The sequence below is a fragment of the Stenotrophomonas sp. ZAC14A_NAIMI4_1 genome (assembly GCF_003086915.1).
Lineage (GTDB): Bacteria > Pseudomonadota > Gammaproteobacteria > Xanthomonadales > Xanthomonadaceae > Stenotrophomonas.
In genome coordinates this window covers 1,662,486-1,719,308 of sequence record NZ_CP026002.1, presented here as the reverse complement: position 1 = coordinate 1,719,308, position 56,823 = coordinate 1,662,486, and the positions used below count along the sequence as shown (strand labels likewise).

Genomic DNA, 56,823 nt, shown 5'->3' with positions numbered 1-56,823 from the left:
GATCTTCGCGGTGACCAGCTGCGGGAACGAGCGGATGTAGGTGTTGTAGTCCTGCACCTGCTGGATGTAACGACCGCGGGCCACGGTGATGCGGTTCTCGGTGCCTTCCAGCTGCGCCTGCAGGTCGCGGAAGTTCGCGTCGGACTTCAGCACCGGGTAATTCTCGGTGACCACCAGCAGGCGCGACAGCGCGCTGCCCAGTTCGCCCTGCGCCTGCTGGAACTGCTTGAGCGAGGCTTCGTCATCGGCGTTGACGTTGATCTGGCCGACGCGCGAGCGGGCGTTGGTGACTTCGGTCAGCACGCGCTCTTCCTGGCTGGCGAAACCTTTGACGGTCTGCACCAGGTTGGGCACCAGGTCGGCGCGGCGCTTGTACTGGTTGAGCACTTCGGACCAGCTGGCCTTGACCGCTTCATCCTTCTGCTGGATGGCGTTGTAGCCGCAGCCGGAGAGCAGGGATGCTAGCAGCAACAGGGGCAGGACGCGTGTGAACAGGCGCATGGCGGGAGTTCCGGGTGGACTGGCTGCCGAGCATGCCATGGTTCGCGTTAACGCCAGCGTGGAGGTCGGGGGTGTCGGCCAACGGGCTGGGCCCCCTCCGCGGTGGGTGTGGGTGTGCTGGATCTCGGGTTTGGTCGGGAGGGTGGGTTGGCTGGGGGACGCCGTGAATCCGTCCATGGAGGCTCGTGAGCGCCATCCATGGCGCTCGCGCCCCCAGCCAACCCACCCTCCCGACCATGGACAGTTTCCTGGCACCGCGGGAAAGATCAAAAAGAGCAAAAATCAAAAGCCCATGCTCCAGGCATTCGTGCCGACCAACGGTCGGCACCCACCAACAGCCGAGTGGACCTGTCGGGGGTGGGGCGGTGTGGGCTTGCAGGACCGCAGGCGCCATGGATGGCGCCTACGAGCCCCCATGGACGGGTTTACGGCGTGTCCTGCAAGCCCACACCGCCCCGCCCAACCAGCAGAAAACCAGCACCGCTTTTGACGTTGACGTTGATTCTGCGGGTGCAGGGCTGCAAGCCCTGCCGGAACCCCACACCCCTCAACAGGCCTCAGCCACCGGCGCGCGCGTCCGCCCCAGCCACGCCAGCAGCAACCCCGCCGCCGCCAGCAGACCACCGGCCACCGGAATCGCCGCATAGCCCAGCCCCGCGCTGATCACCGCGCCACCCAGCGCCGCACCCACCGCATTGCCCAGGTTGAACGCACCGACATTGATCGACGACGCCAGCCCCGGCGCATCGGTCGCGGCCTGCATCACCCGGATCTGCAGCGGCGGCACGATCGCGAACGTCGCTGCGCCGAACAGCAGCATGCCAATGGCTGCGGTCACGTGGTTCAGCAGCGCCAGCGGCAGCACGAGCATCAGCACGGCCAGCGCCGCCAGCAGGATGCGCGTGGCACCGTCCAGCGACCAGTCGGCCATGCGCCCGCCAATGCCATTGCCGAAGGTGAAGCCGATGCCGATCAGCGCCAGCGACATCGCAATGAAGGCATTCGATGCGCCGGTCAGCTCGGTCAGCACCGGCGCCACGTAGGTGTAGAGGGTGAACATGGCACCGGCGCCCAGCACCGTGGTCGCCATCGCCAGCAGCACCTGCGGCTGCAGGATCGCCTTCAGCTCGCGGCGCACGTCCGGCCGCGCGCCCGGCGCCGAGGCCGGCAGGGCCAGCGCAAGCGCGGTGATCGCCACTAAGCCCAGCACCGCGGTGCCGGCAAACGCCAGGCGCCAGCCCAGCTGCTGGCCGACCCAGGTGGCCAGCGGCACGCCGCCGATGTTGGCGATGGTCAGGCCCATGAACATGGTCGCCACCGCAGCCGCCTGCTTTTCCTTCGGCACCAGGCTGGCCGCCACCACCGCACCGATGCCGAAGAAGGCACCGTGGTTGAGGCTGGTGACCAGGCGCGACAGCAACAGCAGGCCATAGTTGGGCGCCAGCGCGGACAGCAGGTTGCCGACGATGAAGATCGACATCAGCAGCATCAGCGCGGTACGCCGCGAGAAGCGGCCCATCAGCAGGGTCATGATCGGCGCGCCGACCATCACGCCCACGGCATAGGCGGTGATCAGCATGCCGGCGGTGGGGATGCTGACACCCACGCCACTGGCGATGACGGGCAGCAGGCCCATCGGGGTGAACTCGGTGGTGCCGATGCCGAAGGCACCGACGGCCAGCGCAAGCAGGGCGGCTCTGGAATTCATGGGGGCTCCTGTGGGGAGGAAACGGGAAGCTGCGTAGCCTGCGCGCTTTGCCGCCGCCGATTAAGCCTCGCCGCGGGAAAACAGTGTTGACCCCGGTTCACAGGTGGTGGCCGCATTCCGCCGGGCATGGCCCGGCGCTACCAGACCCCACCACGAACGGTAGCGCCGGGCCATGCCCGGCGAGCGCAGCGGCCCCACAACGCAGAACCCCCGGCAGTGCCGGGGGTCCTGGGTGGATCGCTTACCAGTTGCCGGCGCCCGGCACGTGGTGGTCGCGTGCGCGGCGGCGCATCAGCAGGTTCAGCCACTCCACCAGCACCGAGAAGCCCATCGCGGCGTAGATGTAGGGCTTGGGCACGTGCACGTCCAGGCCGTCCAGGATCAGCACCGCGCCGATCAGCAGGATGAAGGCCAGGGCCAGCATCTTCACCGTCGGGTTGGCATCGATGAAGCGGCCCAGCGGGTTGGCGGCCAGCAGCATCACCAGCACCGACAGCAGGATGGCGGCGACCATCACCGGGATGTGGTCGGCGATGCCGACGGCGGTGATCACCGAATCCAGCGAGAACACGATGTCGATGACCGCGATCTGCGCGATGACGTAGCCGAACACGGCCGAGGCCTTGGTGGTGGTGGGGTCTTCATCCTCGCCACCGGTGATCAGCTCCTTGATCTCCATGTAGCCCTTGATGATCAGGAACAGGCCACCGACGATCAGCACCAGGTCGCGGATGGAGATGCCCATGCCGGCCACGGTGAACAGGTTGGCGGCCATGTGCGCCAGGTAGGCCAGCGATACCAGCAGGCCGATGCGGGTGATGCAGGCCACGGCGATGCCGAGCTTGCGGGCGAACGGGCGACGCTCTTCCGGCAGCTTGCTGACGGCGATGGAGATGAACACCAGGTTGTCGATGCCGAGCACGATTTCCAGGGCGCTGAGGGTAAACAGGGTTACCCAGGCATTGGGGTCGGCGAGGAACTCAAAGGACATGGAAACTCTTCAGGACAGTGGGGAATGGGGGTTCAGGCGTAAGCGCCGGCCAGCAGGTGGGGCACCACGACCAGCGCCCAGCACAGCAGCACGTTCATCATCAGCACGAAGACGGCCGCCGAGCCCATGTCCTTGGCGCGGCCGGCCAGCTCGTGGATCTCGGCGCCGTAGCGCTCGATGACCGCTTCGATGGCCGAATTGGCCAGTTCCATCGCCAGCACCAGCAGCATCGAGCCGATCATCAGCGCGCGCTCGACCGGGGTCTGGCCCAGCCACAGCGCCAGCGGGGTCAGCAGCACCAGCAGGTAGACCTCCAGCCGGAACGAGGACTCGTGCAGCCAGGCAGCACGAAGGCCCTGCCAGGACCAGCGGGCGGCCTGGAAGATGCGGCGCGGGCCGCGGGGCATGTGGCCGAACTGATCAGCCACGGGTGGAACATCCAGCAACAGGGGCGCGGCGCAGCGACCGCTCAGACGCACGGCAGGCAATCATGGGTGCACAGGAATGGGCAGACAGCCACCATTTTGCCACAAGGGCGGCGGCGGCACCCCGCGCGGGCCGGCCAACGACCCGCCATCGGCAAGCGCAGCACCGCGGCGAACTCCTATGATGGGTGTCCCCTGCCCTTGCTGGAGCCCCTGATGTCCGTCGCCCGTACCTGCCTGCTGTCGCTTGGATTGCTGGCCCTGGCCCCGCTGGCCCAGGCGTTGAGCCCGCCGGCCCCGCCGCGCGTACCCGAACAGGTGTCCAACGTGGCCTGGGAAGGCGACATGGCCAGCTTCCTCAAGGCCGACCAGAGCAACCCGCCGCCGCGCGGTGGCATCGAGTTCATCGGCAGTTCCTCGATCCGCTTCTGGGAGAGCCTGGCCCAGGACTTCCCCGGCCAGCCGGTGTTCAACCGTGGCTTCGGCGGGTCGGAAGTGCGCGACAGCACCTGGTATGCCGGCCAGGTCGTGGTGCCGTATGCGCCGTGCAAGGTGTTCTTCTATGCCGGCGACAACGACCTCAACAGCGGCCGCAGCGCGACCCAGGTCCGCGATGACGTGGTGGCCTTCGTGCAGCGCGTGCATCGCGACCTGCCGAAGACCAAGGTGGAATACCTGTCGATCAAGCCCAGCCCGTCGCGCGCGCACCTGCTGCCGGCGATCAACCAGGCCAACGCGATGATCAGGACCGCCCTGGCCAAGCTGCCCAACACCGGCTACACCGACATCTACACCCCGATGCTGGGTGCCGATGGCCAGCCGGATGCGAAGCTGTTCCGCGAGGACATGCTGCACATGACCCCGGCCGGCTACGCGATCTGGACCAAGGCGGTGGCGCCGAAGGTGAAGTGCGATTGAGCAGGGCGTGACATGGGATTCATCCACGCATGGCGTGGATCTACTGGTAGCGCCGGGCCATGCCCGGCGGCGCAGGGTTTCCGCGCCGAACCGGCATGGGGTCAGAGCCCGTTGCGTGGCAACGGGATCCGACCCCGGTAGCGCCGGGCCTTGCCCGGCGTCCTGGGTCAGCGGAAGATGACCGTCGCTTCGGTGCCCTTGCCCGGCTCGCTGGCCAGGGCGACCTTCCAGCCGAAGCGGTCGCACAGCCGGCGCACGATCGACAGGCCCAGGCCGGTGCCCTGCGGGCGGTCCGGCTCGGCGCGGTAGAACGGCTCGAACGCGCGGGCCAGCGCTTCGGCCGACATGCCGATGCCGGTATCCCGCACCACCACCCGGTCAGGCTCGACCTGCACGTCGATGCGGCCTTCGTCGGTGTAGTTGCAGGCGTTGCGCACCAGGTTGCTGACCACCACCTGCAGCACGCGCGGCGGGGCATGCAGCTGCACCGGGCCGGCACTGTGCAGGTGCACCGCCACCGGGCGGTTGCCCAGCAGTTCGTTGGCGTTGTCCACCTCGTAGCGGACGATGTCGTTGACATCGAACAGCTCGATCTGCGGTTCGATGTCGGCCTCGCGGGCCAGGATCAGGAACGCATCGATCACCGCTTCCATGTCCCGCCCGGCGCGCTGGATGCGCTGCAGGCTGCGGCGCAGGCGCGGTTCCAGGCTGTCATCGCCCAGCGCCATGTCGCTGGCCACGCGGATCACGGTGAGCGGCGTGCGCAGCTCGTGGCTGGCATCGCGGGTGAAGTTGCGTTCGCGGGCCACGTGGTCGGTAACCCGGTTGGCCAGTGAATGCAGCGCGGCCGCCAGCTGGCGGGTCTCGCCCTGCATGTCGGCGGGCAGCTTGTCCGGCTCCAGGTCGGCTGCTTCGGGGTGGCCGGGGTCCCAACGCGACACCCGGCGCGCCAGCCAGTTCACCGGCGACACCAGCCGCTTGGACGCACGGTAGGTCACCCAACTGGCGCCATACACCGCCAGCAGGGTCAGCAGCACCGGTACGATGCCGAACCAGAAGGCCAGCATTTCCGCGCGCGAGCGCAGGAACACCAGGTACAGGCGGCCTTCGGCCCGGGCATCGACCAGCACCAGCTGGTCATCGTCGGGCAGTTCGTGGAAACCGGGTTCAAGCGTGCGCAGGTTGGCCGGCAGCGACAGGCTGGAGCGCCCGCGCTCGAGCAGGTAGCCACGGATGTTCTGGGTGTTGGGCGGCGGCTGCGCGGGCGAGGCCTCGTGCAGCGTCCAGTAGTAGGCCGCCTCTTCGCGCAGGGCGGCGCCCACCAGGCTGTGCTTGATCACCAGCGAGACCAGCCAGGCACCGAGCAGGATGCCCACGCTGGCCAGCACTGCCTGCAGGATGAAAGCGATACGGATCTTGCGCGGCAGGCCGTGCGGCATTGCGGGGTCCCGGTTGAAGCGCTGCGATTATAGGCAGCGCGACGTGCCGGCGACGTGCACGGGGGATGACCCCGCGTGCGGCCGACGGCCCGTTCCCTGCCCCGCGACCCGGCCGAAGCCGGGGCGGGCCTGTTCCTGCGCCGGCACTGCTCAGGCCATGGGCTGGGCGATGTCGGCGATGCGGTAACCGGCACTCTGCACGGTGTGCAGCAGCGGACGGTCGAACGGCTTGTCGATGATCTTGCGCAGGTTGTACAGGTGGCTGCGCAGGGTGTCCGAATCCGGCAGCCCATTGCCCCAGATCTCGCGCTCGATTTCCTGGCGGGTGACCACGCGGGGCGATTCCCGCATCAGGATGGTCAGCAGGCGCAGGCCGATGGGCGAGAGCTGCAGTTCGGTACCGGCGCGGGTGGCCCGCATGCTGACCGGATCGAGCACCAGGTCGGCGACCTTGAGCACTTCCGAACCCACCTGGCGACGTTCGCGGCGGATCAGGGCGCGCAGGCGGGCTTCCAGTTCCTGGATGGCGAACGGCTTGGTCAGATAGTCATCGGCACCAAAACCCAGGCCGGTGAGCTTGTCGTCCAGCGTATCGCGCGCGGTCAGCATCAGCACCGGGGTCGACTTGCGTGCATCGTTGCGCAGGCGGCGGCACACTTCGATGCCATCCAGGCGCGGCAGCATCAGGTCCAGCACGACCACGTCGTAGCTGTTTTCAGCCGCCAGACGGTAGCCGTCCAGGCCATCCTGCGCATAGTCCACCTCGAAGCCACGGCCTTCCAGGTATTCGCCGATCATCTCGGAGATGTTGCGGTTGTCCTCGACCACCAGCACCAAGCCGGAAGTCTCCTTCGTCTGACGCATGTGAGTCCCTCTTTCTTCAGCTTTGTGAAACATGCCCGATCGACGGTGGACGCGATGTGAAGTTCCGTCAAGACGCTGAAAAAAGATTCACAGCAGCGGCTTGAGCAGCGGCCAGACGTTGTCCAGCACCTTCGGCTGGGCCTGCGCGGTGGGGTGCAGGCCGTCGGCCTGCATCAGCCCCGGCTGCAGGGCCACGCCTTCCAGCAGGAACGGCAGCAGCGGCACCTGGTACTTGTCGGCCAGGACGCGGTAGGCGGCGGCCAGGCGCTGGCGGTAGGCCGGGCCGTAGTTGGGCGGCACGTCGATGCCCAGCAGCAGCACCTTGGCCCCGGCGGCGCGGCTGGCCAGCAGCATCTTTTCCAGGTTGCCCTGCACCTGCGCCGGGGTCAGCCCACGCAGCGCGTCGTTGCCGCCCAGGGCAATGACCACCACGCTCGGCTTCTCCTTGGCCAGCAGGCCCGGCAGGCGGGTCAGCGCGCCAGCGGTGGTTTCCCCGCTCATGCTGGCATTGACGATGCGCGGCGGGGTTTTCGACTGCTGCCTGACCCGCTTGTCCAGCAGGCTGACCCAGCCTGCGTCGGCCGGGATATTGTGGGCAGCACTGAGGCTGTCGCCGAGCACCAGCACCGTGCCGGCCGGACCTTTGGCACACGCCAGCCCGGACCACAGCAGCAACCCTAGCAGCAGCACCATCATCGTGCCGGCTTGCCGGCTCCACCCTGTAATGCGCATTGGAGTCTCCTCATCGACAGCCTGTCCCCCCGCAGCGCGTCCGTCGCCATCGCCGTCGACCAGGTCGGCAAATCCGTGCATGGCCCGGAGGGTGAAGTCCACATACTGGACAACATCACCCTCACGGTACATGAAGGCACCAGCGTGGCGATTGTCGGGGCCTCCGGTTCCGGCAAGACCACCCTGCTCGGCCTGCTGGCCGGGCTGGACCTGCCCAGCCGCGGCGGCATCACCCTGGCCGGGCAATCGCTGGGCGCGCTGGACGAGGAAGCCCGGGCGCAGCTGCGTGCGCGCGAAGTGGGCTTCGTGTTCCAGAGCTTCCACCTGCTGCCGGCGCTGACGGCGGCCGAAAACGTCGCACTGCCGCTGGAACTGGCCGGCCGCGAGGACCGCGCGCGGGTCGATGAAGTGCTGGCCCAGGTCGGCCTGTCGCACCGCGCCCGCCATTACCCACGGCAGCTGTCCGGTGGCGAACAGCAGCGCGTCGCCCTGGCCCGCGCCTTCGTCACCCGCCCGCGCATCCTGTTCGCCGATGAACCCACCGGTTCGCTGGACCAGGCCACCGGCCAGCACATCAGCGACCTGCTGTTCGAACTCAATGCCGGCAGCGGCACCACCCTGGTGCTGGTCACCCACGACCTGCGCCTGGCGCAGCGCTGCCAGTACATCCATCGCATCGACAATGGCCGCCTGCAGGCGGTCGAGTACGGGGCACAGGCATGAACCTGCTGCGGCACGCCTGGCGCGCGCTGCGCCGCGAAGCCCTGGCCGGTGACCTGCTGACGGTGTTCGCCGCACTGGTGCTGGGCGTGGCGGTGATGACCGCCGTGGGCACCCTGGTCAACCGGGTCAACCTGGCCCTGACCGGCAGCGCGGCCGAGATGCTGGGCGGCGACCTCGGCGTGGCCGGGCGCAGCGATCCGCCGGCGGTCTTCGCCGAGGAAGCGCAGCGGCGCGGGCTGGCACATACGCGCATCGCCGGCTTCGGCAGCGTGCTGTTCAACGGCGATGCCAGCCAGATGGCCAGCATCAAGGCGGTGCAGGCCGGCTACCCACTGCGCGGCACGCTGCGGGTGCGGGCCACGCCGGGCGGCGCGCTGATCGCCGATGCCGGCATGCCGCCGCAGGGCCAGACCTATGCCGACCCGCGCCTGCTGCAGGCGCTGGGGCTGAAGGTCGGTGATGCACTGGAATTCGGTGCGGGCACGCTGCGCGTGGCCGGCATCATCGAGGCCGAGCCGGACACCGGCGGCGACCTGCTGACCCTGTCCCCCACCCTGCTGGTGAACCGCGCCGACGTGGACGGCACCGGCCTGCTTGGGCCCGGCAGCCGCATCAACTACCGGTTGATGGTGGCCGGTGCGCCCGCCCAGGTGGCCGCGTACCGGCAGTGGCTGCTGCCGCAGGTGAAGGGCATGCGCCTGCTGAGCGTGGACGACACCCAGCGTGGCGTGCGCCAGGCGTTTGATCTGGCCGGCCGCTTCCTCGGCCTCAGCGCGCTGCTGGCGGTGCTGCTGGCCGGCGTGGCTACGGCGCTGGCGGCCAACCGCTTCGCCCTGCGCCGCATCGACCAGGTGGCGATCCTGCGCTGCCTGGGTGCGCGCCAGCGCGACATCCTGGCCGGCCTGGCGCTGCAGCTGCTGATGCTGGCGGTGCCGGCCTGCGTGCTCGGCATCGGCCTGGGCATGGCCGCGCAGGAAGGCCTGGTGCAGGTGCTGGGCAGCCTGGTGCCGCAGCGCCTGCCGCTGCCCGAGGCCACCCCTGCGCTGACCGGCGCGGGCATCGGCCTGCTGCTGTTGTTCGGCTTCGGCCTGCCGCCACTGCTGCGCCTGCGCGGGGTGCCGCCGATGCGCGTGCTCAACCGCTCCTTCGCCGCCCTGCCGCCAGCTTCGCTGCTGGCCTACGTGGCCGCGCTGGGGGCCAGCCTGCTGCTGGCGGTGCAGGTCACCGGCGATCTGAAGCTGGCCCTGTGGGTGCTGGGCGGCCTGGCGGCGCTGGCGCTGGCCGCCGGCGTGGTCGGCTTCCTGCTGCTGCAGCTGCTGCGCGGCCTGCAGCACCGCCTGCATGGCAACTGGCGGCTGGGCCTGGCCGCGCTGACCCGGCGCCGGATGCTGGCGGTGATGCAGCTGGTGGGGCTGTCGCTGTCGCTGTGCGCGCTGCTGCTGCTGGCCGTGACCGGCCCCGGCCTGCTGCAGCAATGGCGCGAGCGCCTGCCGGAGAACACGCCCAACTACTTCCTGATCAACATCCAGCCCGAACAGCGCGACGGCGTGCTGGCCGCGCTGCAGGGGCTGGGCGCGGCCGATGCCAGCGTTGAGCCCATGGCCACCGGCCGCCTGATCGCGATCAACGGCAAGCCGCCGCTGCGCGTGGACCGCACCCCGGAACAGAACGGCACGCCGGCACAGGGCGAGGCCCAGCGCGACGATGATGACGAGAACCGGCCGTTGAACTTCAGCTGGCGCAGCACCTTCCCGCCGGCCAACACGCTGGTCAACGGCACGTTCTGGAAGGCCGACAGCACCGCGCCGGAAGCCTCGGTGGAGATCGGCTGGGCCAAGCGCTACGGCGTGTATCCCGGCGACCGCATCACCATTGCCGTGGGCGAGCAGGAACGCGAGTTCACCGTGACCAGCGTGCGCAAGGCGGACTGGAACACCTTCCGCCCGAACTTCTTCGTGCTGCTCAACCCCAACGCGGTGGGCGATACGCCGCACAACCTGCTGTCGGCGTTCCATCTGCCGGCCGGCAAGGCGGCGGGCCTGGGTGCGCTGGTGCGCGAGCAACCCAACCTGTCGCTGCTGGATGTGGACGCGGTGATCTCGCAGGTGCGCGAGGTGATGAACCGCGTCGCGCAGGCGGTGCAGCTGGTGATGGTGTTCAGCCTGCTGGCCGGCGTGCTGGTGCTGCTGGCCGCGCTGCAGGCCACGGCCGGCGAGCGCCGCTACGACAGCGCGGTGCTGCGCACGCTGGGGGCCACGCGGCGGCAGCTGCGCGGTGCGGTGCTGGTGGAGTTCGGCGCGCTGGGTGCGCTGGCCGCGCTGCTGGCCGTGGGTGCGGCCGCCGGCATCGGCGTGGCGGTGTCGCAGAAGGTGTTCGAACTGCCGCTGCTGCCGCCCTGGCCTGGGCTGCTGCTGGGTGGGCTGGTCGGCATCGGCCTGAGCCTGCTGGCCGGCTGGTGGGGCACGCGGGCGATCCTGCACACCCCGCCGGCACTGGCCCTGCGCGAGGCCTGACGCCGCCGTGACACGCTGCGGGTGGGGCCGGCTGTATGCTGCGCGCCCCACCTGATGAGATCGCCCGGATGCCCGGCACGTCGTTCGCCGCTTACCTGTACCCGGTGTTGCTGCTGCTCGGCAGCAACATCTTCATGACCTTCGCCTGGTACGGCCACCTGAAGTACAAGAGCGCGCCGCTGATGATGGTCATCATGGTCAGCTGGGGCATCGCCTTCTTCGAGTACTGCATGCAGGTGCCGGGCAACCGGCTGGGCAGCGCGGTGTATTCGGCGCCGCAGCTGAAAGGCATGCAGGAAGTGATCACCCTGGTGGTGTTTGCGGTGTTCTCCGCGTTCTACCTGGGCCAGCCGCTGAAGTGGAACCACTACGCCGCGTTCGGGCTGATCGTGCTGGCGGCGTTTCTGATGTTCAAGGAATAAGCGCATCCACGCGTGGCGTGGATCTACTGACGATCCGCCGGTAGATACACGCCGTGCATGGATGCGGTTGCGGCCCGACGTTACTGGGCCTTTTCCACGTACTTGGCGAACACTTCGTCGATCTGCTTGTCCTTCACCTTCTTGCCCGACTGGATGTCGTCGGCCTGGGTGAACAGCGGGATGATCATCGCCATGCCATCCAGCTTGGTCTTCAGGTGCACGCCCGGGGCCTGGGTCAGGAAGCCGTCCCAGCGCTGGCGCACCTTGGCCCAGTAGCCGGCAGTCGCCTTCCAGTAGTCGCGCGCCGGGGTGAAGTCGACCTCGGTGGTCTTGATGTAGTCGTTGAAGCCGAACTCGCGGGCGATCTCCACCTGGCTGCCGTCGGCGTTGCGCTGCACCTTGGTGTTGAACTGTTCGTGGGTCCAGCCGTTCGGCGTGAGCGTGTGGCGGTTGACCACGGCCAGCGCGTTGTAGTCGCTGCGCTTGGTGTATTCGCGGCGCGGCAGGGGGCGCCAGCTGATGTCGCTGGTCCAGGTCGGCACGTTGTTGTCGTAGGTCCAGGTGCCGGTGCCGCAGTAGCGCGGGGCGTCGCTCACTTCGTAGACGCACTGGGTCCAGGCGCCCGTGTTGGTGGCCGCTGCGATCGTGCGTACCTGCCAGGTCTGGTCGGCGCTGAACTCGAACCGGTTGGGGGCTTCATACACCCAGTCCTGGCGCCAGTGCTTGGTCACGTGGCCACTCTTGGCGTCCACCAGCAGGTGCTGCAGGACAACGCGGCGCGGGCTGTCTTCAACCACGATCACCACTTCGTTGCCGGCACTGCGCATGGCCGGCGCACGCTCGTAGCCCGGCTTCAGCAGCACGGTTTCGTCGAAGGCGAAATCCACGGTGTACTCGCCCTGCATGGCCAGGATGCTGGCGTGGTCACGGGCGATATCGGAGGGCTGCGCGCTGGCTGCACCGCTTGCGGCGATCAGCACCATCACGCTGGCTGTCTGCAACTTCATCTGGAATTCCTTCGGGGTGTCACGTTCGAGGGGTGGCCATCCATGGCCGCATTCGATCCTTCAGGTTCGGGTTACAGGCGCACCAGCGGCAGCTCGCCCGGAATGCGGGGTGCGGGCCTGCGCGCGGCATCGGCGCAGCAGCAGTCATCGATGGACAGCTCGCCCTCGGCACCCTCGAGCCGCGCGATGCGGCGTGCCGTCGTGGCGCCCAGCGAGGACAGCGTGGACAGGCTGGCGGCCAGGGTGCGGCCTTCATCGGCGGCATGCAGGCGCAGCGCGCACAGGCGCCAACGCTGGCCCCCGAGGTGGCCGGCCAGGCGCCGCCACAGGCGCTCGCCGACACTGCCTTCGGCATCATGTTCCGGGCCCGGCGGCAACGACGCCACCAGCCGGTCCCACGCCAGGAAATCGCTGTCCGGCAGCAGGTACAGGCGCCACACGCAGCGACCACGGCCGTCGAGGAAACACAGGCTTTCGCGCACCCCTTCACTGTCCACGCCCTGGCAGGCGTGCACCGAAACGGCCTGGCGCCAACCGCCCAGTTCGCTGCTGTCAGCGTGGTACAGGCACAGCACGGTGCCCAGCGCGGCCAGCTGCGCCGGCGTGGGCCAGGCCTGCAGCGCGTGGTGCGGCAGGAAGGACGACAGGCGACGTGCAGACAGGGCTCGGCTCATGGGATTCACCAGGAAACGGCAAGGCTGGCCGACAGGGTGCGGCCGGGGCTGGTATAGCGGTCCAGGACGGTGCTGCTGGCCGACAGGGTCGAGCCCACGTTGGACCAGTCGATGTAGCGTTTGTCACCCAGGTTGAACACACCGACGTTGACGGTGGCACCCGGCGCGAAGTTCCAGTGCGCCATCAGGTCAGCCACGCCATAGCCGGCCGGGCGGTAGGCGGTCGCGGTTGCAACGCGGTCCTTGCGCTTGACGAAGGTGCCGGCCAGTTCGACGCCCCAGGTGTCGGTGTCATACATCAGGCCGACGGTGCCGCGCAGCGGGTCGATGGAATCCAGCGGCGTGTCTTCGGTCTTGTTGTCACCGCGCGACCAGGCCACTGCACTGCGCAGTGCCCAGCCCTGCAGCGCCGGGCTGACCTGGCCGAAATCCACGCCGGCCTTCAGTTCGGCACCGTAGATGCGCGCGTCGGCGATGTTGCGCGACTGGAACACCATCAGGCCCTGGTCGTTGGTGCCGACCAGCGACTGCGACTCGATGAAATCCTTGTAGTCGTTGTAGTAGCCGCTGAGGCTGACATACGCCACCGGCGCGACGAACCGCAGGCCCAGCTCCACGCCATCACTGGTTTCCGGCTTGAGGTCCGGGTTGGGAATGGCGGTGTAGCCGAAGGCGAAGTTGGTGAAGCCGAGATTGACGTCGTTGTACGGCGGCGAGCGGAAGCCGCGCGAATAGCCGGCAAACAGCGACCACGCATCGGTGAAGCGGTAGACCAGGCCGAACTTCGGCGACACGCTGGTCTTGCTCAGCTTGGACACGGGCACGCCGGGATTGTCTTCGGCGAAGATGCTGTCCACTTGCGGCTTCAGTTCGTAGCGGTCCACGCGCACGCCGGGCACCAGCGAGAGCCTGCCGTCGGCCAGGCGCATTTCATCCTGCGCGTACAGGCCCAGCTCGGTGGTCTTGCTGATCGGGAAATCGCGTACCGGGAATACATCCGGCAGCAGCGTGCTGGTGACCTGGCCGTTGGCCAGCATCTGGTAGCCGTCGCGCTTCTGGCGGATGTCGGTGCGCGCGCCGTCGAAGCCGTAGGTCAGCGCATGTTCGACGCTGCCGGTGCTGAACGCCTTGTTGAACTGCGCCTGCAGACCCCACGCACGCTGGTCGAAGTTGAATTCGCGATGGCGGCGGCTGCGGTTGGCGCGGCCTTCATCGGTGATCTGGGTGGTTTCGCTGTGCTGGGTGTACAGCTGCCAATGCAGGCTGTCGGCGAAGCCCTTGTCCAGCGCATCCATTTCATGGGCGAAGGACACCCGCGTGCGGTTCTGCGTGTCGCGCGCCTTCATGCTGGTCGTGGTGGTGTGGTCGATGGAAGAAAACACGTTGGTATCGGTGTTGTCTTCGTTGCCTTCCACGGTCAGCCGGAAACGCTGATCTTCGCTGGGCGCGTACACCAGCTTGGCCAGGCCGCTGCGACCGTCGCGATCCTGCGGGTTGGCGGCGGTGCGGGTGTTGTCGAGGCTGCGGATGTCGCCCTGGTTGCCGGTTTCCTGGCCCTGGCGATGGTTGATGTTGACCATGCCGCTCCAGTGTTCGCCGCCCCAGGCGCCGGTGACGCCGCCCAGCAGGCCCTTCCACTCGCCGTCATAGCCGAACTTCAGGCCGGCGTAGCTGTCCTTGCCGTCCTTCAGGTAGTCGGCCGGGTCCTTGGTGACGAAGGCCACCACGCCGCCGAGGGCGTCCGAGCCGTACAGGGAACTGGCCGGGCCGCGCATGATCTCCACACGCTTGAGCGTGTCCAGGTCGGTGAAGTTGCGGTTGGCATTGGAGAACGAGCCGATGTTGAAGCTGGTCGGCATGGCGATGCCATCGGTCTGGATGCGCACGCGGTTGCCATCCAGGCCGCGGATGCGGATGCTGCCCAGGCCGAAGCGGGTGGCGCTGCGGCCGGCCGACAGGCCGGGTTCGTAGCGGATCAGGTCCTTGATGTCGTGCGCCAGCTGCCGGTCCATCTGCTCGCGGTCGATCACATCGACGGTGGCGGCCACGTCGCTGACCGCACGTTCGGTGCGGGTGGCGGTGACCTGCACCCGATCAAATTCGCGCGCTTCGGGCGCGGCATCGGCAGCAGCATGGGCGGACAGCGGCAAGGCCATCCACAGGGCAACGGACAGGGCAGTCGGGCGGGTCATCGGCGGTAATCGATCAGGCAGGGGGAGCCCCCGGCCACCGGCACGCCAGGCGTGCACGGACAGCCGAGGGGGAGAGAGCGGGAGCGGACGGGTCGCCCACCCTGCCGGCGCTGCCGACACGAGGGAGGGAGGCGGGCGACCAGGCCGCGTTACTTGGTCAGGATCAGCTTGTCGTTGCTGGTGTGGCGCAGCCGGTAGAAACGGTCGCCGTGCTGGATCAGGATTTCGCGGCGGCCCTTCAGCAGGGCTTCGCTGTCGATCACTTCTTCCGGCGGAACGACGCGCACCGGGCGGTCGCGCAGGGTCAGCGTTTCGGGGCGCAGCAGTACAGGTTGAGCATTCATGAGCATCTGGACTCGTGCGAGGGACGCGTTAGATGATAATGATTCTCAGTTGACAATCAACAACCATTCTCACTTCCATTAATGGGATTTATGATCGAATTCACGATTTCGATAGATCTCATCAATGGAAAGCGCGGATCGACGGACCGATCCGCGCGTCGTGGCGGTCAGGCGAAGACCGCTTCCACCCGCGCCCAGCCGGCATCGTCCACCTGCTGCAGCACATCCAGCGCCTGCAGGTTCTGCAGCAGCTGGCTGACCCGGCTGGCGCCAAGGATCACGCTGGAGACGTTGGGATTGCGCAGGCACCAGGCGATGGCGAGGCTGGCCGGGGCATGGCCCAGCTCGGCGGCGACCTCGCTGAAGCGGCGCACCTGGGCCAGGCGCACGGCCGCGTTCTGGCCCAGCACCAGATCCTGCAGCCAGCCCATGCCCTCGCGGCCAAGCCGTGCGTCGGCCGGAATGCCCTGGTCATACTTGCCGCTGAGCAGGCCCGAGGCCAGCGGCGAGAAGATGGTGGTGCCCAGCCCGGCGCTGGCGTACAGCGGGGCGTATTCCACTTCCACCCGCTCGCGGTGCAGCAGGTTGTACTGCGGCTGTTCCATCGACGGTGCCTGCCAGTTGTGGCGGGCGGCGATGTCCACCGCTTCCTCGATCTGCGTGGCCGACCACTCGGAGGTGCCCCAGTACAGCACCTTGCCCTGCCGGACCAGGGTGTCCATGGCATGCACGGTCTCGGCGATCGGCGCGTCCGGATCCGGGCGGTGGCAGTAATAAAGGTCCAGGTAGTCCACGCGCAGGCGCTTGAGCGCGGCATGGCAGGCGTCGGTCACATGCTTGCGCGACAGGCCGCGCTGGGTCGGGCGCGGATCCTGGGCGCTGCCGAAGAACACCTTGCTGGACACGCAGTAGCCGTCGCGCGGCAGGCGCAGGTCGGCGATCACATCGCCCATCACCTGCTCGGCGCGGCCGTTGGCATAGCCCTCGGCGTTGTCGAAGAAGTTGATGCCGTGATCCCAGGCGGCAGCGATCAGGTTGCGGGCCTCGTCACGCGGCACCTGGTCGCCGAAGGTCACCCAGGCGCCGAAGGACAGGGCGGACACCGGCAGGCCGGTGGAGCCGAGGCGACGATAGAGCATGCGATTCTCCTGTTGCAGGCCCGCATACGGGCCGGGATCGAACCCCATTCTACCCGGCCCCGGCGGCGGCAACCCCTTGCCGTTGCTGGCTTGTTCGCTGCCGATGGGCTCGCGCACGCTGCTTTTCCTTGCCCCAGCCCCGGCCCTGCACTAGGCTTCCCGTTTTTCGCGCGCCCCCGGGGGGAGCTCTCATGGTCGAAGGTTTGGGCAGGATCGGCTTCGGCCTTTTCGGGTTGGCGGTGCTGATCGGCATCACCTGGCTGTTTTCCAATAACAAGCGCGCGGTGGACTGGAAGCTGGTCATCACCGGCATCACCCTGCAGATCGCCTTCGCGGCGCTGGTGATCCTGGTGCCCGGCGGGCGCGACGTGTTCGATGCCCTGGGCAAGGGCTTCGTCAAGATCCTCAGCTTCGTCAACGAGGGCTCGGGCTTCATCTTCGGCTCGTTGATGGACACCAAGAACTACGGCTTCATCTTCGCCTTCCAGGTGCTGCCGACCATCATCTTCTTCTCGGCGCTGATGGGCGTGATGTACCACCTGAACGTCATGCAGGGCATCGTCCGCGTGATGGCGTGGTCGATCACCAAGGTGATGCGCGTGTCGGGTGCGGAAACCACCAGCGTCTGCGCCAGCGTCTTCATCGGCCAGACCGAGGCGCCGCTGACCGTGCGCCCGTACATCGCCAAGATGACCCAGTCCGAGCTGCTGACCATGATGATCGGCGGCATGGCCCACATCGCCGGCGGCGTGCTGGCGGCCTACGTGGGCATGCTGGGCGGCGGTGATCCGGTGCAGCAGGCCTTCTATGCCAAGCACCTGCTGGCCGCCAGCATCATGGCGGCCCCGGCCACCCTGGTCGTGGCCAAGCTGCTGATTCCGGAAACCGGCACCCCGCTGACCCGCGGCACCGTGAAGATGGAAGTGGAGAAGACCTCCAGCAACATCATCGACGCGGCTGCGGCCGGCGCCGGTGACGGCCTGAAGCTGGCGCTGAACATCGGTGCGATGCTGCTGGCCTTCATCGCCCTGATCGCCCTGCTGAACGCCCCGCTGACCTGGATCGGTGATGTCACCGGCCTGGCCGCCGCCATCGGCAAGCCGACCAACCTGTCGACCATCTTCGGCTACGTGCTGGCCCCGATCGCCTGGGTCATCGGCACCCCGTGGGCCGATGCCACCACTGTCGGTTCGCTGATCGGCCAGAAGGTCGTCATCAACGAATTCGTGGCCTACACCGAGCTGTCGCAGATCGTGAACGGCCAGGTCGCCGGCGTGTCGCTGTCCGACGAAGGCCGCCTGATCGCGACCTACGCCCTGTGCGGCTTCGCCAACTTCAGCTCGATCGCCATCCAGATCGGCGGCATCGGTGGCCTGGCCCCGGAACGTCGCCACGACCTGGCCAAGTTCGGCCTGCGCGCCGTGCTGGGCGGTACCATTGCCACCTTCATGACGGCCACCATCGCCGGCGTGCTGACGCACTTCAGTTGAACCCTTGTTTGAGAAGACATCCCCTATGAGCAGCAGTGTCGTTGTCGTCGGTTCCTTCAATGTCGATCACGTGTGGCGGTGCGAAGCGCTGCCGGCGCCGGGCGCGACCATTGCCGGCCGCTACAGCACCGGCCCGGGTGGCAAGGGCTTCAACCAGGCCGTGGCCGCCTGCCGTGCCGGCGCCGAGACGACGTTCGTGTGCGCGCTGGGCGATGACGCCGGTGGTGCGACGGCACGTGACCTGGCCGCGCAGGACGGCTTCGCGCTGATCGCCGAGGCCAGCAGCGAGCCGACCGGCACCGCCGGCATCTACGTCGATGCCCGTGGCCGCAACACCATCGTCATCGGCCCGGGCGCCAACGCCGCGCTGAGCACCGGGTTCCTGGAGCAGCAGCAGGCCCTGCTGGCCGGTGCCAAGGTGGTACTGGTGCAGCTGGAATCGCCGGTGCAGACGATTGAAGCGGCCCTGGCAGCAGCGCGCGAAGCCGGTGTCACCACCGTGCTGAACGCCGCCCCGGCCGACGCGCCGTCCAGCATCGGCCTGCTGAAGCTGGCCGATGTGCTGACCCCGAACGAGACCGAGTTCGCGTCCCTGCTCGGCCGCCATGTCGGTGAGCGCGTGGATGCCGACGACGTGGCCGCACTGGACGGCGCCAGCCTGCACGCGCTGTGCCGCAAGCTGGTCGGCAACGGCACCGTGGTGGTCACCCTGGGTGCGGTGGGCGTGTTCGTTTCGCACGCCGAAGAGAACCTGCGTGGCGACACCCAGCCGTACTACCGCGTGGGTGCCGAACAGGTACAGGCGATCGACACCACCGGTGCCGGTGATGCCTTCAACGGCGCCCTGGCGGCCTCGATCGCCCAGGTGCCGGACGCGCCGTTCGCCCGCCACGTGCGTTTCGCCAACCAGTTCGCCGGCCGTTCCACCGAGAAGGAAGGCGCCGCTGCGGCGATGCCGCGCTTCACCCCGGCCGACGCTGAAGCCAAGTAGATCCACGCCATGCGTGGATGAGAAGCCCGGGTGTGCAGACACCCGGGCTTTTTTGTGTCCGGCGACACGGCCCCATGACCCAGCCGCCCACCATGACCCGGCCGTGGGGGCGGCGGAACCGACCATCAAGCATCTGCTGATGCCGGTGCGGCATGACGAGGGTCCGGATTGGCCTGAACAGGGCCCCTGCCGGCACCTTCGCGCCGCGCCCGGCGGCCTACAATGGGCGCATGCAGATCGGCCCGTACACCATTGCCCCCAACGTCGTGCTGGCGCCCATGGCCGGCGTCACCGACAAGCCCTTCCGCCTGCTGTGCAAACGGCTGGGTGCGGGTCTGGCCGCCTCGGAAATGACCATCAGCGACCCGCGCTTCTGGAACACGCGCAAGTCGATCCACCGCATGGACCACGAGGGCGAGCCGGCGCCGATCAGCGTGCAGATCGCCGGTACCGAGCCGCAGCAGCTGGCCGAGGCCGCGCGCTACAACGTCGACCATGGCGCGCAGATCATCGACATCAACATGGGCTGCCCGGCCAAGAAGGTGTGCAACGCCTGGGCCGGTTCGGCGCTGATGCGCGACGAGCAGCTGGTGGCGCGCATCCTTGAAGCCGTGGTCAACGCGGTCGACGTACCGGTCACGCTGAAGATCCGCACCGGCTGGGACTGCGACCACCGCAACGGGCCGGTGATCGCGCGCATCGCCGAGGACAGCGGCATCGCCGCGCTGGCCGTGCATGGCCGGACCCGCGACCAGCATTACACCGGCCAGGCCGAGTACGCCACGATCGGCGAGATCAAGGCCGCGCTGCGCATCCCGGTCATCGCCAACGGCGATATCGATTCGCCGCAGAAGGCTGCCCACGTGCTGCAGCAGACCGGCGTGGACGCGGTGATGATCGGCCGTTCCGCGCAGGGCCGGCCGTGGATCTTCCGCGAGGTGGCGCACTACCTGGCCACCGGCCAGGAACTGCCGCCGCCGTCGCTGCAGGAAGTGCGCGACATCCTGCTGGGCCACCTGCACGCGCTGCATGCCTTCTATGGTGAACCGCAGGGCGTGCGCATCGCCCGCAAGCACCTGGGCTGGTACGCCAAGGACCGCCCGGAAAACGCTGCCTTCCGCGCGGTGGTCAACCGCGCCGAGGACCCGGCCAGCCAGATCGCGCTGACCAGCGAGTACTTCAACCGCCTGATCGCCGGGGAACCGGCGATGCCTTCGGCCGCCTGACCGACCGGCCACCTCGTAACCTGCCCGACTGCCTTGATCCGTAGAGTCGAGCTTGCTCGACTGCTTCACACCGTAGAGTCGAGCTTGCTCGACTGGCCTCCCCGAGCAGTCGAGCAAGCTCGACTCTACGCACCCTTCCCATCGATCCTGCTCGACGCCCCAAGAGTCCGCCACCATGACGCCGCCGATCTCTTCCCCGACCTACCTGCACGGCTTTTCCGGTACCGAACAGCAGCGCTTGATGACCCAAGCACGCCTGCTGGAATCGAGCATCTTCAGCCAGATCGACTACACCGGTGCACGCCACCTGCTGGAAGTCGGCAGCGGCGTCGGCGCGCAGACCGAGATCCTGCTGCGCCGCTTCCCCGAGCTGCACGTGACCGGCGTGGACCTGAGCGAGGCGCAGTTGGCCACGGCGCGCGAGAACCTGGCGCGCACCCCATGGTGCAGCGACCGCTACACCCTGCAGCAGGCCGATGCCGGCGAGCTGCCGTTCGAGGCCCGCAGCTTCGATTCGGCGTTCCTGTGCTGGGTGCTGGAACACGTGCCCTCCCCCGCCCGCGTGCTGAGCGAAGTGCGCCGCGTGCTGGCCCCGGGTTCGCCGGTCTACATCACCGAGGTGATGAACGCCTCGTTCCTGCTGGACCCGTACTCGCCGCACATCTGGCGCTACTGGATGGCCTTCAATGATTTCCAGCACGACCACGGTGGCGACCCGTTCGTCGGCGCCAAGCTGGGCAACCTGCTGTTGGCCGGCGGCTTCCGCGACGTGCATACCGAAATCAAGACCATCCACCTGGACAACCGCGAACCCGCACGCCGCAAGACCATGATCGCGTTCTGGGAGCAGCTGCTGCTGTCGGCCGCCGACCAGCTGCTGCAGGCCGGCGCCGTGGACGAGGAAACGGTGGACGGCATGCGCCGCGAGTTCCGCCTGGTGCAGAACGATCCGAACGCGGTGTTCTTCTATTCGTTCGTGCAGGGCCGCGCGACGGTGTATTGAGGCGCGGCCCGCGCGCGGCGCGGGTTCACGGATCGATGTGCAGGGTCGCCGTCGGCGGCGCCTGCCAGATCCGCTGCCACATCGCGGCCAACCGCTGCCCGGCGTCGGCGCGTGCGGCGGGGCTGCTGTAGTCCATGCGCTGCTGCTGCGGCACGATCGCCCGCCACTGCCCGTCCACCTGCTCGGCCACCGCGAAATTGAAGGTGTAGTCCGGTTCCAGGCCCATGCGCAGGTCGCTCAGCACCAGCTGGCCATCCACCACCTGCGCACGCATGAAGCCGCGGTTGAACCACTGCAGCCGCTGCACCGCCGGGATCGCGGAGGCTTCGCGCAGCGCCTGCACGTTGGACGGGTAGCCTTCAAACCGCATCGGCCCCTGGTCGGCCACCAGCGAACGGTCACCCACCACGTAACCACTGGGGGTCATCGCCACCACCCGCCACAGCAGCGTGTTGAACGGCATCGGCACCGAGAAGCGCGGTGCATCGCCCAGGCCCATGGCGGCCAGGCTCTGCTGCGCGGCGCGGTCGACCTGTGCCTTGGCCACCAGGCCCCAGCCCAGGTAGGCGGTGCTGACCAGCAGCGATACCCCGAGCACCTTGCCCGCCCACGGCCGCGCACGCGCGAACCAGGCCACCACGCAGCCCAGCAGCAGCCACACGGTGTAGGCCGGGTCGATGATGAAGACGCTGGAGCCCATCGTCGGATGCGGCCGCAGCGGCCACCACAGCTGGGTGCCGTAGACGGTGAACGCGTCCAGCAGCGGATGGGTGACCAGCGCCAGCTGGATGGCCCAGAACCAGCGGACCGGCGCCTGCGCCACGCGGCCGTTGCCGAAGCGCTTGAAGAGCCACCAGATCAGTGCCGCCACCCACGGCAGCACCAGCAGCGAATGGCTGAAGCTGCGGTGGTCGACCATGTTGGCCACCGGATCGGCCGCGGCGAAGCCCAGCCACAGGGCATCGAGGTCGGGCAGCGTGCCGAGCGCGGCACCGGCCAGCAGGGCCGCGCGGCGGTGGCCGGGCGGAGCGATGGCGGCAGCGACGGCACCACCGAGAACGATCTGGGTCAACGAGTCCATGGGCCGATGCTAGCCGCTTGCGCGTCCTGTATGTAGAGCCGAGCCGATGCTCGGCTGCGCTTCGTCTGGCGCCACGACAGCCGAGCATGGGCTCGGCTCTACAGAAAACGGTCGCGCTGCGCACGACAGCCGGGCATGGGCCCGGCTCTACAGAAAGCAGGCGCTACGCCGCCTGCGCCATGCGCGCGCCGGGCAGTTCCACCAGGGTCTGGCCGTGGTGGTCCAGCAGCCGCAGCGCGCCGTCGTGGTCTTCGGCCAGGGCGGTCAGGCTTTCCACCCAGTCGCCATCGTTGGCATAGACCAGGCCATCGCGCTCGACCAGCGCCGCGCGGTGGATGTGGCCGCAGATGATGCCGTCCAGCCCACGCCGGCGCACGTCCTCCAGGCCGGCCTGGACGAAGCGTTCGATGTAGCGCTCGGCGGCGCCGCTGCGCTTCTTCAGGAACTCGGACAGCGACCAGTAGCGCATGCCCAGCCGGCGCCGCACGGCGTTCAACGCCTGGTTTCCGGTGAGGATGCGGTAGTACAGCCAGTCGCCGAAGCGTTCCTGCAGGCCACCGAAGTGGGTCACGCCATCGTAGTCGTCGCCGTGCGCCACCAGCAGCCGGCGCCCGTCCGCCGTCACGTGGATGGCACGGCGGCGCACCTGCATCGCCGGCAGCATCAGCCCGCAGACATGGCGCAGCGAGGCATCGTGGTTGCCGGGAATGTAGATGATCTCGGTGCCGGCGCGACGCAGTGCATGCAGCGCCTGGATGACCTCGCTGTGCGAGGCGCGCCAGTTGGCGCGGCGGTGCGCCATCCACCACAGGTCGATGATGTCGCCCACCAGGTACAGGCGCTCGCAGCGCAGCTGGCCGAGGAAGGTGGCCAGCTCGGCCGCATGGCAATGGCGCGACCCGAGGTGCACATCGGAGACGAACACTGCGCGCCGGTGCGGCGACAGGTTCGCCAGCGCGCTCATGCCGGCATCCCCGCGTCGCGCAGGTAGCGTTTGCGCTTGTGCGGCCGGATCGCCTGCAGGTCCACTTCGATCAGGCCGTCGATCGAATCGCTGAAATCCGGATCGACGCCAAAGGCGAGGAAGCGCGCGCCGCCGGGTTCGCACAGGTCGGTGTACTGCCGGTACAGCGTCGGCACGCCGGTGCCGAGCGCGGCCAGGTTGGCCTTGAGCACGTCGAAGGCGGCGCCGGCATCGAGTTCACCGAAGCTGGGCGGTGCAGCGAAATACTGGAACGGCTGGTTGGATTCGACCAGGCCGCTGCGGCCGCCGTAATAGCGCTGGTAGTAGGCCACCAGCTGTTCGCGTGCTTCGCGCGGCAGCGCGGCACTGATCGACACCGCGCCGAACAGGTAGCGGATGCCCGGCTGGCACTGCAGGTAGGCGCCGATGCCCTGCCACAGGTAATCCAGGCTGCGGCTGCCCCAGTAATCGGGCACCACAAAGCTGCGGCCCAGTTCCAGGCCTTCGGCAATGCGGGTGATGGCATCGTCGGAATAGCGGAACAGCGAGGCGCTGTAGAGCCCGGCCAGGCCGCGGCGGGCCAGTGCCTGCGCACCGCGCATGATGCGGTAGGCACCGGCGATGCGCTGCGCGCTGCCGTCCCAGATCACGATGTGCTGGTACTGCAGGTCGTAGTCGTCCAGGTCGCGGCTGCGGCCAGTGCCCTCGCCCACCTGGCGGAAGGTCAGCTCGCGCAGCCGGCCGAGTTCGCGCAGCAGGGCCGAATCGGCCGTGCAGCTGGCCAGCAGGATCTGCTTGCCGTCGCCGGTCTGGCCCAGCACGGTGGCCCTGGCGATATCGGCGGCCACCTGCGCCGGCGGAACCGGGGCAGCCAGCGGCTCGGGGCCGGCCGGCACGCTGTCGGCGCAGCTGTCGGCGGGGCCCAGCGCGTACAGCGCCCGGCGCACGGCCAGCAGCTGCGCGCCGGGGTCGCCCTGGCCCAGCTGCATCGGCTGGCCGATGCGCAGGCGCAGCGGGCGCCCGCGGCGGGCGAACATCTCACGCGCCAGCAGGGCGGTGCCGGCCGGCTTGAACAGGGTCGAGGCGCCGTAGAACAGCGCCGAGTTGCGTGCCTCCACCCGCACCGGCAGCACCGGTGCAGCGGCCGCGCGGGCGAAACGCACGAAGCCGCGCTGCCAGCGCCCATCGCGGATGCCCTGCAGCGACAGCCGGGACACCTCGCCGGCCGGGAACACGATGACGCACTGCTCGGCGTCCAGCGCCTGTTCCACCGCGTGCAGGCTGCCACGCTGGACCTTGCCACCGAAGATGCGCACCGGCAGCAGCAGATCCTGCAGGGGGCCGATGGCGCCCAGCAGATCGTTGGCGACGATGCGGACGTCGCGCCGCACCCGGCCGACCGCGTCCAGCAGGGCCAGTGCGTCCAGCGCGCCGGAGGGATGGTTGGCCACGATCAGCAGGCGGCCGGTGGCCGGGATACGGGCCAGATCCCGCGCATCGACCTGGTAGTCGCTTTCGAGGAACTCCAGCCCGGCGGCGACGAAATCGAAGCCGCGCAGGTTGGCGCTGCGCTGCAGGAAGGCCTCCACCCGGTCCAGCCGCGACCAGCGGCCGACGCTGCGCAACAGGGGCCGCGCCAGCCGCCCACGGGGGCCGTGGAACCAATCGGGGAAACGTTGCTGCAAGCGCTGCTCGAGTTCCTGCATGGCGTGGTCACTGATGCCCGGCGGCCGGATTGGCCGAGAGCCTGCGCCCGCCACGCGGCAGGCAGATGGCGGTTTGGCGGCAGAACGATGACGGCCCCGGCCGGGCGCCCGGATGGCCCCGCCGGGGCCCGGCGCCCGCCCGGCAATGGTCACGCCAGTGGAACACTGCCTGCGCACCATGGCCCCCGAGGGCCCGCCAGGCCTTGTCGCGGTGGGCACAACACCTTAACCACCGGCAACCCATACGGGTTCACAATGCACAGGCGGCGCACCCCGTGTATGATGCGCGCCCATCTTTCCATCCGAATCAAGGGATATACCGCCTGATGTCCAGCTATCTCTTCACCTCCGAGTCGGTCTCCGAAGGCCATCCGGACAAGGTTGCCGACCAGATCTCCGATGCGGTGCTGGACGCGATCCTGACCCAGGACCAGCGCGCCCGCGTGGCCTGCGAGACCATGGTCAAGACCGGTGTTGCCATCGTGGCCGGTGAAATCACCACCAGCGCCTGGATCGACCTGGAAGCGCTGACCCGCAAGGTCATCACGGACATCGGCTACGACAGCTCCGACGTCGGCTTCGACGGCGCCACCTGCGGCGTGCTGAACCTGATCGGCAAGCAGTCGCCGCACATCGCCCAGGGCGTGGACCGCAAGAAGCCGGAAGAAATGGGCGCTGGCGACCAAGGCCTGATGTTCGGCTACGCCACCAACGAGACCGACAGCTTCATGCCGGCCGCGATCCACCTGTCGCACCGCCTGGTCGAACAGCAGGCCAAGATCCGCAAGAAGCGCAACTCGCCGCTGTCCTGGCTGCGCCCGGACGCCAAGAGCCAGGTCACCCTGCGCTATGAAAACGGCGTGGTTTCGGCCATCGACGCCGTGGTCCTGTCGACCCAGCACGCCCCGGGCATCAAGCAGAAGGACCTCATCGAGGCCGTCCGCGAAGAGATCATCAAGCCGGTGCTGCCGGCCAAGTGGCTGCACAAGGGCACCAAGTTCCACATCAACCCGACCGGCAAGTTCGAGATCGGTGGCCCGGTGGGCGACTGCGGCCTGACCGGCCGCAAGATCATCGTCGACACCTACGGCGGCTGGGCCCGTCACGGTGGTGGCGCCTTCTCCGGCAAGGACCCGTCCAAGGTCGACCGTTCGGCTGCCTACGCTGCCCGCTACGTCGCCAAGAACGTGGTTGCCGCCGGCCTGGCCGACCGTTGCGAAGTGCAGGTCTCCTACGCCATTGGCGTGGCTGAGCCGACCTCGATCTCGGTCACCACCTTCGGCACCGGCAAGATCAGCGACGACAAGATCGAGAAGCTGATCCGCAAGCACTTCGACCTGCGCCCGTACGGCATCATCAAGATGCTGGACCTGGTCCACCCGATGTACCAGCAGACCGCGGCCTACGGCCACTTCGGCCGCAAGCCGAAGGAGTTCAGCTACCTCAACGGCGAAGGCGAGACCGTCAACGCCACGGCCTTCTCCTGGGAGAAGACCGACCGCGCCGCCGCCCTGCGCGCCGATGCGAAGCTGAAGTAAAGCTTGCGGGTAGAGCCGACGGGTAGAGCCGACGGGTAGAGCCGACTGTTAGTCGGCTGACCTTCCAGAAGGGCCGCGCAAGCGGCCCTTCTGCTTTCTGGTAGAGCCGGCCGCTGGCCGGCTTTTTCATGGCCTGTGGAGTGCAGCCCGCCAGCCATCTTGCAAAGCAGCCCCTGCCACGCCAGCATGCAGCCCTCTATCAAGGAAGATGGCGCATGATTCCCCGACTGCTCGACCGCTGGTTCAAGGACAAGCCCACCCCCGAGGCATTTGCCGCGAAAGTCATCCAGACCGCGCGCCGGCTGGGCATCGACAAGCCGCTGGACTACCAGGCCGATCAGTTCCGCATCGTCTACGACGGCGGTTCGTTCTTCAACCTGCACAACGCCTACTCGGCTTACCTGGACGTGGAACGCGGCCGCCAGCGCGACGTGCTGGAACGCTTCACCAGCATCCTGGGCATGGCAGACGAGGAACCGCTGCCGTTCGCCGAGATCCGCGACCGGCTGCGCCCGGTGATCCGCAACCGCAACCTGCTCGACCAGATCATCCTGCAGGAGATGGAAGAAAACGGCCTCGACGCCCGGGTGTCCCTGCAGTACCGACCGCTCACCGGGGAATGCGTGGAACTGCTGGCCGTGGACTACGACCAGCACACCGCGACCCAGACCCGCGACCTGCCCGAGGACTGGGGCATCACCCTGGACCAGGCATTGGCGATCGCGCGCGACAACCTGCGTGCACTGGACGATGCGCCCTTCATCGAGATCGCCCCGGGGCTGTTCCGCTCCGCCTGGAGCGATGCCTATGACAGCAGCCGCGTGCTGCTGCCCGAACTGCTGCATCGCCTTCCCTTGGGAGGCCCGCCGGTGTTCATGATGCCGACCCGCGACGTGCTGCTGGTGGCCGGTGAACGTGATGAAGAAGCGCAGCAGGCGATGATTGCCCAGGCCAGCGAGGCCATGGACGATGGCCGGGTGATCAGCGGCGACATGCATCACTACGTGGAAGGCCAGTTGCAGCCCTTCACCCCGGCCAGCGAAGCACTGCAGCAGGCACTGCGCGCCCTGCGCCTGCAGCTGCACGCGGGGCTGTACGCCACCCAGAAGGAACAGCTGGACAAGGTGCATGAGCTGCACGCGCACGACGTGTTCGTGGCCAACTTCATCGTCGACGGCAGCAACCATATCTCCATCGGCTGCTGGTCCGAAGGCGTGGAAACCTCACTGCCGCAGACCGACTTCATCGCGCTGGTGGTGGAAGAGAGCGATACGCAGATGGTGGAGTGGCACGTGGCGATGCGCGAATTCGGCCACCTGCTGGAAGCCGACACCCGGCACATCCACCCGCCGCGCTACCTGACCCGCGGCTTCCCCGACGCGGACCTGCGTACGCGCGTGCAGCCCGCCTGACGCGCCCCGTGCCATGGGTGCGGCCGGGCACGCCCGGCCCGCGCCCGATACAATCGGCGCATGTCGACCGAACTGAAAACCCACCAGCTGTCCATGACCGTGCTGATGTCGCCGGACATGGCCAATTTCTCCGGCAAGGTCCACGGTGGCGCCATCCTGCGCCTGCTCGACCAGGTGGCCTACGCCTGCGCCAGCCGCTACGCGGGCAGCTACGTGGTTACCCTGTCGGTGGACCAGGTGATGTTCCGCCAGCCCATCGCGGTGGGCGAGCTGGTCACCTTCCTGGCCTCGGTGAACTACACCGGCACCTCGTCGATGGAGATCGGCATCAAGGTGGTGGCCGAGGACATCCTCAAGCGCAGCGTGCGCCACGCCAACAGCTGCTTCTTCACCATGGTGGCCGTGGACGAGGAAGGCCGGCCGACGGCGGTGCCGCCGCTGCAGCCGGCCAGTTCGGATGAGAAACGCCGCCAGGCCGCCGCGCAGATCCGCCGCCAGCTGCGGCAGGAAATGGAACAGCGGCACCTGGAACTGCTGGCCTCGAACCCGCCGTCGCCGGAGTAGAGTCGAGCTTGCTCGACTGCTTTCCGGGTCAGTCGAGCAAGCTCGACTCTACCGCTCGCCGGGCATGGCCCGGCGCTACCGTGAATTGCCGGTTGGGTAGCGCCGGGCCATGCGCGGCGGATGCATCTCAACCGGTGTTCTGCACGCCCTGCGAAACGCCGTTCACGCATGCCACCAGCGCGCGTAGCAGATCGTCATCCTCGCGCCCGCTGGCCCGCCAGCGCTGCAGCAGGTCCACCTGCAGCACGCTGATCGGATCCACGTAGGGATTGCGCAGGCGGATCGACAGCGCCAGCCGCGCGTCGTGGTCCAGCAGCGTCTGCTGGCCCATCAGCGCCAGCAGCCACTGCCGGGTCAGCTCAAGCTCACGCTGCACCTGCGGGAAGAAACGCCCGTGCAGGTCGCCGGACAACTGCGAGAACTGTTCGGCAATGGTGATATCGCCCTTCGACAGCACCATCGCGATGTCGTCGAGGAAGGTGCGGAAGAACGGCCAGTCACGCGCCATCCCGCGCAGCGTCTGTTCGTGGCCGGCATCGACCGCGGCCTGCAGGCCACTGCCCACGCCATACCAGCCGGGAATGACCGCACGCGCCTGGCTCCAGGCGAACACCCAGGGGATCGCGCGCAGGTTGCCCAGCGCCGCGTCCTGGCCCAGCCGGCGCGATGGCCGCGAGCCCAGCGTCATCCGCTCGATCACATCGATCGGCGTGGCCGTGCGGAAGTAGTCCATGAAGCCGGGCTGCCCAACGAAGGCGCGATACACCTCGCTGCTGGCCGCAGACACCACATCCATCACCGGCCGCCAGTCGTCCTCGCGCGGCTCGGGGGCACGTGGCCGCAGGCTGGCGCGCAGCACCGCACCGGTGGCCTGTTCCAGCGAGCGCAGCGCCAGCGCGCGGATACCGTACTTGCGATGGATCACCTCGCCCTGCTCGGTCACCCGCAGGCGTCCATCGATGCTGCCGCGCGGCGATGCATCCACGGCGTGGGTGGTCTTGCCGCCACCACGGCTGATCGAACCACCACGGCCATGGAAGAACGTCAGGCGGATGCCAGCCTCGGCGGCCACCTCCAGCAGTTCCACCTGCGCACGCTGCAGGCCCCAGCGCGATGCCGCGATGCCGCCGTCCTTGCTGCTGTCCGAGTAGCCGAGCATCACCATCTGCACGTCGTCGCGTGCACGCAGGTGCGCGCGGTACACCGGATCGTCCAGCAGGTCGCGCAGCGTGGCGGTGCCGCGCTTGAGGTCATCCACGGTTTCAAACAGCGGTGCGATGTCGAGCGGCACCGCGCCATCGGCATCGACCAGGCCACCCCGCCGCGCCAGCGCCAGCACCGCCAGCACGTCGCCGCGGTCATGCGCCATGGAAATGATGTAGCTGCCCAATGCATCGCCGCCATGCCGCGCGCGTGCATCGGCCAGCGCCGCGAATACCGCGTCCAGGCGCTGGTTGCCTTCGTCATCACTGCCGGGCAGAGCAGTTTCGCCACTGGCATGCGGGCCCAGCAGGCGCGCACGGCCCAGCGCATCCAGCGCCTGCCACGCGTCATCGCCGCCCAGCACCGCGGCCAGTGCACGTGCATGCACGCTGGATTCCTGGCGCACGTCCAGCCGCGCGAGGTGGAAGCCGAAGGTCTTCACCCGCCACAGCAAGCGCTGCACCGCGAAGCCACCGGCATGTTCGCCACGGTTGGCGCGCAGGCTGTCGAGGATCAGCTGCAGGTCGTCGATCAGTTCATCCGGGCCGGCATAGGAACCTTCGCCATCGTCCAGCGTGGCCTGCAGGCGCGCGCGCATGCGGTCGTTGAGCAGGCGGTACGGCATGTCGGCGTGGCGCGGGCGCGACTGCACCTGTGGCAACAGCTGCTGGTAGTGCGCCACGCGCGCCTGCAGTGCGTCGCTCACGCCCACCCGTTCGGTGGACTGGCTGAGCAGGCTGGCCAGCTGCAGCAGTTCCTTCTGGTAGCGCCCCAGCACGGCCTGCCGCTGTGCATCCAGCGTGTTGCGGATGGTGCTGGCATCCACGTTCGGGTTGCCGTCCATGTCCCCGCCCACCCAGGTACCGAAGCGCAACAGGCGCGGCAGCGGCAACTCCTCTCCATAGGTATCGCGCAGCGCCTGCTGCAGCGATTCGTACAGCACCGGAATCACCCGGTACAGCACCTGCACCAGGTAGAAGCCAACATGCTCGCGTTCGTCGTCGACCGTGGGCCGCACCGGCGAGGAATCGGTGGTCTGCCACGATGCCGTGAGTGCCATGCGGAAACGCGCGGCATCGGCAGCGGCCTCGCCCGGCGTGCGCTGGCCATCCAGGTTGTCCACCAGGCTGGCCACCATCAACTGCTCTTTTTCCAGCAGCGCGCGGCGCACCGCTTCGGTGGGGTGCGCGGTGAACACCGGTTCGATGTCGATGCGCGGCAGCCACTGCGCCAGCTCGTCCAGGCCCACGCCCTGCGCCTTCAGGTGCTGCAGCGCATCCTGCAGGCCATCGGGCTGCGCAGCGGCAGTGCCCGCACGCTGGTAGTCGCGGCGGCGGCGGATGCGATGCACGCGCTCGGCGATGTTGACTACCTGGAAGTACGTGCTGAATGCACGCACCATGGTTTCGGCCTGCTGCGGCGTGCGCCCGGCCAGGCCATCGGCCAGCTCGGACAGCGGTGCCTGGTTCTCGCGCCGCGCGATGGCGCGGGTGCGCACGTCCTCGACATCATCGAGGAACGCGGCGGAAACCTGTTCGACCAGCAGGTCGCCGACCAGTGCACCAAGGCGGCGCACATCATCGCGAAGCGGAAGATCGGGGGAAGCGAATTCGATGCTGCTGCGGTACTCGTTCATCGGCGACGCACGAACCTCGGGGCATGATCCGTCGCCAAGCCTACCCCAGTTCGAAGCCGTTGCTGCGTTGCAGAAATGGTTTCATCTGCACGTATCCGCTGGCTACGGATACACCGGTCGGGCAACCGACGTGTGGGAAACCCCGACGGGGTAGAGTCGACCGTTGGTCGACTATCGCGCGCGGCGCGGGATTTCCAGCGGCTGAAAGAAGGGCAGTCGACCAACGGTCGACTCTACCCCGCCGAAGCAACAGGCGGCCCCCGTTGCAGGGGCCGCCATCATCGCGCGCGGGTCAGCGCTTCTTCTTCGCCTTGCCCTGCTCGGCCGGACCGATGGTCTGTTCCAGCCAACGCTCGCTCTCGGCCAGCATGGTCATGATCGACTCGCGTGCGCGGTAGGCATGCGATTCGTTCGGCAGCATCACCAGCCGTGCCGTGCCGCCCAGGCCCTTCACCGCGGCGAACATGCGCTCGCTCTGCAGCGGGAACGTGCCGGAGTTGTTGTCGTCCACGCCGTGGATGAAGAGGATCGGATCCTTGATCCTGTCGGCGTAATTGAACGGCGCCATCTTCTGGTACACGTCCTGCGCCTGCCAGTAATTGCGCTCCTCGGCCTGGAAACCGAACGGGGTGAGCGTGCGGTTGTAGGCGCCGCTGCGGGCGATGCCAGCCTTGAACAGGCGGGTGTGCGCCAGCAGGTTGGCGGTCATGAATGCACCGTAGGAATGGCCACCGATGGCGATGTGCTCGCGGTCGGTCACGCCACGGCGCACCACTTCATCCACGGCGGCCTGTGCATTGGCCACCAGCTGCTCGATGTAGGTGTCGTTGGGTTCCTTGTCGCCCTCGCCGATGATCGGCATGGTCGGGCTGGCCAGCACCACGTAGCCCTTGGCCAGGAAGGCCTGCGGCCCCCAGTAGCTGATCGCGTTGAAGCGGTACGGCGAGTCGGTCACCTGGCTGGCGGCCGCGGCGCTCTTGAACTCACCCGGGTAGGCCCACATCAGCAGCGGCCGCGGGCCATCGCGCTTGGGGTCGTAACCCGGCGGCAGCAGCAGCGTTGCGGTCAGGTCCACGCCATCGGCACGCTTGTAGCGGATCTGCTCCTTCTGCACGCCCTTCAGCTGCGGCAGCGGGTGGGCGAAGTGGGTCAGCGCGCGCGGTGCGGCATCGGCCTGCGCCAGCGACTGCACGTAGAAGTTGCTCGGCGCGTCCGGGCTTTCGCGGGTCAGCAGCAGCGATTCGCCTTCCTGGTCCAGCAGCGCGACCGGTGCCGAATACACCGGCGCCTGCGAATGGAACAGGCGGGTGGCCTTGCGGCTCTCGATGTCGAAGCGATCGACGAACGGACGATCGCCTTCCGGCGAGGCACCCTGCCCGTACAGGAAGATGCTGCGGCCATCGGCGGTGGTCTGCAGGCGGCTGCGGCCGTTGACGTCGCGCACCACGCCGGCGCGGCCCGGATCGTTGTAGCGGTCCTGCGCATCGCGGTTCCACAGCAACTGCGGCGACTGCGCCGCATCGTCCGGGGTGATCCGCCAGGTCTTGGTGTTGCGCGTCTTCCACCACGATTCGCTGAGCAGGGCCAGGTCGCCACGACCCCAGGTGATGCCGGCAAAGCGGCTGCCCAGCTGGGCCAGGGTCACCGGCGGCTTTTCGAACGGCGCGGCCTGCATGAACACCGCATCGCGCACCTTGGCGTCGCGGTTCGGATCACCACCGTCCTGCGCTTCGGCCCAGACCAGGGTGGCCGGCGCATCGGCGCGCCAGCTGATGTCGCGCACGCCGGTCACTTCGGCATCATTGCCGGTCGGCAGGCCCTCCACCAGCGGGCGCGAGGCCACGCTGTGGGCCAGCTGGCCGTTGCGGTCGAGCACCTCGATGCGTCGCGGGAAGCTGCCCACCGGCACCACGTACGAGTACGGGCGCTGCACGCGCTGGCTGAGCAGGTAGTTGCCATCCGGCGACACGCTCAGGCCCAGGTAGATGCCCGCCATGCCGATGGCACGCGCCTGCCCGTCCAGGCTGACCTGCATCGGCTGGGCGTTGGCGTAGTAGTCGAACAGCTTCGCATCGGCCTGGTTCTTCAGCAGGTCCTGGTAGGTGCGGATGGACACCACGCCGGTGCTCTTGCCGGTCTGCTGCACGGCCGGGCCGGTGGGAATGCCATCGGCCGGCGGCGGGTCGCCCGCGTTGGCCACGCGGGTCATCACGATCAGGCCGCGGCTGTCGGGCAGCCACTGGTAGCCATCGCCGAACACGGTGTTCAGGTCGGTGCGGACGCGGCGTGCGCTGGCGCTGGCCACGTCCACCAGCCACAGTTCGTTGGCACCGCTGGCGGCGTCGACCTGGTTGAAGGCCAGCCACTTCTGGTCGGGCGACCAGGCCAGGCCTGCAATCGACAGCTGCGGCGGCAGGCCGCTGATCTGCAGTTCCTTGCCGTCGGCCACGTTCAGCAGCCACAGCTTCTCGCCGAAGCTGAAGCGGCTGTCGGAGAACGTGCGCGGGTTGATGCGGATGCCGGCCAGCTTCAGTTCCGGCTGGGCCACCACCTGGATCGACGGCAGCGACGGCATCTGCATCAGCGCGGCCACGTCGCGGCGCGGCGACAGGAACAGGCTGGGCGCACGCGGCGCATCAACCACCGCCTGCAGCGCGGCCGACGGCAGTTCATAGCCGGTTTCGCCCTTGGCCGCCGCCACCTGCGGGCTGTCGGCGGACCAGGCCTGCGGGACCACCGCCAGCAGGGCCATGGACAGGACCAGGCCGGTCCAGCGCCGGCTGCGGCGCGCGTGCTTGCTCATCGATCTTCCTGTTTTGTATGCGTGAAGACCCTCGACCTTAACAGGCACCGACCCGCGCCCCATCTGCCGATGGTTGGGTCGCTCCGGTTCCGCCCCGGGGCCGCGATATACTGGGCGTTCTCCCCTGCCGAGGGGCGCTGCGACCGGAACCCATGAGGCCCGGCCAGGCTCGGTAAGGTGGCTTTGTAACAACGGCGCCCGGCTAGATGCGAGTACCCGCTCGCCCACAACCGGAGCTACTGCATGAACGCTGTTGCCAAGACCTTCTCCACCGAAGGTGACTACAAGATCCGCGACATCACCCTGGCCGACTGGGGTCGCAAGGAACTGGACATCGCCGAGCACGAGATGCCGGGCCTGATGTCGATCCGCCGCAAGCACGCCACCAGCCTGCCGCTGAAGGGCGTGCGCGTGACCGGCTCGCTGCACATGACCATCCAGACCGCGGTGCTGATCGAGACCCTGAAGGACATCGGCGCCGACGTGCGCTGGGCCTCCTGCAACATCTTCTCGACCCAGGACCACGCCGCTGCGGCCATCGCCGCCACCGGCACCCCGGTGTTCGCCTGGAAGGGCGAAACCCTGGAAGAGTACTGGGACTGCACCCTGGACGCGCTGACCTTCACCCTGGCCGACGGCACCCTGACCGGTCCGGAGCTGGTGGTGGACGACGGCGGTGACGTGACCCTGCTGATCCACAAGGGCTACGAGCTGGAAAACGGCAGCGACTGGGTCAACACCGCCTCCTCCTCGCACGAAGAACAGGTCATCAAGAACCTGCTCAAGCGCGTGGCCACCGAGCGCCCGGGTTACTGGGGCCGCGTGGTGAAGGACTGGAAGGGCGTCTCCGAAGAGACCACCACCGGCGTGCACCGCCTGTACCAGCTGGCCCAGGCCGGCACCCTGCTGATCCCGGCGATCAACGTCAACGACTCGGTCACCAAGAGCAAGTTCGACAACCTGTACGGCTGCCGCGAGTCGCTGGCCGATGGCCTGAAGCGCGCGATGGACGTGATGCTGGCCGGCAAGGTGGCCGTGGTCTGCGGTTACGGCGACGTGGGCAAGGGCTGCGCCGCGTCGCTGCGTGCCTACGGCGCACGCGTCATCGTCACCGAGATCGACCCGATCTGCGCCCTGCAGGCGGCGATGGAAGGCTATGAAGTCAACACCATCGAATCGACCCTGGGCCGTGCCGACCTGTACGTCACCACCACCGGCAACAAGGACATCATCCGCATCGAGCACCTGAGCGCGATGAAGGACCAGGCCATCGTCTGCAACATCGGCCACTTCGACAACGAGATCCAGGTCGATGCGCTGGTCGGCTTCAAGGGCGTGCAGCACGTCAACATCAAGCCGCAGGTGGACAAGTACATCTTCCCGAACGGCAATGCGATCTTCCTGCTGGCCGAAGGCCGCCTGGTGAATCTGGGCTGCGCCACCGGCCACCCGAGCTTCGTCATGTCCAACTCGTTCGCCAACCAGACCCTGGCCCAGATCGACCTGTGGGCCAACAAGGACAGCTACGAGAAGAAGGTCTACCTGCTGCCCAAGCACCTGGACGAAGAAGTGGCCCGCCTGCACCTGGAAAAGATCGGCGTGAAGCTGACCACCCTGACCCAGGAACAGGCCGACTACATCGGCGTGCCGGTGGAAGGCCCGTTCAAGCCGGACCACTACCGCTACTGATGTCGTGCGGGGGTCGGATCCCTTTCCGCAGGAAAGGGCTCTGACCCCAGCAACGGATGCACACGGAACGGGCGCCTTCGGGCGCCCGTTCTGCGTTCCGGCCCGGGGTCGGATCCCTTTCCATGGGAAAGGGCTCCGACCCCCCTGCCGAAGCACGCAGGTGGTCGTGGCGCTACATTGGTGTTCGGCCATGCATCCCGGCAGGAGCCTCGGTCAAGGCAACGCGCCTAGCGCGCGCTACGATGCCCCATGACCCCCGCCATCAACCTGCTCAAGCGCGAAAAAATCGCCCACACCGTGCGCAGCTACGTGCACGACGCGCATGCCGAATCCTACGGCGGCGAAGCCGTGGAGAAACTCGGCCTGGACCCTGCCCAGGTGTTCAAGACGCTGCTGGCCAGCACCGAAACCCACGAACTGCTGGTGGCGATCGTGCCGGTGGCCGGGCAGCTGGACCTGAAGGCACTGGCCGAAGCCGCCGGCTGCAAGAAGTGCGAGATGGCCGCGGCCGATGCTGCCCAGCGGGCCACCGGCTACCTGGTCGGCGGCATCAGCCCGCTCGGGCAGAAGAAGCGCCTGCGCAGCTTCCTCGATGCCAGCGCACAGTCACTGCCGGCGATGCACGTCAGCGCCGGCCGCCGCGGCCTGGAAGTGGAACTGGCCCCGGCCGACCTGTTGCGGCTGACCGCAGGGCACTACGCGCCCATCGGGAAGGCCCGCTGATGTCCGCCGCAGATGTCCTGCTGCAGGACCTGCTCAGTGGCGATGCCACGCGCATCCATGCCTCGGCAAGCCGGGTCGCGGTGACCTTCGATCACGCGCTGCTGGACGCACTGGCCCCGCATGCCGACCGTATCGAACGTGCCTGCGCCGGGGTCACACTCGGCGGCGCACTGCTGGCCAACCAGGTGCATCTGCAGGCGGCGCTGCAACGCCTGCGCTACTGGCAGGCGCAGGCTGGCTGCCTGTGCGCACTTACGCCGACGTATCTGTTCTTCGACCCGCGCAGGCTGATCGAACAGGGGCAGATGCGGTTGCTCTCGGTAGGCGACGCCGAAGACGGCTGGGGCGAATGCCACCACGTCACCTGCACGCAGTGTGGCCAGTCCTGGGAAGCGACCGACCGCGAATACCATTACCCATGGTGGGAGTGGAAAGCCGCCTGACGAAGGGGTCAGATCCCTTTCCACCGGAAAGGGCTCTGACCCCACCCGATGGATCACGGCCGCCAGTTGGCGTTGCTTTCCCAGAACTGCACGGCGCGCTGGTAGGCCTCGCGGTCCAGTGGCACGCCGGAACCGCCCTCCTCCACACCCAGCGCGTTGCGCATCATGGTGATCGGCGCCATCGGCACTTCTTCCGGCTCGGCGGTGTAGATGCAGCCGACGATGCCCCAGTCCGCGTCGATCGGCGAGCCTTCCTTCGCCAGCTGTTCGGCGCTGTACAGAATCACCACCAGGTAATTCGCGCGCGGCGATTCCACGCCCTCGAACCAGCGCACCAGCACTGGCAGTTCCTCGCGGTTGCGCGCTTCGTAGCCGCTGCGCAGCAGGTGGCGGTTGGCCTCGGTGACCGGCACGGTCAGGCAGCGCGTGCTGGTCCAGTTCTCGTACACGAACAGTTTGCAGAACGGCGCATAGCCGTCGAGCACCTTCAGCGGCGCATGCGCGTTGAGGTGCGCCTGGAACTGTTCGGCGCTGATGTCCTGGATGGTGTTGGCGCGCGGCACGCGCGGGAACAGACGGGGACGGGCGAATTCAGTGAGGACGATGGACATGGCGTGCACGGGCGGGAACAGGTCATCAGGGTAACGGTCGATGCGCTTGAAGTCTGCTTCACATTTGACGGCCACAGTGCGCGTACATCTCCCGGAGAGTCCTGCATGAACCGCTTCCACCGCCCCCTGCTGTCCGGCCTGTTGGCCCTCCTTCTCCCCGCTGCCTTGTCCATCCCTTCCATATCTGCCGCATCACCGCGGGTGCTGCTCGTGGTCAGCAGCGAAGGCCGGGACCAGGGCAAGACCCGTCCGGGTTTCGAGATGGACGAATTCGCGCAGGCCTGGCTCATCCTCAAGCAGAACGGCTTTGACATCGACGTGGCAAGTCCGCGAGGTGGCGCCGTCGAGGCTGACAAGTACAACCCCTCCGAGGCTTTCAATGCCGCCGTCCTTGCCGATCCGCAGGCCATGGGCAAGTTGGCCGCAACCGTGCCCACCGCACAACTGCGTGCCAGCGACTACCAGGGCGTCCTGGTGATCGGCGGCAAGGGTGCCATGTTCGATCTTCCCGTCGATACGGCCCTGCACGCCACGATTGCCGGAATCTGGCAGCAGGGCGGGTTGGTCGCGGCGGTGTGCCATGGCCCGGCGGCGCTGGCAGGTGTTCGCCTTGCCGATGGCCGGGCAATGGTGGATGGCCGCGCCATGACCGGCTTCACAGAAGAGGAAGAAGCGCTGTTTGGCAAACGCTGGGCGAAGGAATTCGCGTTCCAGCTTGAACCGCGCATGCGCGAGCTGGGGGCACGCTGGCAGGAGGCACCGTTGATGATGCCGAAAGTGGTGGTCGATGGACGCCTGCTGACTGGCCAGAACCCGTTCTCGACCGCCGCGCTGGCCGATGCCTTCGTGCGCGCCAGCGGACGCGTGCCACTGGCGCGCCAGGCATGGCGCGACGAGCGCAGCATGGCGCTGGTGGAGCAGCACCTGCAGCAGCGCGATGGACGGGCGGCACGAGAACTGGCGCAGCGCCCCTCCGACCATCACGTTGAGTTGATCGGCATGCTGGGCTTCTACCAGCTGAAGGGCGCCAAGGATTCCAGCGCCATCACCGACGCGCTGTCCATCATGCAGTTGGCCAGCCCGCATATGGACGAACCGAGGCTGCAGGTCGCGATGGCAGAAGCCCACTGGCGCCTGGGCCGGACCGAACTGGCCCGTTCGCAGGTTCGGGCTGTGCTGGAAAAGCAGCCCGGACTGGACGAAGCTAGCGCTCTCCTGGCCCGCATGCAGCCCTGACCATGGACGCCGAGCGCCTGCGCCTGCTGTTGATTGAAGACAACCTGCCGTTGGCCTCGGCCATCATCGACATGCTGCAGGCGCATGGCCATCTGGTCGATTTCGCCGCTGACGGACACCTCGGGCTGCAGTTGGCACTGGCATCGCCGCCGGATGTACTGCTGCTCGATATCGGGTTGCCCGGCATCGATGGCACGACCGTCTGCCATCGGTTGCGCGAACGCAGCGATCGGCACGTCCCGGTGCTGATGCTGACCGCACGAGATGCGATCGGCGACAAGCTGCAGGGCTTCGCTGCGGGCGCAGATGACTATCTGGTCAAGCCCTTCGACGACGCCGAACTGCTCGCCCGCTGTCTCGCCCTCGCCCGCCGCCATCGCGTGGGTCAACCGAACCTCCTGCAGGTTGGACCGTTGAGCATCGACCGCCGCAGCGGCCAGGCCTGGCGTGCCGGAATGCTGCTGGAACTGGCACAGGTTCCGCAGAGCATCCTGCTCGTACTGGCCGAGGCCTGGCCGCGAACGGTCACGCGCAGCGAGCTCGTTCAACGCCTGTGGGGTGATGAGGCGCCGCCTTCCGATCCGCTGCGATCGCACCTGTATCTGTTGCGGCAGGCACTGGACAAGCCGTTCGAAGGCGAGATGCTGCGCACCGTCCACGGTGTCGGCTTCCGTCTGGAAGCCTCGCCATGAGGCCGCGGCCAACCCAGCGCCTGCGCCGTCGACTGGTGATCACATTCACCGCCTTCGCGCTGTTCACCGCCATGGTGTTCGGCACCTATTCGCTGGTATTCATGTACGTGGTGGAAGACAGCATCTTCAACGCCCAGCTGGACCGTGAAGCGCGGGCCCAGCTTGCCCGCCACGCGCACGAAGGGGACTGGGGGACGCCTGCCGACGCGGCCATCCAGCTGCATTACTCACCCTCGACCTTCCCCGACGATCTGCGCAGCGAGTTCGCAAAGGAACCCTGGCGCTCGGAGTTCGCAGGCGTCGATGGGCGACACTACCATCTCAAGCGGATCGATCCTCCGGCCGGCACCCCGCCTGCGTGGCTTGTGTCGGAAGTCAGCGCACAACTGGTGGTCCGACCGATCCGTGACCGGGTTGTAATGCTGCTGGCCGGCACGGCACTGCTGGTCTTGATCGCGGCGATTGCTCTTGGCATGTGGCTCGCCCATCGCAGCACGCGCTCGCTCTACGTGCTGGTCGAAGAGGTTGAAGCACTGCAGCCGGAACCCGGCCACGGCATGCGCCTGGCAGCGCGTTTCGACGATGACGAGATTGGCGTACTCGCGCGTGCGCTCGATGGTTTGTCTGCACGCGTCGCTGCCTTCCTTGCCCGCGAGCAGGCGTTCACGCGCGATGCCAGCCACGAGCTGCGTACCCCCCTGAGCGTCATCTCCAGTGCGGCAGGCCAACTATCCAGCGAGCCAGCACTGTCCGAGCGTGGCCGCCAGCATGTGCAGCATATCCGCCTTTCGGCACTGCAGCTGCAGCAGGCCATCGCGGCGCTGCTGGCGCTGGCACGGGAAGAAACCGCCAGCCACGGTGCTCCGCCGGTCAAGCTGGTACCGCTGCTGGAACGGGTGATCATCGAGCAGTCTCCGTTGCTGGCCGAGCGGCCTGTCGAGGTACGGCTGGACGTGCCCAACGGGGCCACGCTGCGTGCGCCCGAGGCGGCCCTGCGCGTCGTCCTGGCCAATCTGGTCGGCAACGCGTTCGCGCATACCGCGCAGGGTGAGGTCCTGATTGCATGGCAGGACGGTCACTTGCTGGTGCACAACACGGCGGGTACATCGCCCTTTCTGGGCAACTGGCCCGAACCGCGGCCCTTCGACAAGCGAGATGGCAGTGAGGGCAACGGTCTGGGCCTGGACATCATGCGGCGACTCTGCAGCCACTACGGGCTCGAGCTGGTCATCCAGCATGGCGGCGATGGGGTAATGGCCCGTTTGAGGGGGCAGCCCGCCGAGCTGTAGCAGCAGCTACAGCGCCATCCGCTCGCGCAGCTCACGCGCCTGCCGCCGCGAGACTTCCACCTCGCTGCCATCATCCAGCGCCAGGTCGTAGCCATCGCCCACGCTGGGACTGACCGCGCGGATCCGCCGCAGGTTCACCAGCGTGTTGCGGTTGGCACGGAAGAACAGCTCCACCGGCAGGCGTGCTTCCAGCGCGCTCAGGCTGCGGGTCAGAAGCGCATTCTGGTCGCGGAACCACAGGCGGGTGTAGTTGCCATCCACCACCAGCCGGCGGATCTCGCCTACGGCCACGAACCAGCACCGCTCGCCATCGCGCACGAACACCTGGTCCTGTGCGTTCAGGCTGCCACCTGCAACCACCGCCGGCGCGGCAGACACATCTTGCTGGCGCGCGCGTTCCAGCGCTTCATGCAGGCGCGGGGCTTCCACCGGCTTGACCAGATAGTCCAGTGCATTGGTCTGGAAGGCACGCACCGCATAGGCATCGTAGGCGGTGACGAACACCACGGCCGGCGCCTGTTCCAGGCCATCGAGCACATCGAAGCCGGTACCGGAGGGCATCTGTACGTCCAGCAGCACGAGGTCGGGTTTCAACCGGGCGATCGCCTCGCGCGCGGCCGGCACGTCATCGGCCTCGCCCACGCACTGCACCCACGGCAGCGCCGCCAGCAGCGTGCGCAGCTCCTGCCGCGCCAGCCGCGCGTCGTCGACGATCAGGACACTCAGGTTCGTGCGCATTGCGGGATCTCCAGGATGGCCTGCATGCGGCCGTCCGCCGGTTGCAGGTGGAAGCGGCCACCGCGGCCCAGCTGCGAACGCAGGTAGGCCAGGCCGACGCCATGCCCGGCGGTTGCGGCGGCATTGCCTGCGGCGGCCACACCCAGCGGATTGTCGACCTGCAGCCGCAGCAGGCCGTCGCGGCACTGCGCGCTGATACGCACCTCGCCACCGCCAGGACACACGGCGATGCCGTGCTTGATCGCATTTTCCACCAGCAGCTGCAGCGCCATCACCGGCAGGCGCGCCTGTGCGGCTTCGCCACTCACCTCGAAGTGCACCTGCAGGCGCTGTTCGTAGTGCACGGCTTCAACAGCCAGATAATCCTGCACCACGGCCAGTTCGTCGGCCAGCACTGCCTCCTCGCTGCGCGCGTGCTCCAGTGCATGGCGCAGCGTGCGCGAAAGATCGGTGACCATCTGCCGTGCGCGCTCGGGATCTTCGAGGATCAGCGCGCGCAGGTTGTTCAACGCGTTGAACATGAAGTGCGGGTTCAAGCGCGCGCGCAGCGCATCGCGTTCCAGCGCGCTGCGTTCGGCTTCGGCACGCAGGCGCGCCAGTTCGGCTTGGCGCGCACTGCGCACGCCGTGCAGGCCGGCCCACAACGCGGTCCACAGCCCCAGCATCAGCACGGTGTTGAGCCAGTAGAGCAGGCGTGCGACCGGGCGGAAATCACCCGATCGGCCACCAAAATCCACCCAGCCCAGTGCCAGCGCCGGCTGCAGCACCGCCGTCAGCAGCAGTTGCGCCAGTGCTGCACCCAGCAACACCGCCAGCGCCAGCCGCAGCACCAGCGCGCCCAGGTCCAGCCGCCACCAGTGGCGCCGCAGGGCCAGCGCGCGCACGCTGCCGCTGATGGCATACAGCAGCACGCCCAGGCCGACGCTGATGAGCGTGCTCCCACTGCTGCTGCCGCCACCAAACGCGCCGGTCATGGCCAGGCTGACCACGCAGAACAGCGCCCAGCCGAGGGTGTTGATCAACCAGAAGCGCAGCGTGGAGGTCGACTCGGGCATGGCAATGGCCGGCGGGGACGGAAGGATCAGCGGTGGCTGTCGAGGAACGCCTGCACCTGCCCACGCAGCCATTGCGGATCATCCCACATCAGGAAGTGGTGGCCGGTCGCGCTCAGTTCGATGCGTACACCCGGCAGCGTGGCGTACTGCGACTGGAAGATCGCACGCGCCGACGCTTCGGTCGCACCCATTGCCTGGTAGGACGCCCATGCGCCCAGCACCAGCGTGGGTGACTGGATACCGGCCACGTCGCTGCGCAGGTCGGTCACCAGCAGCGAGTACATCGCATCGGCGGTGGTGGCGCGATCGCTGTCGCGGCCCCAGTGCTTCAGTTCGGGCAGGCGCGCGGCACTGTTGGTCAGCGGGGCCAGCGCCGCTTCGGCCTGCGCCTGGTAGCTGGCCGGGTCCGCAGCCAGCATGGCCGTGCGCATCTGTTCGGCCATCGGCTGCACGCTCTGTGCGGTCGCCTGCGGGTTCTGCATGCCCGCGTAGAACGGCAGCGCGTCGACGATGACCAGCGGCCCCAGTGCGTCCGGTTCCTTCACCGCCATCTGCAGGGTCAGCACGCCGCCCAGGCTGTGGCCGATCACCGCCGGATGGTCCAGCGCCTGGTCATGCACATAGGCCAGCAGCTGGTCGCGCATGGCCGACAGGAAATCCGCCGGACGCGGCGCGGCGGCGCGGGCGCCGGCAAAGCCCGGCAGCTGCACCAGGTGGCACTGCACGTCCTTCAATGCCAGGCAGGTCTCGCGCCAGACCTCGGCGCTGCTGTTCAAACCAGGGATCATCAACAACGGGCGGCCGTGGCCGACCACCTCGACCTGCAGCGTGCCGGTGCCGATCGGGGCTGCCTCGGCAGCATGGGCCGCGCCCGAGCCGAGCACGGCCATCGCCATGCCCAGCATGGCCAGCCGGGCCAGGGCCTTCATTGCGTAGTACATCGCCAGGATCATCGTCATCGTGTGTTCCTTCCAGGGGCGGGTGCGTGGGGTGTGCGGCCAGCGTGGCCGCGATGGGCGCCGCCGGGGTGCAGTTCCGGAGCAACGGCCGCCACGCCGGGTGAACGGTCGCCACGCCCTGCCGCCTCTTCACGCCCTCATGCTTCACATCCATCTTGATGGAGAGATATACTCAAGCGCACCCGCTGCCACCGCCCGTGCCATGACCGCCATCAGCTTCGAGTTCTACCCACCCAAGACCGATGAGCAGCGTGGCCAGCTGGACCGTACCGCCGCCCGCCTGAAGGCGTATGCCCCGGAGTACGTGTCCTGCACCTTCGGTGCCGGCGGCTCCACCCTCAGCTACACCTCCGAGACGGTGCGCCACCTCAACCAGCACCATGGCTTCGATGCGGCGCCGCACCTGTCCTGCGTCGGCGGCACCCGGCAGGAAATCCGCGAGCTGCTCAAGCTGTACCGCGCCATCGGCTGCCGGCGGCTGGTCGCGCTGCGCGGTGACCTGCCCTCGGGCATGGGCTTTCCAGGCGACATGCGCTACGCGGCCGAACTGATCGCCTTCATCCGCGCCGAGCATGGCGATGCATTCCGCATCGAGGTCGGCGCCTACCCGGAAACCCATCCGCAGGCACCGGATGCACTGACCGACCTGAAGCACTTCAAGGCCAAGATCGATGCCGGCGCCGATGCGGCCATCACCCAGTACTTCTACAACGCCGACGCCTACTTCCACTTCGTCGATGAAGTGCAGCGGCTGGGCGTGCAGGTGCCGATTACCCCGGGCATCATGCCGATCGCCAACTTCAGCCAGCTGCGTCGCTTTTCCGAACAGTGCGGTGCCGAGATCCCGCGCTGGATCAGCCGCAGGATGCTGGCCTATGGCGACGACAGCGAATCGGTGCGTGCCTTTGGCGCCGAAGTGGTGGCCAGGCTGTGCCAGCGCCTGGTGGAAGGCGGCGCGCCAGGGCTGCACTTCTACACGCTGAACCTGGCCAAGCCGACGGTGTCGGTGCTGAAGCTGCTGAACGGCTGAAGGCGCACTGCGCTGTCGCTTTCAACGCTACCCTGTGGCAATGAAAGCTGTCCTGTCCCTGCTGCTGGTGCTGCTGTCCGCGGCCAGCATCGATGCCCACGCCCAATCCACGCGCCTGAACCGCTGCACCGATGCGCAGGGCCAGAGCGTCTACACCGACCGCCCGTGTGACAGCGTAGGCGCACAGTCGCGGCGTCCGCCGCCGCCACCGGCCGGCAGCACCCTGCAGCGCGACAGCCTGGGGGCCAGCTGCCCGCGCCGCCTCAGCGAGCTGGTGCAGGCCCTGCATGACGCGGTGAACACCCAGGACGTCAACCGGTTGTCCACGCTGTACCTGTGGAGCGCGGTGTCCGACGCCGGCGCGCAGCGCATCCTCGGCCAGCTGGAATCGGTGGTGCGGCGTCCGCTGGTGGACGTGGTGCCGGTGTACCCACGGCAGGATGATGAGGCGCAACCGGATGAGGGCCAGAGCCCTGCTGCGCAGGGATCCGACCCGGAGCCGGCGATGGCGCGGCATCCGGTCGGCCTGCGCCTGGAACAGACCCTGCCGGGCAGTGCGGCGCGCGCGGCGACGGTGCTGGGGCTGCGGCGGCAGTACGGGTGTTTCTGGATCACGTTGTAGGGCCGGGGTCGGATCTGCGCGCAGCGCGGCTCTGACCCCTTCCCGCAATCCTGGGGTCAGGGCCCTTTCCCGTGGAAAGGGATCCGACCCCGTCGGGTCAGGCTGGCCACAGGCCGCGGATCGCGGCGATGCCCTGGCCACCGTGGCGACGGGCCTGGCTGACCTGGCCTGCATCCAGCCCGCCCAGTGCGTAGATCGGCAGCGACACCTGCGCCCGCAACGCGGCGAACGCCTCCCAGCCCAGCGGGGTGGCTCCGGGGTGGCTGGCCGTGGCCTGCACCGGGCCGAGCACCGCGAAATCACAGCCCAGCCGCTGCGCTGCCTGCAGCTGCGCCAGGTCATGGCAGGAGGCCGCCACCAGCTGGCCCTCCGGCAGCGGTCGTTCCTGCAGGGCCAGCAGCTGTTCGCTGCCCAGGTGTACGCCGATGCCCAGCGCGCGGGCCAGTTCGATATCGCGGTTGAGCAGCCATTGCACGCCCTGCCGGTGCGCCTGCAGGGCCTGCTCGATCAGCACCTGCCGTTGCGGGTGCGCGGCCGGCAGGCGCAGCTGGATGCGCTGCTGGCCCGTGGCCACCGCCTGCTGCAGCTGGTCCTGCCAGCGCTGCACGCCGGCCTCGCCTTCTTCCGGCGCCGGGGTGATCAGGTAGCGGTCGGGTTGGCGCAGCGCGGCCACCACCGGCAGGTCGGCCGGCGGCATCGAATAGCGGCCCAGCTTGTCCGGCGCCACCCAGGTGATGGCCTGGCCCTCGCGCCCGCGCGGGGTGCCCTTCCAGCTGCGGATGTGCCGCACCTCCAGGGTCAGGTGCTTGTCCGGGTAGTGCTGCGGCACGTCCATGATCCACTCGCCGATCTCGGCCTCGATGCCGAGCTCTTCGCGCAGCTCACGCACCAGCGCCTGTTCGGAACTCTCGCCGGCCTCGCGCTTGCCGCCGGGGAATTCCCACAGGCCGGCCATGTCGCGGTTCTCGGTACGGCGGTTGAGCAGCACGCGGCCACGGACGTCGGTGATGACGCCGGCCACGACATGGATCGATCGTTTCGGGGAAGGCATGGGGACAGGATGCCGAATCGGCAGGGCGCCGCGCAATGCCGGCCGCCGGCCCGGCGCCGCCATCGCCCCGGCCACAACGAAGAAGCCCCGCTTTCGCGGGGCTTCCTGGGGTCAGCTCAGCTGGCCGTGGCAGTGCTTGTACTTCTTGCCACTGCCGCAGGGGCACGGATCGTTGCGGCCGATCTTCGGCTCGTCACGCTGCAGCGGGCTCCCGCCCTGCTGGGCGGCTTCCACCTGCGCCGCTTCTTCGTCGGCGCTGTAGCTGCCGGCGTCCTGGTGCTGGAACTGCGACTGGCTCAGGCGGGCTTCCACCTGCTGCCGCTCGGCGGCTTCCAGCGCCTGCACTTCCTCGTCGCTGCGGATGCGCACGCGTGCCAGCAGGGTCACCACTTCGCGCTTGACGTTCTCGAGCATGTCCGAGAACAGCTCGAAGGCTTCCTTCTTGTACTCCTGCTTGGGCTGCTTCTGCGCGTAACCACGCAGGTAGATGCCCTGGCGCAGGTAGTCCATGCGGGCCAGGTGTTCCTTCCAGCTCTGGTCGAGCACGGTCAGCATGACGTGCTTTTCCAGCGCGCGCATGGTTTCCTCGCCCACGCCGGCTTCCTTCTCGGCGAAGTGCTGGTTGACGCGCTCCAGCACCTTCGCAGCGATGCCTTCGGCGTCCAGTTCCTCGTGCGACTTGACCATGTCCACCAGCGACATCTGCAGGCCGAAGTCCGACTCCAGGGTCGCTTCCAGGCCACGCAGGTCCCACTGCTCGTCCACCGAGTTCGGCGGCACGAAGCGGGCGACCACGTCGAAGATCACGTCGTCGCGGATGCCGTCGACGTTGTCCTTCACCGATTCGGCGTCCAACAGTTCGTCGCGCTGGGCGTAGATCACCTTGCGCTGGTCGTTGTTGACGTCGTCGAAGTCCAGCAGGTTCTTGCGGATGTCGAAGTTGTGGGCCTCGACCTTGCGCTGCGCCTTTTCGATCTGGCGGCTGACCAGGCGGTCCTCGATGACGTCGTCTTCCTTCATGCCCATCATGCGCATGGCCTTCTGCACCCAGTCGGAGGCGAAGATGCGCATCAGGTTGTCTTCCAGCGACAGGTAGAAGCGGGACGAACCCGGGTCACCCTGGCGGCCGGAACGGCCACGCAGCTGGTTGTCGATACGGCGCGATTCGTGGCGTTCGGTGCCCACGATGTGCAGGCCGCCGGCGGCCTTCACCGCGTCATGGCGCTTCTGCCATTCGGCCTTGACCGCCGCCTTCTGCTCGTCGGTCGCGCCCTCGCCCAGCTCGTGGATTTCCGCTTCCAGCGAACCGCCCAGCACGATGTCGGTACCACGGCCGGCCATGTTGGTGGCGATGGTCACGGCAGCCGGGCGACCGGCGTTGGCAACGATGGTCGCTTCGCGGTCATGCTGCTTGGCGTTGAGCACTTCGTGCTTCACGCCGGCCTTGCTCAGGTGCTCGGACAGCATTTCCGAGGTTTCGATCGAGGTGGTACCCACCAGCACCGGCTGGCCGCGCTTGGCGCACTCTTCGATGTCGGCCAGCACCGCATTGAACTTGCCCTTGCGGTTGAGGAACACCTGGTCCGGGCTGTCCTTGCGGATGGTCGGGCGGTTGGTCGGGATGACCACCACTTCCAGGCCGTAGATGCTCTGGAATTCGAACGCTTCGGTATCGGCCGTACCGGTCATGCCGGACAGCTTCTTGTACATGCGGAACAGGTTCTGGAAGGTGATGCTCGCCAGCGTCTGGTTCTCGCGCTGGACCGGCACGCCTTCCTTCGCTTCCACCGCCTGGTGCAGGCCGTCGGACCAGCGGCGGCCGGCCAGGGTACGGCCGGTGAATTCGTCGACGATGACCACTTCGCCGTCGCGCACGATGTAGTCCACGTCACGCTGGTAGATGGCGTGCGCGCGCAGGGCGGCGTTGAGGTGGTGGACCACGGTCAGGTTCTGCGGCGCGTACAGGCCTTCGGTCTCGCCGTCGAGGATGCCGGCTTCCACCAGCAGCTGCTCGGCGTGCTCCATGCCCGCTTCGGACAGGTGCACCTGCTTGCCCTTCTCGTCGACCCAGAAGTCGCCCTCGCCGTCTTCCACTTCCTGCTTGACCAGGTTCGGCACGACGCGGTTGACGCGGATGTACAGCTCCGGGGAATCATCGGCCGGGCCGGAGATGATCAGCGGGGTACGTGCTTCGTCGATCAGGATGGAGTCGACTTCGTCGACGATGGCGTAGTGCAGGCCGCGCTGGTAGCGGTCGGCCTTGGACAGCGCCATGTTGTCGCGCAGGTAGTCGAAGCCGAATTCGTTGTTGGTGCCGTAGGTGATGTCCGAGCCATAGGCCTCGCGCTTGTCGCTGTGCGGCATGCCCGGGTAGACCACGCCCACGCTCAGGCCCAGCCAGTTGTACAGCTTGCCCATCTGCGCGGCATCGCGGCGGGCCAGGTAGTCGTTGACGGTGACCACGTGCACGCCCTTGCCTTCCAGCGCGTTCAGGTACACCGGCAGGGTCGCCACCAGGGTCTTGCCTTCACCGGTGCGCATTTCTGCGATCTTGCCCAGGTGAAGCACCATGCCGCCGATCAGCTGCACGTCGTAGTGGCGCATGCCCAGCACGCGGCGGCCGGCTTCGCGGCAGACCGCGAACGCTTCGGGCAGCACCTTGTCCAGGGCTTCACCCCCGGCGATGCGCTGCTTGAACTCCGGCGTCTTGGCCTGCAGCTGCTCGTCGGAAAGCTTCTCGATCTCCGGCTCCAGCGCATTGATCTTGGCGACGATGCGGTTGAGCTGGCGCAGCTGTCGTTCGTTACGACTGCCAAATACGCGGGTAAGCAGGCTGTTGATCATTGAAGGAACCGGGTTGGATGGACACAGCGGCCCGGCCTCCCCCCCGGGGATCCGATCGCCGCAAACGAAACAGGGCGCCTGGCGCCCTGTCGATGGCAACACCCATTGTAGCTTGGGACGGACACGAGGGGTTTCAACCCTTTGGCGATGGGGTCAGAGCCCTTCCGCGTTGCGGAAGGGATCCGACCCCGCGCAGGATCGGGGTCGAATCCCTTTCGCCGCGGCGAAAGGGCTCTGACCCCCAACCGGGTTCAACCGCGGCTGATGCGGCCGACCGGGGTATTGCCGCCGTCGCCGAGGAACTTGCGCGGGTTGACCACGTTGCCGTTCTCCCACACCTCGAAGTGCACGTGGGCACCGGTGGAGCGGCCGGTGGAACCAGCCTTGGCCACTTCCTGGCCGGCACGGACCAGGTCACCGACCTTCACCACCAGGCGCGAATTGTGCGCGTAGCGGGTGACATAGCCGTTGCCATGGTCGACGTCGACCACGTTGCCGTAGCCGCCCTTCACGCCGGAGAAGCTGACCACGCCATCGGCCACGGACATCACCGGGTCGCCGACGCGGGCGTGGAAGTCCATGCCCTTGTGGGTGGCGGCACCGCGGCCGAACGGGTCGGCACGGGTGCCGAAGCCGGAGGTGACGTAGCTGTTGCGGATCGGCATGCGCGAGGGCACGGCGTTCTGCTGCAGCTGGTGGTCGAACATCAGCGATTCCATCACCGACAACTGGCGGCCTGAAGCAGCGAAGCGCTGCTCCAGCACCTGTAAGTCGGCGTTGACGTCCTTGACCGGGATGTCCGCGGTCGGGCCGCCGGCATCGCCGTCACCCAGGCCGGGGGTTTCGTTGAAGTCGAACTCGCCGTCTTCCAGCTTGCCCATCTGGGTCAGGCGCTCGCCGAGGGCGTTCAGGCGGGTGGCCTGTGCCTGCAGCTCGCCCAGCCGGGCGGCCAGTGCGTTGACCTGGGTCTGCGCATCGCGCTGGACCTTGGCCAGTTCAGCTTCCTGGCGGTCGACCTTGGCCTGCAGGCGCGAGTCGTTCAGCGCGCTGGCGCCAAAGCCACCGGCAAGGCCGATAATGCAGCCTACCCCGAGCACGCTGCCCAGCAGGGCGCGGGGGCGGTCCTCGAAATAGAACCGCAAACGCGCGATCGGCGATTTGGCCTGCCCTTCACGCGTTTTGATTACGATCTTTTTGAATGCCATCAGTGAGTTTTCATGTCTGAGCCGAAATCCAGCGTTCGTCCCGCGACCAGGCCGAAACCGGCACTGGATGCAGTGATGGCGGACAAAAGCGGGAACCCTCTGCGTCGTGCCCTATGGCTCGATGCGCTGGACCGTCAGTTGCGCCCCCAGTTACCGCCCGCGTTGCGCAACCGTTGCCGGCTGGCCAATGTGGACGGGGAACACCTCATTTTTCTCGTCGAATCACCGGTCTGGCATGCCAAGTTGCGGCTTGCCGAAGCCCAGTTGCTCGACGCGGCCCGGTCCATCGGGCTGAAGGCCACCAAGGTGACCATCAAGACTGCGTCTCCCACTCCCACGCGCTCCCCAGCGCACGACAACCGGAATGGCCCCCACGCAGTTTCAGCCGCCACGCACAAAGGGCTACGCGACGCCTTGGCGGCCCTGCAGGATGCCCCGGTCAAACCGAAGCAAGGGTCCTGAGGACAACGGAGCATCCTGCTCCGATCCCCGTCGCGCGTGTCACCGCAGCGTGAAACATTTTCGGGGGCCGGGTCGCATCCTAGCCGCCCCGGGTGGTCGAGTCGTTAGATTGTTGTTAAATAATCGTTATATTCAGGCTTCCGGACGGTCTGGTTCACAAAACCGTGATCCGGAGCCGACAGTCGCTTTACCCGCTGCGCCATTCAGCCAGCACCGCCCGGAAACGACAACGCCGCCCTGGAAGGCGGCGTTTTCCTGTTTTATTTCAACAACCTGGGACGATCAGGCGTAGGCCGGGACGGCGTACACCACCGGATCTTCGGCGGTCGGCGACTCATAGGTCACCCACTCCCAGGCGGTGGCGTCGGCCATCAGCGCCCGCACCAGCTTGTTGTTGAGCGCGTGGCCGGACTTGAAGCCCTCGTAGGCACCCAGCACCTGGCCACCGGCCAGGTACAGGTCGCCGATCGCATCGAGGATCTTGTGGCGCACGAATTCGTCGGCGTAGCGCAGGCCGTCTTCGTTGAGCACGCGGAACTCGTCGAGCACGATGGCGTTGTCCATCGAACCGCCCAGGCCGAGGTTGCGCTCGCGCATGTACTCCAGGTCGCGCATGAAGCCGAAGGTGCGCGCGCGGGAGATTTCCTTGGTGTAGGCCATGGTCGAGAACTCGATTTCCTGGCGCGACTGCTTGGCCGGGATCATCGGGTGGTCGAACTGGATGGTGAAGCCCAGCTTGTACCCCTCATACGGGGTGAAGCGGGCCACCTTGTCGCCCTCGGTCACTTCCACGGTCTTCAGCACGCGGATGAAACGCTTGGGCGCGTCCTGTTCCACGATGCCTGCCGACTGCAGCAGGAACACGAACGGGCCGGACGAACCGTCCATGATCGGCAGCTCGGCCGAGGACAGTTCGACGATGATGTTGTCCACACCCAGGCCGGCCAATGCCGACATCAGGTGTTCGACGGTCTGGATCTTGGCGTCGTTGCAGGTCAGGCCGGTGCACAGGGTCACTTCGGTGACCAGTTCGGCCTTGGCCGGCACTTCCACCACCGGGTCCAGGTCCACGCGCCGGAACACGATGCCATGGTTGACCGGTGCCGGGCGCAGGGTCATGTAGACCTTGTCACCGCTGTGCAGGCCAACGCCGGTGGCGCGGATCGTGTTCTTGAGGGTGCGTTGCTGGATCATGGGGGTAGACCGGAAGTGACACGCTAGATTAACACGCACGGTCCCATACCCCGGCTGAAACGCCTCTGCAGGCTGCCGGTGGGACACGCGTCAAGCAAGGCGGCCGGGCCCATCCTGGCCCGGCGCCCGCATTATCAGGACATGGTGGCGCAACCCGGGGGGGACAAGCCCCGGGCAGCTCCGCTTAGTCCGCCTGGCGGCGCAGGAACGCCGGGATGTCCAGGTAATCGTTGGGCAGTTCAGCCGAAGCCGGGGCCGAGGAAGCCGGCGCCGACGGGGTCGAAGCGGCCACGCTGTCGCTGCTGGCACGACGCAGGCCCAGGCCCATGCCGCCGACGGCCTTGGACACGGCGTCGCCACCGTTGTCGAAATCGCCGAACTCCGGCTGGCCGGTGGTCGCGTTGCGCACCAGCTTGATCGGTGCACGCTCGCCCGGGCGCTGGCTCTTGCTGGCCGAGACACGGTTCAGGCCGGTGGCCACCACGGTCACGCGCACTTCGTCCTGCATGTCCGGGTCGAGCACGGTACCCACCACCACGGTGGCGTCTTCGGAAGCGAAGCCATCGATGGTGCGGCCGATCTCGTCGAACTCGGCCATGGTGAAGTCGGCGCCGGCGGTGATGTTGACCAGGATGCCGTTGGCACCAGCCAGGTTGACGTCGTCCAGCAGCGGGTTCTGGATGGCGGCTTCGGCGGCGGCCTGGGCGCGGTCATCGCCGCGGGCGGTGCCGGTACCCATCATCGCCAGGCCCATTTCGGACATGACGGTGCGCACGTCGGCGAAGTCGACGTTGATCAGGCCCGGACGCACGATCAGGTCGGCGATGCCCTGCACGGCGCCCTGCAGCACGTCGTTGGCGGCACGGAAGGCCTGGATCATGGTGGCGTTGCGGCCCAGCACGGTGATCAGCTTTTCGTTCGGGATGGTGATCAGCGAGTCGCAGTGCTGGCTCAGTTCCTCGATGCCCTTCAGCGCCACCTGCATGCGGCGACGGCCTTCGAACGGGAACGGCTTGGTGACCACGGCCACGGTCAGGATGCCCATTTCCTTGGCCAGCTGTGCCACCACCGGTGCAGCACCGGTGCCGGTGCCGCCGCCCATGCCGGCGGTGATGAACACCATGTCCGCACCCTGCAGCGCGTCCATGATGCGCTCACGGTCTTCCAGCGCGGCCTGGCGGCCGACTTCCGGGTTCGCGCCTGCGCCCAGGCCCTTGGTCACGTTGGTACCCAGCTGCAGCTGCAGCTTGGCACCGCAATTCTTGATGGCCTGCGAGTCGGTGTTGGCGGTGATGAATTCCACGCCATCCACTGCCGAGTTGACCATGTGCGCCACGGCATTGCCGCCGCCGCCGCCCACGCCAACCACCTTGATCACCGCATTGGGTGCCATCTTTTCGATCAGTTCAAAATGCGCCATGTCCGTGTCCTCGTTGTATCCGCTTGTCGGTGGCATGGGCGTTCAGGCCTCCTGCCTTTGCGCGTCATGTTGCCGGTGCGGCTGTGTGGGTTGTGTGTTGCGTTGTTGCGTCGTGTTGCCGGTAATGCAACCGGGCGGACCCGGGTGGTGCAGGTTCCGCGTCAGAATTCGCCGCGGAACCAGGTCTTGAGTTTCTTGAACATGCTGCCCGCGCGTCCGGTCGGCAGCGACGGCCGGCGCGGATGCTCGTTCTGGCTGCCCATCAGCAGCAGGCCCACGCCGGTGGCATGCACCGGGTTGCCCACCACTTCGCCCAGGCCGGTGACGTGCTGCGGAATGCCCACGCGCACCGGCATCTGCAGCATTTCTTCCGCCAGTTCGACCACGCCCTCCATCTTCGAGGCGCCACCGGTCAGCACCAGGCCGGCGCGCACCAGTTCCTCGAAGCCGGAGCGGCGCAGTTCGGCCTGCACCATCTCGAAGATTTCCTCGTAGCGGCCCTGCACTGCCTGCGCCAGCGAATGGCGCGGCATGCGGCGCGGCGGGCGGTCGCCCACCGACGGCACCTGGATGCTTTCCTCGGCGGTGGCCAGCTGGGCCAGGGCGCAGGCGTAGCGCACCTTGATCTGCTCGGCTTCCGGGGTCGGCGTGCGCAGCATGTGCGCGATGTCGTTGGTCACGTGGTCGCCGGCGATCGGCAGCGAGGCGGTGTGGCAGATCGCGCCCTGCACGAACACGGCGATGTCGGTGGTGCCCGCGCCCATGTCCACCAGCACCACGCCCAGTTCCTTTTCGTCGGCGGTCAGCACCGCCACGCTGGAGGCCAGCGAGGACAGCACCAGGTCGTCCACCTGCAGGCCGCAGCGCTGCACGCACTTGCTGATGTTGGCTGCAGCGGACTGCGCGCAGACCACCAGGTGGGCGTGCACTTCCAGGCGCACGCCGGTCATGCCGACCGGGTTGCGGATGCCTTCCTGCGAGTCGTCCAGCACGTATTCGCGCGGGATCGCATGCAGGATCTTCTGGTCAGCCGGGATCGCCACCGCCTTGGCCGCATCGAGCACGCGATCCAGGTCACCCCAGGTCACTTCGCCGTCGCGGATCGGCACGATGCCGGGCGAGTTCTTGCACTGCACGTGGTTGCCGGAAATGGAGGCATACACCGAGCGGATCTCGCAGCCGGCCATCAGCTCGGCTTCTTCCACCGCGCGCTGGATCGACTGCACGGTCGATTCGATGTCCACCACGACGCCGCGCTTGAGGCCGCGCGATTCGTGCGAGCCGATGCCGATCACTTCGATCGGATTGCCCGGCGAATACTCGCCCACCAGCGCCACTACCTTGGAGGTGCCGATATCCAGGCCGACGATCAGCGATTTGTCACCCTTGCGATTCATGTCCTTTCCTGCGTTCGTCTGGCCGGGGTCGCGGGTGCGCCGGCCGGCGTGGCCGGCGTTCCCCAGCTCAGGGTGAAACCATTGGTGTATCGGAGGTCGGCGCGCTCGATCGGCGCAGCCTGGTTGGCCAGCTGCGGCAGCACGCGCACGAAGCGCTGCAGGCGCGAGCGGGCATCGTCACGGCCGACCACCACTTCGGTGCCATTGCTCAGCAGCAGCGACCAGCTGCCGCGCGCGTCCATGGTCAGGCGGCGCACGTCCACGCCGGCCGGTGCGAACAGCGCGCGTGCATCGTTGTACAGCTTCACCACTTCTTCGGTCTGGCTGTCCGGGCCATCCAGCTCGGGCAGCTGCAGGTCGGCCAGCTTCTTCGGCGTGGGGAACAGCTTGCCCTGCTCGGACAGCAGGCGACCTTCGCCCCAGCGCGCGAACGGCTTGTGCTCGATCAGGGTGACTTCCAGCACGTCCGGCCACTGCTTGCGCACGCGCGCGCTTTCCACCCACGGCAGTTTTTCCAGGGCGTCCTGCGCGTCCTGCAGCTTGACCGCGAAGAAGCCGGCATGCGCGTACGGCAGCAGCACCTGCTGCAGCTGTTCCGGCGGTACCCGCTTGAACTCACCGTGCACGCGCAGCTTCGCCAGCGGCCAGCGCTCGGCGCCGACCCAGCCATTGACCACGGCCACCACCGGCAGTGCAACCACCGACAGGGCCAACAGCCAGACGAAGATGCGCAGCAGCGCGTTCATGCGTGCGTTGCCTCCAGGGTCTGTTCCAGCACGCGCCACACCAGTTCCTCGAACCCGATGCCAGCCTGCGCAGCAGACTTGGGCACCAGCGAGTGGCTGGTCATGCCCGGCGCGGTGTTCACTTCCAGCAGGAAGAAGCGGCCGCTGGCGCGGTCGCGCATCACATCCACGCGGCCCCAGCCACGGCAGCCGGCAGCGCGGAACGCGGCCAGGGCGATGCGGCGGATCTCGTCTTCATCGGCGCCATCCAGGCCCGGGCACAGGTACTGGGTGTCCTCGGCGATGTACTTGGCGTTGTAGTCGTACCACTGGCCCTTGGGCACGATGCGGATCGACGGCAGCGCGACATCGCCCAGGATGGCCACGGTCAGCTCGTCGCCCACCACCATCTGTTCCATCAGCAGCTGGCCGTCGTAGCGCACAGCCAGGGCCACCGCTTCGTCCAGGCCGGCCTCGTCGGTCACCCGGCTGATGCCCACGCTGGAACCTTCGTTGGCCGGCTTGACCACCACCGGCAGGCCGAGTTCGGCCGCATTGGCATGCACGTTCTCCGCGGTCACCTTGCGGTACTGCGGGGTCGGCAGGCCCAGCGACAGCCACACCTGCTTGGTGCGGATCTTGTCCATGCTCAGCGCCGAACCCAGCACGTCGGAACCGGTGTACGGCACACCGAAGGCGTCCATCAGGCCCTGCACGATGCCGTCCTCACCACCACCGTTGTGGCCGTGCAGGATGTTGAACACGCGGTCGATGCCGCCGGCGGCCAGCGCCGTGGCCAGCGCCGGGATGCCATCCACGGCAACCGCATCGACGCCGCGCGACTGCAGCGCTTCAAGTACGTTGCGGCCCGAATCCAGCGACACCTCGCGTTCGCTGGAACTGCCGCCCAGCAGCACCGCGACGCGGCCGAACACGGCCGGGTCGGTGGCGCGCAGCGGCGGGAAGGTCAGTGCGCTCACGCCTGGCCCTCCGCCTTGAAGCCTTCCACGGCGATGTGGCTGGCGACGGCGCCGATGTCGCCCGCCCCCATCATCAGCAGCAGGTCACCGTCCTGCAGCACGTCCGGCAGCACCGTTGCCAGCTCGGCCGCCTTGCCCACCACCACCGGTTCGCTGCGGCCACGCGCACGGATGGCGCGGGCCAGGGCGTGCGAATCGGCACCGGCAATCGGCTCTTCGCCGGCCGGGTAGACCTCGCTCAGCACCAGC

The 56,823-nt window shown here is 67.8% G+C and carries 50 protein-coding genes and 1 riboswitch (2 of these 51 running past the window's edge); of the genes, 20 read left to right on the top strand and 30 right to left on the bottom strand.

Annotated elements, in window-relative coordinates; translation table 11 throughout:
- From C1926_RS07895 to C1926_RS07880, 4 genes are all read right to left on the bottom strand, one after another.
- Positions 1-501: the 5' portion of a LemA family protein gene (locus tag C1926_RS07895; RefSeq protein ID WP_079220675.1), read on the bottom strand. The gene continues 117 nt to the left of window position 1, outside the view; 501 of the gene's 618 nt are visible here — the first part of the coding sequence; it begins with the start codon at positions 499-501; its stop codon lies beyond the left edge, outside the window.
- Between the two features lie 547 nt (positions 502-1,048).
- Positions 1,049-2,209 (bottom strand): MFS transporter, encoded by a 1,161-nt coding sequence (locus C1926_RS07890; protein ID WP_108758815.1) that lies wholly within the window; start codon positions 2,207-2,209, stop codon positions 1,049-1,051.
- A 241-nt stretch (positions 2,210-2,450) separates the two neighbouring features.
- Positions 2,451-3,200: a TerC family protein gene (locus tag C1926_RS07885; protein ID WP_079220673.1), complete on the bottom strand. Its 750-nt coding sequence runs from the start codon at positions 3,198-3,200 to the stop codon at positions 2,451-2,453.
- Positions 3,201-3,232: 32 nt separating this feature from the next.
- On the bottom strand, positions 3,233-3,628 hold the full coding sequence (locus C1926_RS07880; RefSeq protein ID WP_079220672.1) for a diacylglycerol kinase: 396 nt from the start codon (positions 3,626-3,628) through the stop codon (positions 3,233-3,235).
- Positions 3,629-3,841: 213 nt separating this feature from the next.
- Here C1926_RS07880 and C1926_RS07875 point away from each other — a divergent pair, with 213 nt between their 5' ends.
- Positions 3,842-4,543, top strand: coding sequence for an SGNH/GDSL hydrolase family protein (locus tag C1926_RS07875; protein ID WP_108758814.1), 702 nt, complete (start codon positions 3,842-3,844; stop codon positions 4,541-4,543).
- Between the two features lie 167 nt (positions 4,544-4,710).
- On the opposite strand, the gene C1926_RS07870 is transcribed toward C1926_RS07875, so the two are convergent.
- The 3 genes from C1926_RS07870 to C1926_RS07860 form a co-directional block, all read right to left on the bottom strand.
- Positions 4,711-5,982 carry a HAMP domain-containing sensor histidine kinase gene (locus tag C1926_RS07870; protein WP_079220670.1) on the bottom strand — a complete coding sequence of 424 codons (1,272 nt, stop codon included), beginning with the start codon at positions 5,980-5,982 and terminating at the stop codon, positions 4,711-4,713.
- A gap of 150 nt (positions 5,983-6,132) precedes the next feature.
- On the bottom strand, positions 6,133-6,846 hold the full coding sequence (locus C1926_RS07865) for a response regulator transcription factor (RefSeq protein ID WP_002811889.1): 714 nt from the start codon (positions 6,844-6,846) through the stop codon (positions 6,133-6,135).
- A gap of 87 nt (positions 6,847-6,933) precedes the next feature.
- Positions 6,934-7,578 (bottom strand): arylesterase, encoded by a 645-nt coding sequence (locus C1926_RS07860; protein ID WP_108758813.1) that lies wholly within the window; start codon positions 7,576-7,578, stop codon positions 6,934-6,936.
- Positions 7,579-7,653: 75 nt separating this feature from the next.
- On the opposite strand from C1926_RS07860, the gene C1926_RS07855 reads away from it, so the two are divergent.
- The 3 genes from C1926_RS07855 to C1926_RS07845 all read left to right on the top strand — a co-directional run bounded on the left by C1926_RS07855 (position 7,654) and on the right by C1926_RS07845 (position 11,236).
- Positions 7,654-8,301, top strand: a complete 648-nt coding sequence (locus C1926_RS07855) for an ATP-binding cassette domain-containing protein (RefSeq protein WP_079220668.1) — start codon at positions 7,654-7,656, stop codon at positions 8,299-8,301.
- Positions 8,298-10,814, top strand: coding sequence for an FtsX-like permease family protein (locus C1926_RS07850; protein WP_108758812.1), 2,517 nt, complete (start codon positions 8,298-8,300; stop codon positions 10,812-10,814). Before C1926_RS07855 ends, C1926_RS07850 begins: the two co-directional genes overlap by 4 nt.
- A 68-nt stretch (positions 10,815-10,882) precedes the next feature.
- Positions 10,883-11,236: a DMT family protein gene (locus tag C1926_RS07845; protein WP_108760648.1), complete on the top strand. Its 354-nt coding sequence runs from the start codon at positions 10,883-10,885 to the stop codon at positions 11,234-11,236.
- Between the two features lie 80 nt (positions 11,237-11,316).
- Here C1926_RS07845 and C1926_RS07840 read toward each other — a convergent pair whose 3' ends face one another.
- The 5 genes from C1926_RS07840 to C1926_RS07820 form a co-directional block, all read right to left on the bottom strand.
- Positions 11,317-12,243 (bottom strand): DUF6607 family protein, encoded by a 927-nt coding sequence (locus tag C1926_RS07840; RefSeq protein ID WP_079220665.1) that lies wholly within the window; start codon positions 12,241-12,243, stop codon positions 11,317-11,319.
- 71 nt (positions 12,244-12,314) lie between these two features.
- Positions 12,315-12,917, bottom strand: a complete 603-nt coding sequence (locus tag C1926_RS07835; protein ID WP_108758811.1) for a Hemin transport protein — start codon at positions 12,915-12,917, stop codon at positions 12,315-12,317.
- Between the two features lie 5 nt (positions 12,918-12,922).
- Positions 12,923-15,109 carry a TonB-dependent hemoglobin/transferrin/lactoferrin family receptor gene (locus tag C1926_RS07830; RefSeq protein ID WP_174214085.1) on the bottom strand — a complete coding sequence of 729 codons (2,187 nt, stop codon included), beginning with the start codon at positions 15,107-15,109 and terminating at the stop codon, positions 12,923-12,925.
- A gap of 149 nt (positions 15,110-15,258) precedes the next feature.
- Complete coding sequence (locus tag C1926_RS07825) at positions 15,259-15,453, bottom strand: hemin uptake protein HemP (RefSeq protein ID WP_005412278.1); 195 nt, start codon at positions 15,451-15,453, stop codon at positions 15,259-15,261.
- Between the two features lie 167 nt (positions 15,454-15,620).
- A complete protein-coding gene (locus C1926_RS07820) occupies positions 15,621-16,592 on the bottom strand; it encodes an aldo/keto reductase (RefSeq protein WP_079220663.1) in 972 nt (323 codons plus the stop codon).
- Positions 16,593-16,783: 191 nt separating this feature from the next.
- Between C1926_RS07820 and C1926_RS07815 the strand changes: the two genes are divergently transcribed.
- From C1926_RS07815 to C1926_RS07800, 4 genes are all read left to right on the top strand, one after another.
- Positions 16,784-18,082 carry a nucleoside transporter C-terminal domain-containing protein gene (locus C1926_RS07815; protein WP_108758810.1) on the top strand — a complete coding sequence of 433 codons (1,299 nt, stop codon included), beginning with the start codon at positions 16,784-16,786 and terminating at the stop codon, positions 18,080-18,082.
- A gap of 25 nt (positions 18,083-18,107) precedes the next feature.
- Positions 18,108-19,073, top strand: coding sequence for a ribokinase (locus C1926_RS07810; RefSeq protein ID WP_108758809.1), 966 nt, complete (start codon positions 18,108-18,110; stop codon positions 19,071-19,073).
- A gap of 230 nt (positions 19,074-19,303) precedes the next feature.
- A complete protein-coding gene (dusB, locus tag C1926_RS07805; RefSeq protein WP_108760646.1) occupies positions 19,304-20,299 on the top strand; it encodes a tRNA dihydrouridine synthase DusB in 996 nt (331 codons plus the stop codon).
- Positions 20,300-20,474: 175 nt separating this feature from the next.
- Positions 20,475-21,302 (top strand): class I SAM-dependent methyltransferase, encoded by an 828-nt coding sequence (locus C1926_RS07800; RefSeq protein ID WP_079220660.1) that lies wholly within the window; start codon positions 20,475-20,477, stop codon positions 21,300-21,302.
- Between the two features lie 25 nt (positions 21,303-21,327).
- Here the strand turns inward: C1926_RS07800 and C1926_RS07795 are convergent, their stop codons facing one another.
- The 3 genes from C1926_RS07795 to C1926_RS07785 all read right to left on the bottom strand — a co-directional run bounded on the left by C1926_RS07795 (position 21,328) and on the right by C1926_RS07785 (position 25,053).
- The gene (locus C1926_RS07795; protein WP_108745979.1) at positions 21,328-22,383 is read right to left on the bottom strand and encodes a metal-dependent hydrolase; all 1,056 of its coding nucleotides are present in this window, start codon (positions 22,381-22,383) and stop codon (positions 21,328-21,330) included.
- A 163-nt stretch (positions 22,384-22,546) separates the two neighbouring features.
- On the bottom strand, positions 22,547-23,347 hold the full coding sequence (locus C1926_RS07790) for a UDP-2,3-diacylglucosamine diphosphatase (protein ID WP_108758808.1): 801 nt from the start codon (positions 23,345-23,347) through the stop codon (positions 22,547-22,549).
- Positions 23,344-25,053, bottom strand: coding sequence for a lysophospholipid acyltransferase family protein (locus C1926_RS07785; RefSeq protein WP_108758807.1), 1,710 nt, complete (start codon positions 25,051-25,053; stop codon positions 23,344-23,346). Before C1926_RS07785 ends, C1926_RS07790 begins: the two co-directional genes overlap by 4 nt.
- A gap of 326 nt (positions 25,054-25,379) precedes the next feature.
- Here C1926_RS07785 and metK point away from each other — a divergent pair, with 326 nt between their 5' ends.
- The 3 genes from metK (at position 25,380) to C1926_RS07770 (ending at position 28,567) form a co-directional block, all read left to right on the top strand.
- Positions 25,380-26,591 (top strand): methionine adenosyltransferase, encoded by a 1,212-nt coding sequence (gene metK / locus C1926_RS07780; RefSeq protein WP_079220656.1) that lies wholly within the window; start codon positions 25,380-25,382, stop codon positions 26,589-26,591.
- A 215-nt stretch (positions 26,592-26,806) separates the two neighbouring features.
- On the top strand, positions 26,807-28,003 hold the full coding sequence (locus C1926_RS07775; protein ID WP_108758806.1) for a hypothetical protein: 1,197 nt from the start codon (positions 26,807-26,809) through the stop codon (positions 28,001-28,003).
- A gap of 60 nt (positions 28,004-28,063) precedes the next feature.
- Positions 28,064-28,567: an acyl-CoA thioesterase gene (locus C1926_RS07770; protein WP_108758805.1), complete on the top strand. Its 504-nt coding sequence runs from the start codon at positions 28,064-28,066 to the stop codon at positions 28,565-28,567.
- A 127-nt stretch (positions 28,568-28,694) separates the two neighbouring features.
- On the opposite strand, the gene ppc is transcribed toward C1926_RS07770, so the two are convergent.
- Positions 28,695-31,406, bottom strand: a complete 2,712-nt coding sequence (ppc, locus tag C1926_RS07765) for a phosphoenolpyruvate carboxylase (RefSeq protein WP_108758804.1) — start codon at positions 31,404-31,406, stop codon at positions 28,695-28,697.
- A 292-nt stretch (positions 31,407-31,698) separates the two neighbouring features.
- A complete protein-coding gene (locus tag C1926_RS07760; RefSeq protein ID WP_108758803.1) occupies positions 31,699-34,209 on the bottom strand; it encodes a prolyl oligopeptidase family serine peptidase in 2,511 nt (836 codons plus the stop codon).
- A gap of 123 nt (positions 34,210-34,332) precedes the next feature.
- A riboswitch (S-adenosyl-L-homocysteine riboswitch) is annotated at positions 34,333-34,416 on the top strand.
- Between the two features lie 36 nt (positions 34,417-34,452).
- Here C1926_RS07760 and ahcY point away from each other — a divergent pair.
- The 3 genes from ahcY to C1926_RS07745 all read left to right on the top strand — a co-directional run bounded on the left by ahcY (position 34,453) and on the right by C1926_RS07745 (position 37,064).
- Positions 34,453-35,898 (top strand): adenosylhomocysteinase, encoded by a 1,446-nt coding sequence (ahcY, locus tag C1926_RS07755; protein WP_108745972.1) that lies wholly within the window; start codon positions 34,453-34,455, stop codon positions 35,896-35,898.
- 249 nt (positions 35,899-36,147) lie between these two features.
- Positions 36,148-36,621 (top strand): Cys-tRNA(Pro) deacylase, encoded by a 474-nt coding sequence (gene ybaK, locus C1926_RS07750; RefSeq protein ID WP_079220649.1) that lies wholly within the window; start codon positions 36,148-36,150, stop codon positions 36,619-36,621.
- Positions 36,621-37,064 (top strand): hypothetical protein, encoded by a 444-nt coding sequence (locus C1926_RS07745; protein WP_108758802.1) that lies wholly within the window; start codon positions 36,621-36,623, stop codon positions 37,062-37,064. Before ybaK ends, C1926_RS07745 begins: the two co-directional genes overlap by 1 nt.
- Positions 37,065-37,117: 53 nt before the next feature.
- On the opposite strand, the gene C1926_RS07740 is transcribed toward C1926_RS07745, so the two are convergent.
- Positions 37,118-37,675 carry a DUF3228 family protein gene (locus C1926_RS07740; RefSeq protein WP_108760645.1) on the bottom strand — a complete coding sequence of 186 codons (558 nt, stop codon included), beginning with the start codon at positions 37,673-37,675 and terminating at the stop codon, positions 37,118-37,120.
- Between C1926_RS07740 and C1926_RS07735 the strand changes: the two genes are divergently transcribed.
- The 3 genes from C1926_RS07735 to C1926_RS07725 all read left to right on the top strand — a co-directional run bounded on the left by C1926_RS07735 (position 37,574) and on the right by C1926_RS07725 (position 40,892).
- Positions 37,574-38,911, top strand: coding sequence for a type 1 glutamine amidotransferase domain-containing protein (locus C1926_RS07735; protein ID WP_254057381.1), 1,338 nt, complete (start codon positions 37,574-37,576; stop codon positions 38,909-38,911). The genes C1926_RS07740 and C1926_RS07735 overlap by 102 nt on opposite strands.
- A 17-nt stretch (positions 38,912-38,928) precedes the next feature.
- Positions 38,929-39,603 (top strand): response regulator transcription factor, encoded by a 675-nt coding sequence (locus C1926_RS07730; RefSeq protein ID WP_216822058.1) that lies wholly within the window; start codon positions 38,929-38,931, stop codon positions 39,601-39,603.
- Between the two features lie 71 nt (positions 39,604-39,674).
- Positions 39,675-40,892: a HAMP domain-containing sensor histidine kinase gene (locus tag C1926_RS07725; protein ID WP_159095050.1), complete on the top strand. Its 1,218-nt coding sequence runs from the start codon at positions 39,675-39,677 to the stop codon at positions 40,890-40,892.
- A 6-nt stretch (positions 40,893-40,898) separates the two neighbouring features.
- On the opposite strand, the gene C1926_RS07720 is transcribed toward C1926_RS07725, so the two are convergent.
- From C1926_RS07720 to C1926_RS07710, 3 genes are read right to left on the bottom strand one after another with little or no spacing between them, the layout of a single operon-like run.
- Positions 40,899-41,630: a LytTR family DNA-binding domain-containing protein gene (locus C1926_RS07720; RefSeq protein WP_108758798.1), complete on the bottom strand. Its 732-nt coding sequence runs from the start codon at positions 41,628-41,630 to the stop codon at positions 40,899-40,901.
- On the bottom strand, positions 41,615-42,685 hold the full coding sequence (locus C1926_RS07715) for a histidine kinase (RefSeq protein ID WP_108758797.1): 1,071 nt from the start codon (positions 42,683-42,685) through the stop codon (positions 41,615-41,617). The genes C1926_RS07720 and C1926_RS07715 overlap by 16 nt, the downstream gene beginning before the upstream one ends.
- Before the next feature lie 26 nt (positions 42,686-42,711).
- A complete protein-coding gene (locus C1926_RS07710) occupies positions 42,712-43,644 on the bottom strand; it encodes an alpha/beta hydrolase (protein ID WP_108758796.1) in 933 nt (310 codons plus the stop codon).
- A 202-nt stretch (positions 43,645-43,846) separates the two neighbouring features.
- On the opposite strand from C1926_RS07710, the gene metF reads away from it, so the two are divergent.
- Entirely contained in the window at positions 43,847-44,674 is an 828-nt protein-coding gene (gene metF, locus C1926_RS07705; protein WP_079220642.1) for a methylenetetrahydrofolate reductase [NAD(P)H], read from the top strand.
- A 40-nt stretch (positions 44,675-44,714) separates the two neighbouring features.
- Positions 44,715-45,296, top strand: coding sequence for a DUF4124 domain-containing protein (locus tag C1926_RS07700; protein WP_108758795.1), 582 nt, complete (start codon positions 44,715-44,717; stop codon positions 45,294-45,296).
- Between the two features lie 97 nt (positions 45,297-45,393).
- Here C1926_RS07700 and C1926_RS07695 read toward each other — a convergent pair whose 3' ends face one another.
- From C1926_RS07695 to C1926_RS07685, 3 genes are all read right to left on the bottom strand, one after another.
- The gene (locus C1926_RS07695) at positions 45,394-46,347 is read right to left on the bottom strand and encodes a Nudix family hydrolase (protein WP_108758794.1); all 954 of its coding nucleotides are present in this window, start codon (positions 46,345-46,347) and stop codon (positions 45,394-45,396) included.
- A 111-nt stretch (positions 46,348-46,458) separates the two neighbouring features.
- Entirely contained in the window at positions 46,459-49,191 is a 2,733-nt protein-coding gene (gene secA, locus C1926_RS07690) for a preprotein translocase subunit SecA (protein ID WP_108758793.1), read from the bottom strand.
- A gap of 251 nt (positions 49,192-49,442) precedes the next feature.
- Entirely contained in the window at positions 49,443-50,396 is a 954-nt protein-coding gene (locus C1926_RS07685) for a M23 family metallopeptidase (protein WP_079220638.1), read from the bottom strand.
- 12 nt (positions 50,397-50,408) lie between these two features.
- Here C1926_RS07685 and C1926_RS07680 point away from each other — a divergent pair, with 12 nt between their 5' ends.
- A complete protein-coding gene (locus C1926_RS07680) occupies positions 50,409-50,858 on the top strand; it encodes a DUF721 domain-containing protein (protein WP_079220637.1) in 450 nt (149 codons plus the stop codon).
- 282 nt (positions 50,859-51,140) lie between these two features.
- Here the strand turns inward: C1926_RS07680 and lpxC are convergent, their stop codons facing one another.
- From lpxC to murC, 6 genes are all read right to left on the bottom strand, one after another.
- Entirely contained in the window at positions 51,141-52,052 is a 912-nt protein-coding gene (gene lpxC, locus C1926_RS07675) for a UDP-3-O-acyl-N-acetylglucosamine deacetylase (RefSeq protein WP_079220636.1), read from the bottom strand.
- A 184-nt stretch (positions 52,053-52,236) separates the two neighbouring features.
- Positions 52,237-53,472 carry a cell division protein FtsZ gene (gene ftsZ / locus C1926_RS07670; protein ID WP_079220635.1) on the bottom strand — a complete coding sequence of 412 codons (1,236 nt, stop codon included), beginning with the start codon at positions 53,470-53,472 and terminating at the stop codon, positions 52,237-52,239.
- Between the two features lie 161 nt (positions 53,473-53,633).
- Positions 53,634-54,869: a cell division protein FtsA gene (gene ftsA, locus C1926_RS07665; RefSeq protein ID WP_079220634.1), complete on the bottom strand. Its 1,236-nt coding sequence runs from the start codon at positions 54,867-54,869 to the stop codon at positions 53,634-53,636.
- Entirely contained in the window at positions 54,866-55,615 is a 750-nt protein-coding gene (locus C1926_RS07660; protein WP_079220633.1) for a cell division protein FtsQ/DivIB, read from the bottom strand. Before C1926_RS07660 ends, ftsA begins: the two co-directional genes overlap by 4 nt.
- Positions 55,612-56,574: a D-alanine--D-alanine ligase gene (locus C1926_RS07655; RefSeq protein WP_108758792.1), complete on the bottom strand. Its 963-nt coding sequence runs from the start codon at positions 56,572-56,574 to the stop codon at positions 55,612-55,614. Before C1926_RS07655 ends, C1926_RS07660 begins: the two co-directional genes overlap by 4 nt.
- Positions 56,571-56,823, bottom strand: the 3' portion of a protein-coding gene (murC, locus tag C1926_RS07650; RefSeq protein WP_079220631.1) for a UDP-N-acetylmuramate--L-alanine ligase. 1,184 nt of this gene lie beyond the right edge of the window; only the last 253 of its 1,437 coding nucleotides appear in the window; its start codon lies off the right edge, out of view; it ends in the stop codon at positions 56,571-56,573. Before murC ends, C1926_RS07655 begins: the two co-directional genes overlap by 4 nt.

Bases quoted from the DNA above. Each gene is read 5' to 3' on its own strand.
- C1926_RS07890 (WP_108758815.1), bottom strand. From the start codon at position 2,209: ATGAATTCCAGAGCCGCCCTGCTTGCGCTGGCCGTCGGTGCCTTCGGC.
- C1926_RS07885 (WP_079220673.1), bottom strand. From the start codon at position 3,200: ATGTCCTTTGAGTTCCTCGCCGACCCCAATGCCTGGGTAACCCTGTTT.
- C1926_RS07875 (WP_108758814.1), top strand. From the start codon at position 3,842: ATGTCCGTCGCCCGTACCTGCCTGCTGTCGCTTGGATTGCTGGCCCTG.
- C1926_RS07870 (WP_079220670.1), bottom strand. From the start codon at position 5,982: ATGCCGCACGGCCTGCCGCGCAAGATCCGTATCGCTTTCATCCTGCAG.
- C1926_RS07865 (WP_002811889.1), bottom strand. From the start codon at position 6,846: ATGCGTCAGACGAAGGAGACTTCCGGCTTGGTGCTGGTGGTCGAGGAC.
- C1926_RS07860 (WP_108758813.1), bottom strand. From the start codon at position 7,578: ATGCGCATTACAGGGTGGAGCCGGCAAGCCGGCACGATGATGGTGCTG.
- C1926_RS07850 (WP_108758812.1), top strand. From the start codon at position 8,298: ATGAACCTGCTGCGGCACGCCTGGCGCGCGCTGCGCCGCGAAGCCCTG.
- C1926_RS07845 (WP_108760648.1), top strand. From the start codon at position 10,883: ATGCCCGGCACGTCGTTCGCCGCTTACCTGTACCCGGTGTTGCTGCTG.
- C1926_RS07840 (WP_079220665.1), bottom strand. From the start codon at position 12,243: ATGAAGTTGCAGACAGCCAGCGTGATGGTGCTGATCGCCGCAAGCGGT.
- C1926_RS07835 (WP_108758811.1), bottom strand. From the start codon at position 12,917: ATGAGCCGAGCCCTGTCTGCACGTCGCCTGTCGTCCTTCCTGCCGCAC.
- C1926_RS07830 (WP_174214085.1), bottom strand. From the start codon at position 15,109: ATGACCCGCCCGACTGCCCTGTCCGTTGCCCTGTGGATGGCCTTGCCG.
- C1926_RS07825 (WP_005412278.1), bottom strand. From the start codon at position 15,453: ATGAATGCTCAACCTGTACTGCTGCGCCCCGAAACGCTGACCCTGCGC.
- C1926_RS07820 (WP_079220663.1), bottom strand. From the start codon at position 16,592: ATGCTCTATCGTCGCCTCGGCTCCACCGGCCTGCCGGTGTCCGCCCTG.
- C1926_RS07815 (WP_108758810.1), top strand. From the start codon at position 16,784: ATGGTCGAAGGTTTGGGCAGGATCGGCTTCGGCCTTTTCGGGTTGGCG.
- C1926_RS07810 (WP_108758809.1), top strand. From the start codon at position 18,108: ATGAGCAGCAGTGTCGTTGTCGTCGGTTCCTTCAATGTCGATCACGTG.
- dusB (WP_108760646.1), top strand. From the start codon at position 19,304: ATGCAGATCGGCCCGTACACCATTGCCCCCAACGTCGTGCTGGCGCCC.
- C1926_RS07800 (WP_079220660.1), top strand. From the start codon at position 20,475: ATGACGCCGCCGATCTCTTCCCCGACCTACCTGCACGGCTTTTCCGGT.
- C1926_RS07795 (WP_108745979.1), bottom strand. From the start codon at position 22,383: ATGGACTCGTTGACCCAGATCGTTCTCGGTGGTGCCGTCGCTGCCGCC.
- C1926_RS07790 (WP_108758808.1), bottom strand. From the start codon at position 23,347: ATGAGCGCGCTGGCGAACCTGTCGCCGCACCGGCGCGCAGTGTTCGTC.
- C1926_RS07785 (WP_108758807.1), bottom strand. From the start codon at position 25,053: ATGCAGGAACTCGAGCAGCGCTTGCAGCAACGTTTCCCCGATTGGTTC.
- metK (WP_079220656.1), top strand. From the start codon at position 25,380: ATGTCCAGCTATCTCTTCACCTCCGAGTCGGTCTCCGAAGGCCATCCG.
- C1926_RS07775 (WP_108758806.1), top strand. From the start codon at position 26,807: ATGATTCCCCGACTGCTCGACCGCTGGTTCAAGGACAAGCCCACCCCC.
- C1926_RS07770 (WP_108758805.1), top strand. From the start codon at position 28,064: ATGTCGACCGAACTGAAAACCCACCAGCTGTCCATGACCGTGCTGATG.
- ppc (WP_108758804.1), bottom strand. From the start codon at position 31,406: ATGAACGAGTACCGCAGCAGCATCGAATTCGCTTCCCCCGATCTTCCG.
- C1926_RS07760 (WP_108758803.1), bottom strand. From the start codon at position 34,209: ATGAGCAAGCACGCGCGCCGCAGCCGGCGCTGGACCGGCCTGGTCCTG.
- ahcY (WP_108745972.1), top strand. From the start codon at position 34,453: ATGAACGCTGTTGCCAAGACCTTCTCCACCGAAGGTGACTACAAGATC.
- ybaK (WP_079220649.1), top strand. From the start codon at position 36,148: ATGACCCCCGCCATCAACCTGCTCAAGCGCGAAAAAATCGCCCACACC.
- C1926_RS07745 (WP_108758802.1), top strand. From the start codon at position 36,621: ATGTCCGCCGCAGATGTCCTGCTGCAGGACCTGCTCAGTGGCGATGCC.
- C1926_RS07740 (WP_108760645.1), bottom strand. From the start codon at position 37,675: ATGTCCATCGTCCTCACTGAATTCGCCCGTCCCCGTCTGTTCCCGCGC.
- C1926_RS07725 (WP_159095050.1), top strand. From the start codon at position 39,675: ATGGTGTTCGGCACCTATTCGCTGGTATTCATGTACGTGGTGGAAGAC.
- C1926_RS07720 (WP_108758798.1), bottom strand. From the start codon at position 41,630: ATGCGCACGAACCTGAGTGTCCTGATCGTCGACGACGCGCGGCTGGCG.
- C1926_RS07715 (WP_108758797.1), bottom strand. From the start codon at position 42,685: ATGCCCGAGTCGACCTCCACGCTGCGCTTCTGGTTGATCAACACCCTC.
- C1926_RS07710 (WP_108758796.1), bottom strand. From the start codon at position 43,644: ATGACGATGATCCTGGCGATGTACTACGCAATGAAGGCCCTGGCCCGG.
- metF (WP_079220642.1), top strand. From the start codon at position 43,847: ATGACCGCCATCAGCTTCGAGTTCTACCCACCCAAGACCGATGAGCAG.
- C1926_RS07700 (WP_108758795.1), top strand. From the start codon at position 44,715: ATGAAAGCTGTCCTGTCCCTGCTGCTGGTGCTGCTGTCCGCGGCCAGC.
- C1926_RS07695 (WP_108758794.1), bottom strand. From the start codon at position 46,347: ATGCCTTCCCCGAAACGATCGATCCATGTCGTGGCCGGCGTCATCACC.
- secA (WP_108758793.1), bottom strand. From the start codon at position 49,191: ATGATCAACAGCCTGCTTACCCGCGTATTTGGCAGTCGTAACGAACGA.
- C1926_RS07685 (WP_079220638.1), bottom strand. From the start codon at position 50,396: ATGGCATTCAAAAAGATCGTAATCAAAACGCGTGAAGGGCAGGCCAAA.
- C1926_RS07680 (WP_079220637.1), top strand. From the start codon at position 50,409: ATGTCTGAGCCGAAATCCAGCGTTCGTCCCGCGACCAGGCCGAAACCG.
- lpxC (WP_079220636.1), bottom strand. From the start codon at position 52,052: ATGATCCAGCAACGCACCCTCAAGAACACGATCCGCGCCACCGGCGTT.
- ftsZ (WP_079220635.1), bottom strand. From the start codon at position 53,472: ATGGCGCATTTTGAACTGATCGAAAAGATGGCACCCAATGCGGTGATC.
- ftsA (WP_079220634.1), bottom strand. From the start codon at position 54,869: ATGAATCGCAAGGGTGACAAATCGCTGATCGTCGGCCTGGATATCGGC.
- C1926_RS07660 (WP_079220633.1), bottom strand. From the start codon at position 55,615: ATGAACGCGCTGCTGCGCATCTTCGTCTGGCTGTTGGCCCTGTCGGTG.